The organism is Rahnella sp. BIGb0603, from assembly GCF_024808755.1.
In the GTDB taxonomy this organism is placed as follows: Bacteria; Pseudomonadota; Gammaproteobacteria; order Enterobacterales; family Enterobacteriaceae; genus Rahnella; species Rahnella contaminans.
In genome coordinates this window covers 57672-115342 of sequence record NZ_JANUEX010000006.1, presented here as the reverse complement: position 1 = coordinate 115342, position 57671 = coordinate 57672, and the positions used below count along the sequence as shown (strand labels likewise).

General features: G+C 51.2%; 43 protein-coding genes (1 of these 43 only partly in view). 15 read left to right on the top strand and 28 right to left on the bottom strand.

The annotated features are described in order from the left end of the window. From pqiB to rlmKL, 4 genes are all read right to left on the bottom strand, one after another. Positions 1 to 661, bottom strand: the 5' end (the start) of a protein-coding gene (gene pqiB / locus M2403_RS17185; RefSeq protein WP_371819761.1) for an intermembrane transport protein PqiB. It extends 992 nt beyond the left edge of the window; the window shows 661 of its 1653 coding nt (coding positions 1–661); the start codon lies at positions 659 to 661; its stop codon lies beyond the left edge, outside the window. After that, the gene (pqiA, locus tag M2403_RS17180) at positions 648 to 1922 is read right to left on the bottom strand and encodes a membrane integrity-associated transporter subunit PqiA (RefSeq protein WP_370530235.1); all 1275 of its coding nucleotides are present in this window, start codon (positions 1920 to 1922) and stop codon (positions 648 to 650) included. The genes pqiB and pqiA overlap by 14 nt, the downstream gene beginning before the upstream one ends. Before the next feature lie 78 nt (positions 1923 to 2000). Further along, a complete protein-coding gene (locus M2403_RS17175; protein WP_152324135.1) occupies positions 2001 to 3905 on the bottom strand; it encodes an ABC transporter ATP-binding protein in 1905 nt (634 codons plus the stop codon). 5 nt (positions 3906 to 3910) lie between these two features. Next, a complete protein-coding gene (gene rlmKL, locus M2403_RS17170) occupies positions 3911 to 6031 on the bottom strand; it encodes a bifunctional 23S rRNA (guanine(2069)-N(7))-methyltransferase RlmK/23S rRNA (guanine(2445)-N(2))-methyltransferase RlmL (RefSeq protein WP_152324136.1) in 2121 nt (706 codons plus the stop codon). A gap of 110 nt (positions 6032 to 6141) precedes the next feature. Between rlmKL and M2403_RS17165 the strand changes: the two genes are divergently transcribed. Then, positions 6142 to 7245, top strand: coding sequence for a YcbX family protein (locus tag M2403_RS17165; RefSeq protein ID WP_217153061.1), 1104 nt, complete (start codon positions 6142 to 6144; stop codon positions 7243 to 7245). Positions 7246 to 7294: 49 nt separating this feature from the next. Here M2403_RS17165 and M2403_RS17160 read toward each other — a convergent pair whose 3' ends face one another. After that, complete coding sequence (locus tag M2403_RS17160) at positions 7295 to 7840, bottom strand: cell division protein ZapC (RefSeq protein WP_152324138.1); 546 nt, start codon at positions 7838 to 7840, stop codon at positions 7295 to 7297. Between the two features lie 196 nt (positions 7841 to 8036). After that, positions 8037 to 9047: a quinone-dependent dihydroorotate dehydrogenase gene (gene pyrD, locus M2403_RS17155; protein ID WP_152324139.1), complete on the bottom strand. Its 1011-nt coding sequence runs from the start codon at positions 9045 to 9047 to the stop codon at positions 8037 to 8039. A gap of 298 nt (positions 9048 to 9345) precedes the next feature. On the opposite strand from pyrD, the gene ssuE reads away from it, so the two are divergent. From ssuE to ssuB, 5 genes are read left to right on the top strand one after another with little or no spacing between them, the layout of a single operon-like run. Further along, the gene (ssuE, locus tag M2403_RS17150) at positions 9346 to 9927 is read left to right on the top strand and encodes an NADPH-dependent FMN reductase (protein WP_152324140.1); all 582 of its coding nucleotides are present in this window, start codon (positions 9346 to 9348) and stop codon (positions 9925 to 9927) included. Positions 9928 to 9945: 18 nt separating this feature from the next. Further along, positions 9946 to 10920 carry a sulfonate ABC transporter substrate-binding protein gene (locus M2403_RS17145; protein ID WP_152324141.1) on the top strand — a complete coding sequence of 325 codons (975 nt, stop codon included), beginning with the start codon at positions 9946 to 9948 and terminating at the stop codon, positions 10918 to 10920. A 57-nt stretch (positions 10921 to 10977) separates the two neighbouring features. After that, positions 10978 to 12141: an FMNH2-dependent alkanesulfonate monooxygenase gene (ssuD, locus tag M2403_RS17140; protein WP_259230247.1), complete on the top strand. Its 1164-nt coding sequence runs from the start codon at positions 10978 to 10980 to the stop codon at positions 12139 to 12141. Positions 12142 to 12143: 2 nt separating this feature from the next. Beyond that, a complete protein-coding gene (gene ssuC / locus M2403_RS17135; protein ID WP_152324143.1) occupies positions 12144 to 12935 on the top strand; it encodes an aliphatic sulfonate ABC transporter permease SsuC in 792 nt (263 codons plus the stop codon). Continuing rightward, positions 12932 to 13714: an aliphatic sulfonates ABC transporter ATP-binding protein gene (ssuB, locus tag M2403_RS17130; RefSeq protein ID WP_152324144.1), complete on the top strand. Its 783-nt coding sequence runs from the start codon at positions 12932 to 12934 to the stop codon at positions 13712 to 13714. Before ssuC ends, ssuB begins: the two co-directional genes overlap by 4 nt. A gap of 79 nt (positions 13715 to 13793) precedes the next feature. On the opposite strand, the gene pepN is transcribed toward ssuB, so the two are convergent. After that, positions 13794 to 16409, bottom strand: coding sequence for an aminopeptidase N (gene pepN, locus M2403_RS17125; protein ID WP_259230243.1), 2616 nt, complete (start codon positions 16407 to 16409; stop codon positions 13794 to 13796). Between the two features lie 411 nt (positions 16410 to 16820). Between pepN and M2403_RS17120 the strand changes: the two genes are divergently transcribed. The 5 genes from M2403_RS17120 (at position 16821) to M2403_RS17100 (ending at position 24306) form a co-directional block, all read left to right on the top strand. Then, positions 16821 to 18233 (top strand): MFS transporter, encoded by a 1413-nt coding sequence (locus M2403_RS17120; protein ID WP_217153064.1) that lies wholly within the window; start codon positions 16821 to 16823, stop codon positions 18231 to 18233. Between the two features lie 336 nt (positions 18234 to 18569). Then, a complete protein-coding gene (pncB, locus tag M2403_RS17115; RefSeq protein ID WP_259230242.1) occupies positions 18570 to 19775 on the top strand; it encodes a nicotinate phosphoribosyltransferase in 1206 nt (401 codons plus the stop codon). A 283-nt stretch (positions 19776 to 20058) separates the two neighbouring features. Then, entirely contained in the window at positions 20059 to 21459 is a 1401-nt protein-coding gene (gene asnS, locus M2403_RS17110) for an asparagine--tRNA ligase (RefSeq protein ID WP_259230241.1), read from the top strand. A gap of 300 nt (positions 21460 to 21759) precedes the next feature. Then, positions 21760 to 22872, top strand: a complete 1113-nt coding sequence (ompC, locus tag M2403_RS17105) for a porin OmpC (RefSeq protein WP_275858770.1) — start codon at positions 21760 to 21762, stop codon at positions 22870 to 22872. 243 nt (positions 22873 to 23115) lie between these two features. Then, positions 23116 to 24306 carry an amino acid aminotransferase gene (locus M2403_RS17100; protein ID WP_152324149.1) on the top strand — a complete coding sequence of 397 codons (1191 nt, stop codon included), beginning with the start codon at positions 23116 to 23118 and terminating at the stop codon, positions 24304 to 24306. Between the two features lie 83 nt (positions 24307 to 24389). Here the strand turns inward: M2403_RS17100 and M2403_RS17095 are convergent, their stop codons facing one another. The 7 genes from M2403_RS17095 to cmoM all read right to left on the bottom strand — a co-directional run bounded on the left by M2403_RS17095 (position 24390) and on the right by cmoM (position 35337). Then, positions 24390 to 25037, bottom strand: a complete 648-nt coding sequence (locus tag M2403_RS17095) for an MBL fold metallo-hydrolase (RefSeq protein WP_165058084.1) — start codon at positions 25035 to 25037, stop codon at positions 24390 to 24392. Positions 25038 to 25088: 51 nt separating this feature from the next. Then, on the bottom strand, positions 25089 to 25640 hold the full coding sequence (locus M2403_RS17090) for a YcbK family protein (RefSeq protein ID WP_152324151.1): 552 nt from the start codon (positions 25638 to 25640) through the stop codon (positions 25089 to 25091). 178 nt (positions 25641 to 25818) lie between these two features. Next, on the bottom strand, positions 25819 to 27669 hold the full coding sequence (gene ldtD, locus M2403_RS17085) for a L,D-transpeptidase (RefSeq protein WP_208950626.1): 1851 nt from the start codon (positions 27667 to 27669) through the stop codon (positions 25819 to 25821). A 406-nt stretch (positions 27670 to 28075) separates the two neighbouring features. Next, on the bottom strand, positions 28076 to 32524 hold the full coding sequence (gene mukB, locus M2403_RS17080) for a chromosome partition protein MukB (RefSeq protein ID WP_259230240.1): 4449 nt from the start codon (positions 32522 to 32524) through the stop codon (positions 28076 to 28078). After that, positions 32521 to 33252 (bottom strand): chromosome partition protein MukE, encoded by a 732-nt coding sequence (gene mukE, locus M2403_RS17075; protein WP_152324154.1) that lies wholly within the window; start codon positions 33250 to 33252, stop codon positions 32521 to 32523. The genes mukB and mukE overlap by 4 nt, the downstream gene beginning before the upstream one ends. Beyond that, positions 33233 to 34555 carry a chromosome partition protein MukF gene (gene mukF / locus M2403_RS17070; protein ID WP_152324155.1) on the bottom strand — a complete coding sequence of 441 codons (1323 nt, stop codon included), beginning with the start codon at positions 34553 to 34555 and terminating at the stop codon, positions 33233 to 33235. The genes mukE and mukF overlap by 20 nt, the downstream gene beginning before the upstream one ends. Next, positions 34552 to 35337, bottom strand: a complete 786-nt coding sequence (cmoM, locus tag M2403_RS17065) for a tRNA uridine 5-oxyacetic acid(34) methyltransferase CmoM (RefSeq protein WP_259230236.1) — start codon at positions 35335 to 35337, stop codon at positions 34552 to 34554. The genes mukF and cmoM overlap by 4 nt, the downstream gene beginning before the upstream one ends. A gap of 156 nt (positions 35338 to 35493) precedes the next feature. Between cmoM and elyC the strand changes: the two genes are divergently transcribed. After that, the gene (elyC, locus tag M2403_RS17060; protein WP_259230234.1) at positions 35494 to 36282 is read left to right on the top strand and encodes an envelope biogenesis factor ElyC; all 789 of its coding nucleotides are present in this window, start codon (positions 35494 to 35496) and stop codon (positions 36280 to 36282) included. On the opposite strand, the gene M2403_RS17055 is transcribed toward elyC, so the two are convergent. From M2403_RS17055 to serC, 14 genes are all read right to left on the bottom strand, one after another. Then, complete coding sequence (locus M2403_RS17055) at positions 36275 to 37168, bottom strand: YcbJ family phosphotransferase (RefSeq protein WP_259230233.1); 894 nt, start codon at positions 37166 to 37168, stop codon at positions 36275 to 36277. The two genes, elyC and M2403_RS17055, sit on opposite strands and share 8 nt — an antisense overlap. Positions 37169 to 37350: 182 nt before the next feature. Continuing rightward, the gene (gene kdsB / locus M2403_RS17050) at positions 37351 to 38109 is read right to left on the bottom strand and encodes a 3-deoxy-manno-octulosonate cytidylyltransferase (RefSeq protein WP_152324159.1); all 759 of its coding nucleotides are present in this window, start codon (positions 38107 to 38109) and stop codon (positions 37351 to 37353) included. After that, positions 38106 to 38288, bottom strand: coding sequence for a Trm112 family protein (locus tag M2403_RS17045; protein ID WP_104921460.1), 183 nt, complete (start codon positions 38286 to 38288; stop codon positions 38106 to 38108). Before M2403_RS17045 ends, kdsB begins: the two co-directional genes overlap by 4 nt. 379 nt (positions 38289 to 38667) lie before the next feature. Further along, positions 38668 to 39891, bottom strand: coding sequence for a winged helix-turn-helix domain-containing protein (locus M2403_RS17040; RefSeq protein WP_165058092.1), 1224 nt, complete (start codon positions 39889 to 39891; stop codon positions 38668 to 38670). Between the two features lie 95 nt (positions 39892 to 39986). After that, positions 39987 to 40199, bottom strand: a complete 213-nt coding sequence (locus M2403_RS17035) for a cold-shock protein (RefSeq protein WP_104921458.1) — start codon at positions 40197 to 40199, stop codon at positions 39987 to 39989. Positions 40200 to 40449: 250 nt separating this feature from the next. After that, positions 40450 to 40659 (bottom strand): cold shock domain-containing protein, encoded by a 210-nt coding sequence (locus tag M2403_RS17030; RefSeq protein ID WP_104921457.1) that lies wholly within the window; start codon positions 40657 to 40659, stop codon positions 40450 to 40452. Positions 40660 to 41013: 354 nt separating this feature from the next. Continuing rightward, positions 41014 to 42003, bottom strand: a complete 990-nt coding sequence (gene lpxK / locus M2403_RS17025; protein ID WP_217153069.1) for a tetraacyldisaccharide 4'-kinase — start codon at positions 42001 to 42003, stop codon at positions 41014 to 41016. Further along, entirely contained in the window at positions 42000 to 43748 is a 1749-nt protein-coding gene (msbA, locus tag M2403_RS17020; RefSeq protein WP_152324162.1) for a lipid A ABC transporter ATP-binding protein/permease MsbA, read from the bottom strand. Before msbA ends, lpxK begins: the two co-directional genes overlap by 4 nt. Before the next feature lie 38 nt (positions 43749 to 43786). Next, positions 43787 to 46060, bottom strand: coding sequence for a DNA internalization-related competence protein ComEC/Rec2 (locus M2403_RS17015; RefSeq protein ID WP_259230230.1), 2274 nt, complete (start codon positions 46058 to 46060; stop codon positions 43787 to 43789). Between the two features lie 250 nt (positions 46061 to 46310). Beyond that, on the bottom strand, positions 46311 to 46595 hold the full coding sequence (gene ihfB, locus M2403_RS17010) for an integration host factor subunit beta (RefSeq protein WP_013574835.1): 285 nt from the start codon (positions 46593 to 46595) through the stop codon (positions 46311 to 46313). Positions 46596 to 46655: 60 nt separating this feature from the next. Continuing rightward, positions 46656 to 48332, bottom strand: a complete 1677-nt coding sequence (rpsA, locus tag M2403_RS17005) for a 30S ribosomal protein S1 (RefSeq protein ID WP_101076455.1) — start codon at positions 48330 to 48332, stop codon at positions 46656 to 46658. Between the two features lie 156 nt (positions 48333 to 48488). Continuing rightward, complete coding sequence (cmk, locus tag M2403_RS17000) at positions 48489 to 49187, bottom strand: (d)CMP kinase (protein WP_152324163.1); 699 nt, start codon at positions 49185 to 49187, stop codon at positions 48489 to 48491. Positions 49188 to 49381: 194 nt separating this feature from the next. Beyond that, on the bottom strand, positions 49382 to 50665 hold the full coding sequence (aroA, locus tag M2403_RS16995) for a 3-phosphoshikimate 1-carboxyvinyltransferase (RefSeq protein WP_152324710.1): 1284 nt from the start codon (positions 50663 to 50665) through the stop codon (positions 49382 to 49384). Positions 50666 to 50769: 104 nt separating this feature from the next. Next, positions 50770 to 51855, bottom strand: coding sequence for a 3-phosphoserine/phosphohydroxythreonine transaminase (serC, locus tag M2403_RS16990; RefSeq protein ID WP_152324164.1), 1086 nt, complete (start codon positions 51853 to 51855; stop codon positions 50770 to 50772). Between the two features lie 325 nt (positions 51856 to 52180). On the opposite strand from serC, the gene ycaO reads away from it, so the two are divergent. The 3 genes from ycaO (at position 52181) to pflB (ending at position 57636) form a co-directional block, all read left to right on the top strand. Next, the gene (gene ycaO, locus M2403_RS16985) at positions 52181 to 53944 is read left to right on the top strand and encodes a 30S ribosomal protein S12 methylthiotransferase accessory factor YcaO (RefSeq protein ID WP_259230216.1); all 1764 of its coding nucleotides are present in this window, start codon (positions 52181 to 52183) and stop codon (positions 53942 to 53944) included. Positions 53945 to 54421: 477 nt separating this feature from the next. Then, positions 54422 to 55279: a formate transporter FocA gene (gene focA, locus M2403_RS16980; RefSeq protein WP_095922616.1), complete on the top strand. Its 858-nt coding sequence runs from the start codon at positions 54422 to 54424 to the stop codon at positions 55277 to 55279. A 74-nt stretch (positions 55280 to 55353) separates the two neighbouring features. After that, a complete protein-coding gene (gene pflB / locus M2403_RS16975) occupies positions 55354 to 57636 on the top strand; it encodes a formate C-acetyltransferase (RefSeq protein ID WP_152324167.1) in 2283 nt (760 codons plus the stop codon). The last annotated feature ends 35 nt before the right edge of the window (positions 57637 to 57671 follow it).

The window sequence follows — 57671 nt, the reverse complement described above, 5'->3', positions numbered from 1 at the left end:
CATTGTCGGTCACCAGCGTGTCGTATGGCGCACGGACAAAGAGCTGATATTTGATGTTACGGGCTTTAGGATCAAAGTGGCTGGTTTCAACCGTACCGACCTGATAACCACGAAACAGCACCGGATCGCCCGGATTCAGTTGCCCTGAGCGTTCGCTTTCCAGAATAACACGGACGCCTTTCGCATCCGGTGACGCCAGCGGTGGTGAATCATCCAGCTTATATTCTTCTTTCTCGCCACCTTTACTACCGGGCTGTAGCTGAATATATGCGCCGGACAACAACGTACCGAGGCCGGAAACACCCTCGCGCCCGATTTGCGGTTTGACCACCCAAAATACGGAATCGCCACGCAGCATTTTTTCCATACCGGTATTCAGACGGGCTTTGATGATGACCTGCTGGAGGTCGTCGCTGAGCGTGACCGTCTCCACTTTGCCCACGTCCACGTTGCGACTTTTGATGGTGGTTTTGCCGCCTTCAATGCCTTCCGCGGTAGTAGTAATGAGCGTGACTACCGGGCCCTGATGGCTGTAGTGATAAAACAGGATCCAGGCCCCGATCAGTGCCGTGACAATCGGCACAATCCACACCGGAGACCAGCGTTTAATTTTTTCGACTTTGGCAGTTCCGTCGTGTTCTGCCATGTTATTTCCTGCCATCTTGTGGCTCCTTTGCAGACTTCATTCCAGCGCGATCCCAAATGAGCCTTGGGTCAAACGTCATGGCGGCGAACATCGTAAGAATGACAACGCCTGCAAACAGCAGCGCGCCGATATCCGGATATATACTCATCAGTTGCCCCATTCTTACCAGGGCTGACAGCACCGCAATAACAAACACGTCAATCATTGACCAGCGGCCAACAAACTCAACAACTTCATAAATGACATGCAACCTTTCCCTGTCGATTTGCTTATTACTGTTGGCATCCCAGCACAGCCAGGCAATGGCGATCATTTTTAATGTCGGCACCATAATACTGGCGATGAAAATCACCATTGCCACAGGGTAAGAGCCGTCACTCCACAGCAGCACAACACCGGCCATGATCGTTGAAGGCATCGGATTCCCGAGAACCTGCGTGATCATAATCGGCAGCATATTGGCCGGGAGATATAACAAAATAGACGTCACCAGCAGGGCCATCGTCCATTGCAAACTATTTTTACGTCGCGCGTGGCCTTTGCTTTTACAGCGCCCGCACACTTCCTGCTCCGCAGGCAGAATCGCCATGCAGCAATGGCAGGAGCGCAGCCCCTGGCGCAAACCGCTCTCGCCTACCCGTAACGGCTGAACAAGTTCAGGTGCGGGTTCGATGTGTTCCCACATCCAGAAGCGATCGGTGCACTGAAAAGCGCGCAGTTGCAGCAGGCAAAACAAAACGTAGGGGATAAAGCTGGTGCCAATCCCCACATCACCGTACGCCATCAGTTTGACGAAACTCACCAACACACCGGCGAGAAAAATCTCCACCATGCACCAGCTTTTCAGCCGAAACAGCGTGCGCGCGATGCTCACTTTCCAGTGAACCGGAATTTTGTTGCCGTAGCAAAGGAGGATAATCGAGAGCATGCAAACCGCCGGAAGCAGTTGCACCACGATCATAAACAGAGACGCCATACTGGCGTAATCTTCAGAAACCAAAACCTGCGGGATCTGCACCAGTGTCACTTCACTGCTCAGCCCGGCAACGTTCATATTGACGAAAGGAAAAAGGTTGGCCAGCAACAGCATGAATAATGCGCTGATTGCATAACCGACAGGACGCCTGCGTGGCTCATTCCAGCGGGTTGTCAGCGTCGTATGGCAACGGGGACAAACGGCCTTTTGCCCTATTTTCAGACCAGGTATGGCCACCAGAATGTCGCATTGGGGACACAGGATGTGCGGGTCATTGTCATGGGCGTCAGAACACACTATCGACTCCTCAACAGCGCAAAGGCAAAGGATAGTGGCAACCGGATTTCCATTACGCCGGTTGCCAATCGTAATGCAGTGTTAGCCGTTTTTCTGCGCTTCCAGCGCTTCCCAACGTTCAAACGCCTGCTCTAATTCCAGCTCTGCGGCAGCAAAAGCAGTGAGCACTTTCTGTGTTTCTTCATGAGGAAGTGTGAAGAAATCAGCATCACTCATCTTCTGTTGCAGGGCTTCAATTTTTTCTTCCAGTGCGCTGATTTGCAGAGGCAATTGTTCCAGTTCACGCTGTTGATTATAGCTGAGCTTATTTGCCGTGCGTTTGGCCGGTTCTGCTTTTGGTTGCGCCGCCGGTTTATTTTCCGTGACAACAGCCTGACGAATTGGCTTCTGGTTACGACGCTGATGCTGTGCGTCAAAATAACCGCCCACATAGCTGTTAATCACGCCGTTGCCTTCATAAATCCAGCATTCGGTGGCCGAGTTATCAACAAATTCACGGTCATGGCTCACCAGCATCACGGTACCCTGATAGCTGTCGATCATCTCTTCCAGCAGTTCCAGCGTTTCCACATCCAGGTCGTTGGTCGGTTCATCGAGGATCAACAGGTTGCTTGGACGCAGGAACAGTTTTGCCAGCAGCAGACGGTTACGTTCGCCGCCGGACAGCGCTTTTACCGGCGTCATTGCACGTTTCGGATGGAACAGGAAGTCTTGCAGATAGCCCAGCACGTGGCGTGCACGGCCATTCACCATCACTTCCTGCTTACCTTCGGCGAGGTTGTCCATCACTGTACGTTCCGGATCAAGCTCGGCGCGGTGCTGGTCGAAGTACGCCACTTCCAGCTTGGTGCCGCAGTGAACGCGACCGCTGTCGGCCTTAATCTGACTTAACATCAGTTTAAGCAAGGTGGTTTTACCACAGCCGTTCGGGCCAACCAGCGCAATTTTATCGCCACGCATCACCTGCGCGGAGAAGTGGCTCACCAGTTGCTTACCGGCAATCGCGTAGCTGACATCTTCCATTTCGAAGACAATCTTGCCCGAAGTCGAAGCTTCAACGACCTGCATCTTAGCGGTGCCCATGACTTCGCGACGTTCAGAACGCTCCTGGCGTAAGGCTTTCAATGCGCGAACGCGGCCTTCGTTACGGGTACGACGTGCCTTGATGCCCTGGCGGATCCACACTTCTTCCTGTGCCAGTTTTTTGTCGAACTCTGCGTTCTGCAATTCTTCAACGCGCAGGGCTTCTTCTTTCGCCAGCAGATATTCTTCGTAGTTACCCGGATAAGACACCAGTTTGCCGCGATCGAGATCGACAATACGGGTCGCCATGTTACGGATGAAAGAACGGTCATGGGAAATGAAGATAATGCTGCCCTGGAACTCTTTCAGGAAATCTTCCAGCCAGGCGATACTTTCGATATCAAGATGGTTGGTTGGTTCGTCGAGCAGTAAAATGTGCGGCGCGCTGACCAGCGCACGGCCCAGCGCAGCTTTACGCAACCACCCGCCGGACAGAGATTTAAGCTCTGTATCCGCGTCCAGACCCAGTTTCAGCAGCACTTCATTGATGCGGCTGTCGAGTTGCCACAGGCCCTGGTGATCGAGGATCTCCATCACCTGCGCCAGTTTGTTCATGTTCTTTTCGCTCGGGTCTGTTTCAACCAGATGCGAAATGGCGTGATACGCCTTCAGATGTTCAGCCTGCTCGAACACGCCTTCAGAAACGAAATCAAAGACCGTGCCTTCAACGTTACGCGGCGGATCCTGCTGCAAACGCGCAACAATCAGGTCCTGCTCATACACGATACGGCCGTCATCCAGCGGCACTTCTCGGTTAAGGATTTTCATCAGCGTCGATTTACCGGCGCCGTTACGGCCAACCAGACAGACGCGTTCGTTCGGCTCGATGTGTAATTCGGTGTTATCCAACAGCGGCGAGTCACTGAATGACAGCCAGGCACCTGACATACTAATTAACGACATAAACTTTATTTTTCCTCGCCGGCGTGGGACAGCAGCCAGCAGTTATGAATTTGACGGTTACGGGCGAAATCCTGTGACAGGGTTTGGCTGGTGATTTCTTTGGCGGTCAGCCCCAGTTTGCTCAGTCCGTCGAGATCCATCTGGAAGCCGCGCTTGTTGTTCGAGAACATAATGGTGCCGTTGCGACGTAAAATGCGTTTCAGATCTTTCATTAATGCCAGATGATCGCGCTGAACGTCAAAACTGTCGGCCATACGTTTCGAGTTGGAGAACGTCGGTGGATCGATAAAGATCACATCGAATTGTTCATCACACATGCCCAGATAAGACAGGCAATCTGCCTGAATCAGGCGGTGCTGACGGCCGGTCAGGCCATTGGCACGCAGGTTTTTCTCTGCCCATTCCAGATAGGTACGGGACATATCTACCGTGGTTGTGCTCCGCGCACCGCCCAAACCGGCGTGAACGCTGGCCGTGCCGGTGTATGCGAACAGGTTCAGGAAGTCTTTTCCTTTACTCATTTCGCCGAGCATTTTGCGGGCAATACGGTGATCCAGGAACAAACCGGTGTCGAGATAATCCGTCAGGTTAACCCACAGTTTAGCGTCGAATTCCTCAACCAACAGGAACTCGCCCTTCTGTGCCAGTTTCTCGTACTGGCTGGTGCCTTTCTGACGTTCACGGGTTTTCAGGATCAGCTGGCTGGAAGAAATATCCAACACGGACATCGTGGCGTTAATCACGTCGAACAAACGCTGACGGGCTTTCTGCGCATCAACCGTTTTCGGCGGCGCATATTCCTGAACCACAACTTTGCTGCCGTAGCGGTCAACCGCCACGTTGTAGTCCGGCAAATCGGCGTCATACAGACGATAGCATTCGATGCCCTGCTGTTTGGCCCATTTCTCCAGTTTCTTAACATTTTTCCGGAGGCGGTTGGCGTAATCTTCTGCCATTTGCGCACCTGCCGCGCCGGTCGGGTTTTCCGCCAGCTGGTAGTTTTTCTGCACACATTCCAGCGGGCCGTTTTTCGCTTTGAACTGGCGCTCAGCGCGCAGCTGGAGACAACTTAACAACTCAGGTGACGCACTGAATAAGGAGAGCTGCCAGCCGCCAAACTGTGTCTTCATAATGCGGCCAAGCATGTTGTGCAACGCAATCAGAGCCGGTTCGCTTTCCAGACGCTCGCCGTATGGCGGATTGCTGATCACCGTCCCGGTCGGGCCTTCCGGCAGCGGATTCACCAGTTTGCCGACTTCGGCAGCGTCAAAGCTGATCAATTCTGCCACACCCGCGCGACGGGCGTTGGCACGTGCCATCTCGATAACACGACGGTCGATATCAGAGCCGAAGAAGCGTGATGATGTTTCCTGAACGCCACGGCGGGTACGAACCTGCGCTTCGGCAGTCAGTTCACGCCACAGTTCAGCGTCAAATTTGCTCCAGCCGGTAAAGCCCCAGTGCTGGCGATGCAGGCCCGGCGCGCGATCGGCGGCAATCATGGCTGCTTCAATCAGCAACGTACCGGAACCACACATCGGGTCGACCATTGGCGTACCCGCCTGCCAGCCTGAACGCATCACGATAGCCGCGGCCAGGTTTTCTTTCAGCGGAGCCTGACCGGTCAGGTCACGGTAGCCGCGCTGATGCAGGCCTTCGCCGCTGAGATCCAGCGCGACGCTGGCAGTATCACGTTGCAGAAACACGTTAACGCGGATGTCCGGTTGCTGTTTTGCCACATTCGGACGTTCGTCCATTTTGCGGGTAAAACTGTCAACGATGGCGTCTTTCACTTTCAACGCCCCGTACTGGCTGTTACGGATTTCGTCGTTCAGGCCGCTGAAATGCACGGCAAACGTTTTTTCCACGCCAAACACGGACGGCCAGTCAATCGCCATCACGCCGAGGTAAAGATCCAGATCGCTGTGAACTTTGAATTCGTTCAGCGGTAACAGGATGCGCGAAGCCAGACGGCTCCACAGTAAGCTCCGATACATCAGGCGATCGTCACCTTCAAAATGCACCCCTCCCTGCACAACTTTGCAGGCTTGCGCACCCAGCGTTTCCAGTTCGCTTTTTAACAGTTCTTCCAGTCCACGCGCCGTGCTGGCAAACAAAGAGTTCATATCGACATATCACCAAAAATAAAATTGTTGCGCATTATAGCTAATCCCCACCGCTTGTCATAAAGTCTCTGGTTCTCTTTAAGACTTTATATACAGAGAGGCGACGTTCAGTGCCCATTCTTTCACGTTTATTCGTACACCCGGTCAAATCCATGCGTGGTCTGCAAGTCTCCCACGCACTGGTTACAGCAACAGGACTGACGTTCGACCGCCAGTTCATGATTACCGATACGCAAGGCACTTTTATTACCGCCCGCCAGTATCCCAACCTTGTCCTGTTCACTCCGGTGATCCTGCCCGATGGCCTGATGATCTCTGCGCCAGAAGGTGACAGCATCAGCGTAAAATTCCGTGAATTCGCCGGTGAAAACTCTCCGACAGAAGTCTGGGGCAATCAGTTTACCTCACTCATCGCGCCGGAACCGGTAAATCGCTGGTTAAGTGCTTATTTAAAGCGTGACGTCCAGCTTCGCTGGGTTGGCGAAGAGCCGACGCGCCGTGTGAAAAAACATCCGGAAGTCCCGCTGTCGTTTGCCGACGGCTTCCCGTATCTGCTGATCAATGAAGCGTCGATGCAGGATTTACAGCGCCGCTGTCCGGGGGGGGTACGCGTTGAGCAATTCCGGCCCAACATTGTGGTCAGTGGCACCGAAGCTTATGCCGAAGATACCTGGCAGACGATCCGCATCGGCGAAGTCATTTTCGATCTGGTCAAACCGTGCAGCCGCTGTATTTTCACCACGGTCAGCATTGAGCGCGGACGTAAACATCCGCGGGGCGAACCGCTGAAGACCTTGCAGGGCTACCGTACTGCCAGCGATGGCGACGTGGATTTCGGCCAGAATATGATTGCGCGAAATACCGGTGTGATCCGCGCGGGCGACAGCGTTGAGGTGCTGGCCACCAAACCACCGCGGCCTTACGGCGCAGGTGAAGTGGTTGAAAACGTCGACGCACCGAAAAGCACTGCGCAGGACGTGACCATCAATTATCAGGGCACGCAGTTTACCGGGAATAATCAACAGATTTTGCTCGAACAACTGGAATTGCAGGGATTACGGATCCCATATTCGTGTCGTGCTGGAATATGTGGTGCCTGCAAAATGACATTACGAGAGGGAAAAGTTTCGCCGCTGAAAGAAAGCGCAGTGGGCAAAGACGGAATGATATTGTCGTGCAGCTGTATTCCGGCCTCAGATATTATCATCGGCTAGAAAACGCAGTTAATGCTGAGTCAGGCAGTTTAAACCGGAATTAAAGAACTTAAACTGCCTGATCGTAGACATCGCTGTCTACCCGGAATGCCGCTGGCATCAGCCGGTCATGCATCACTTTGATCGCATCACCTAACACCATCCCGCGCCCTGCCACTGTCAGACGTTCCTGCGCCAGCAGGCACAGACTGGCGTTATCGCCGGACTCAACCACCAGTAATGTCGCCTGCTCACCACTTTCCATTACCTGCACCTGCGCAAGCTGACCGTTTGCTGGCTGGAAAGGACGATGTTGCTGACTGAAATGCCAGCTCTTAGGCATCAGCGGTTTTAAAAAGCGAAAGGCGACTAATGCATTTAATACTAATTCGGCGCGCTGCTCGGCGGCCAGGCGAATATGTTTGCACTGTTCTTCGAAATCAAAATACAGCGCCGCATCATCGACACAAAATGACATATCGCCGAACGCATCCGGCGTTAACATTTTAGCGGGGAATCGGGAACGGAAAATCATGCCATTAGCGAGATCCAACATAAGCCGGTCATGTTCAGTATCAAAATACCAACGCCAATTATCATCTGGTTTGATTTTCATTTCGTCATCCTGTTTGCGCGATGCCCTCTGCCTGTTTGTTCGTGATGTTCTATTGTTACCTGATCCGATAAGAATAGAATTTTTTATTACGAACGGGTATCAGACAAATCCTGAGCCTGAATAATGGTCAGTGGACAAAATATAGACGAGCCGGGTTAATAAATAAACCCCTGACTCGCCTTAAGGATGAAAAATATCAGAGGTGGGTAACAATATCTTTGATCAAACCTGGTCCGCGGAAGATAAATCCGGAATAGATTTGAATTAATGATGCACCGGCTGCCATTTTTTCACGCGCTGCCGTCAGAGAATCAATGCCACCGACGCCAATAACAGGCAGACGACCTTGTAATTCATTTGACAGCATACGGATAATTTCTGTGCTGCGCAGTTGCAGCGGGCGACCGCTTAGTCCGCCTACCTGATCACAATTATTAAGGCCCTGGATCAGTTTACGATCGAGCGTCGTGTTAGTCGCAATCACACCATCCATATTATGACGCACCAGACTGTCGGCTATTTGGATCAATTCTTCCTCAGAAAGATCCGGCGCGATCTTCACAGCAACCGGCACATATTTCTGATGACGTTGCTGAAGTTCAAGCTGCTTATTTTTAATCGCCGCCAGTAAATCATCCAGCGCTTCGCCGTATTGCAGTGAACGTAATCCCGGCGTGTTTGGTGAAGAAATATTCACCGCAATATAACCCGCGTACGGATATACCTTTTCCATACAGGTCAGATAATCATCTTTACCCTGCTCGACCGGCGTATCTTTATTCTTGCCGATATTAATCCCCAGGATGCCGTCAAAATGGGATTTTTTGACGTTATTCACCAGATTATCCACGCCGTGGTTATTGAAACCCATGCGGTTAATCAGGCCTTCTGCCTCAACGATGCGGAATAAACGTGGCTTATCATTACCCGCCTGCGCGCGCGGCGTCACGGTTCCCACTTCCACAAAACCAAATCCCATTGCGCCGAGTGCATCAATACATTCGCCGTCTTTATCCAGGCCAGCAGCCAGCCCCAGCGGGTTCTTAAAAGTTAATCCCATGCAGGTCACCGGTTTGGCCGGAACGGACTGACGAATTAAAAACTCAAGTGGGGTGCCGGAGATGCGGCTTAACTGGCGGAAGGTTAACTCGTGGGCGCGTTCTGGATCGAGCTGAAACAGTGCTTTCCTGACAAAAGGATAATACATGGAGACTCCTGGATTCCCGGTGGCTAGACGGGGCGGTATTATCGACTAAGCGTCAGGCAATTGGAAACGATAACCAGCGGATTGGCACAATAATTGTTTCCGTACGCAAACGATTACTTTTTATTTACCTTAATTTTACTTTTATTCCCCCCGCGCCCGCTTCATCCCTGCTTTATCCGTTTTCAAACTATTCATAGCCAAAATTGAGATTTCCGGTGCGCAGCGTCCCCCTGTTACGTTTACTCCACTTTGTTAAAGAAAATAATGGTTCTATTACTTTTTGTTATAAGGAAGAGAGATGCGCGTTATAACAATCGCAGGCAGCCCGCGACAACCTTCACGTTCTTCCTCCCTGCTGGCGCTCAGCCATCAGTGGCTGGCAAGCCGCGGCGTCGAGGTTTTCACCTATACGATTCAGGATTTTTCTGCTGACGACCTGCTTTTCGCAAATTTCGCCAGCCCGCAGCTCAAACAGCTGACTGCTGAACTGGCAAGCGCCGATGGATTGATCGTGGCAACGCCGGTCTATAAAGCCTCGTTTTCCGGTGCACTGAAAACATTGCTGGATTTGCTGCCGGAACGCGCGCTCGACCATAAAGTTGTACTGCCGCTGGCCACCGCCGGTTCGATCGGCCACATGCTCGCCGTGGATTACGCGCTCAAACCGGTACTGGCGTCGCTCAAGGCCCAGGAAGTTTTGCAGGGCGTTTTCGCCGATGACAGCCTGATCACCGATTACCAGAGTTACCCGGCGAAGCTTGATCCCGCACTTGAAGAGCGTCTGACCGAATCGCTGGAGAACTTCTATCTGGCACTCAGCCGCCGCCGCCCGCTGGCGCCGTCAGTCGCGTCCCTTTCTGCTCAGGCATTACGCGTTTAACTTTAAAAGGAATTAACCATGCCAGCATCCTTCTCTTTATTACGCCGCCTGCCAGTTATTGCCGGGCTGCTGACCAGCCTGACGCTAAGCGGTGCGGCGCTTGCGCAGGAAAAAGATCCCGCACAGTTACGCATCGCCTACCAGAAAGGATCCGTCGGCCTGGTGCTGGCGAAATCTCATCAGTTACTGGAAAAGCGTTTCCCGGACACCAAAATCAGCTGGGTGGAATTTCCTGCAGGGCCGCAGATCCTGGAAGCACTGAACGTTGGCAGCATTGATTTGGGCGGAACCGGTGATTTGCCACCGCTGTTCGCGCAGGCCGCGGGCGCGGATTTGCTGTATATCGGTTCTGAACCGCCGAAGCCGAAAGCTGAAGTTATTCTGGTCGACAGCAACAGCCCGATTAAAACTGTCGCGGACCTGAAAGGACATAAAGTGGCTTTCCAAAAAGGCTCCAGTTCGCACAATTTACTGCTTCGTGCGCTGCAACAGGCCGGGCTGAAATTCACCGATATCCAGCCGGTTTATCTGACGCCTGCTGACGCCCGCGCGGCTTTCCAGCAGCATGACGTCGATGCCTGGGCTATCTGGGATCCGTACTACTCCGCCGCTGAAGTTCAGGGCGATGTCCGCGTCCTGACCGACGGTTCCACGCTGCACCAGACCGGTTCTTTCTATCTGGCACCGAAAAAATATACCGAAGCGAATCCGCAATTTATCAGCGCCGTTCTGGACGTGTTAACGCAGGCGAATGCGCTGACGAAAACCGACCGTGCGCAAAGCATCACGCTGCTTTCCCAGTCGATGGGGCTTCCGGATAAAGTCGTGGCGTCTTATCTCGATCATCTGCCGGATATGCCAATCACACCGGTCAGTGCTGAAACGGAAAAACGCCAACAGCAAACTGCCGATTTGTTCTATGAAAACCATATTTTGCCAAAACCTGTTGAGATTAAAGATCGCATCTGGAAGCCCGCTGTACAGGCTAATTGATCACTCATTGAGCCGCCCGCTGAGCGGCACCCGTGACGAATTGAGAGGAAAAACAACATGAGTCTGAACGTATTTTGGTTCTTACCTACCCACGGCGATGGCCGTTATTTAGGCACTGAAGAAGGCGCGCGAGTAGTCGATCACGGCTATCTTCAGCAGATCGCACAGGCCGCCGACCGCCTGGGTTTTGGCGGTGTATTGCTGCCAACGGGCCGTTCATGTGAAGACTCATGGCTGGTGGCCGCCTCACTGATTTCGGTGACTCAGCGTCTGAAATTTCTGGTCGCGCTGCGTCCGGGGATTATTTCTCCGACGCTGGCTGCCCGTCAGGCCGCCACGCTGGACCGGCTTTCCGGCGGTCGTGCGCTGTTTAATCTGGTGACAGGCGGTGATCCCACCGAACTGGCTGCCGAAGGTTTGCACCTCAATCACAAGGAACGCTACGAAGCGTCCGCCGAATTTACCCGTATCTGGCGTCGTGTGCTGGAAGGGGAAACCGTGGATTACGAAGGCAAACACATTCAGGTGAAAGGGGCGAGCCTGATGCACCCGCCGGTTCAGTACCCCCGTCCGCCGCTGTATTTTGGCGGTTCTTCTGACGAAGCGCAGGATCTGGCCGCTGAGCAGGTTGAACTTTATCTCACCTGGGGTGAACCGCCGGCACTGGTGAAAGAAAAAATCGAGCAGGTCCGTGCGAAAGCCGCAGCGAAAGGCCGTACGGTGCGTTTCGGTATTCGTCTGCACGTGATTGTCCGCGAAACAAACGAAGAGGCCTGGCGCGCCGCCGACAAGCTGATTGCCAACGTGGATGACGAAACTATTCAGCGCGCGCAGGCCGCATTTGCGAAAACTGATTCCGTCGGTCAGCACCGCATGGCCGCCCTGCACGGCGGCGATCGCAACAAACTGGAAATCTACCCGAACCTGTGGGCAGGCATTGGTCTGGTGCGCACCGGAGCCGGCACGGCGCTGGTCGGAGACGGCCCGACCGTTGCGGCCCGCATGCAGGAATATGCCGATCTGGGCATCGATACCTTTATTTTCTCCGGTTATCCGCATCTGGAAGAAGCGTACCGCGTCAGTGAGCTGCTGTTCCCGCATCTGGATCTGGCAAAACACGAAGACGATCAAACCGTGAAAAAAGCCATTTTGCCGCGCGGTGAACTTGTGGCGCACGATTTTGCGAATAAACGTGCCGCCAGCCAGCATTATGGAGAATAAAGATGACGAGATCACAACGCTGGCTGAACCGCGCCGCGCCCTGGGTCGTTCCGGTTGTCCTGATCGGCGGCTGGCAGCTGGCGGTTGAAGCTGGCTGGTTGTCTAACCGCATACTTCCGGCGCCGAGCGCGGTGGTGGAAGCCTTCTGGACACTGGCCAAAAGCGGCGATCTCTGGCAGAACCTGAAGATCAGCACCTTCCGCGCGCTGACCGGTTTTGCCATCGGCGGCAGTCTGGGTTTACTGCTCGGCTTTATCACCGGGCTTTCACGCTGGGGCGAACGTCTGCTCGACAGCTCGCTCCAGATGCTGCGTAACATTCCGCATCTGGCCCTGATCCCGCTGGTGATTTTGTGGTTCGGCATCGATGAATCCGCCAAGATTTTCCTGGTGGCGCTGGGCACGCTGTTCCCGATTTATCTCAATACTTATCACGGCATCCGCAACATTGACCGCGGTTTGCTGGAAATGTCGCGCAGCTACGGTTTATCCGGTTTCCCGCTGTTTATTCAGGTGGTTTTACCGGGCGCGCTGCCGTCGATTATGGTCGGCGTTCGTTTTGCGCTGGGCTTTATGTGGCTGACGCTGATCGTCGCGGAAACCATTTCGGCTAATTCAGGCATCGGGTATCTGGCGATGAACGCCCGCGAGTTTTTACAAACTGACGTCGTGGTTGTGGCCATTGTGTTGTACGCCATCCTCGGCAAACTGGCCGATGTGCTGGCCCGCCAGCTGGAAAGTGTCTGGCTACGCTGGCACCCGGCCTATCAGAAAAAACAAGGAGACGCCGCATGAGCGCACCTGCACGTATCGGGCAAGGCACGCCGGTCACCTTATCCGGCATCACGAAAAAATACGGCAACCGCGCCGTACTGAATGACATCAATTTGCGTATTCCACCCGGCCAGTTTGTGGCCGTTGTTGGCCGCAGCGGTTGCGGGAAAAGTACCCTGCTGCGCCTGCTCGCAGGGCTGGAAAAAACCACGCAAGGCGAGCTGCTCAGCGCCAGTGCGCCGTTGAGTGAAGTTCGGGAAGATACACGGTTGATGTTTCAGGATGACCGCCTGCTGCCGTGGAAAAAGGTGATTGATAACGTCGGGCTGGGTTTGAAAGGTCAATGGCGTGAAGCCGCGCGGGCAGCGCTGGAAGAAGTCGGGCTGGCCGACCGCGCCGACGAATGGCCTTCGGCGTTATCCGGCGGACAAAAGCAACGCGTGGCGCTGGCACGGGCGCTGATCCACCGCCCCCGTTTGCTTTTGCTGGACGAACCGCTGGGTGCGCTCGATGCGCTGACGCGTATTGAAATGCAAAGCCTGATAGAACGTTTATGGCAGCAGCATGATTTCACCGTTTTACTGGTGACACATGATGTCAGCGAAGCAGTCACGGTCGCGGATCGCGTGATCCTTATCGACCAGGGGCAAATTGGCATGGATTTAACCATTGATTTGCCACGCCCGCGCCGCAAAGGATCTGCCCGTCTGGCTGAGCTGGAAGCGGAAGTGCTGGAACGCGTGCTGACGCCACAGCCTGCGCAGAACGTTCCGCAGGAAGCGAAACGCGCGCAGAGTTGACGGAAAGTCCCGTCATCTCAACATGTAAAAAGGGCGATGTTTCCATCGCCCTTTTGCCTTACTGCGTTTCTGCGGTTAGTTACGCATCTAACGCTTTGGTGATTTTCTCGAACAAATCACCGGACAGATTTTCCAGCCCTTTCAGCTGTTCCAGTGCCTTACGCATCTGCGACTGACGGCCAGCATCATAACGTTTCAGACGGATCAGCGGCTCAATCATACGTGCGGCAACCTGCGGGTTACGCGTGTTCAGATCGGTCAGCATTTCGGTCAGGAACTGATAACCGCTGCCATCTGCGGCGTGGAATGCAGAAGGGTTAGCCGACGCGAACGCACCAATCAGTGAACGGACGCGGTTCGGGTTGCCCATGCTGAATGAACGGTGGTTGAGCAGTGAACGTACTTTCTGCAACACATCGGCCGCCGGGCTGGTCGCCTGCTGGATAAACCATTTATCCATAACCAGGCCATCGTGATGCCAGCGCTCGTCGTAAGCGGCTAACAGCGTTTCGCGACAAGGCAATTGCGCGGACACGGCGGCGGCCATTGCGGCCAGTGAGTCGGTCATGTTATCGGCCTGCTCAAACTGGGTTTTAACCTGCTGATCAGCCAGAGTAACATCCGCAAAAGCCAGATAATGCAGGCAGGTATTACGCAGTGAACGTTTACCGATATCTTCATGCACAACACGATACGCAGGCAGACGATTGGCGTTATAAACCGCCAGGAATTCATCGGCCATTTCCGTTGCCAGGCAGCGGGTAATGGCATCGTGAACGGCGCTGATGGCTTCCGGATCGATGATCTCAAACAGTTCTGCAATTTCGTTTTCAGACGGAAGGGTCAGGATCTGCGCCGCCAGTGCCGGATCGATATTTTCATCCAGCAGTACCGCACGGAACGCATCCGCCACATGCAGCGGCAGAGACAGAGGCTGTTTCTGCTGATGACGTGCCACGTTCAGTTTGATGTATATCGCCAGCAGGCTTTGCGCCGCATCCCAGCGGGCGAAATCGTTACGCGCGTACTTCATCAGGAAAGTCAGCTGATGATCGCCCCACTTGTAATCGAGTTTCACCGGCGCGGAGAATTCACGTAATAAAGAAGGCACCGGCGGGTATTCCACATCGTCAAAGATGAAGGTCTGCGCGGCTTGGGTCACATTCAGCACGTTGCTGACCGTCTGACCGTTTTGTTTCAGCGCAATCACGTTGCCCTGCGGATCGTAGAGTTCGATATCCAGCGGAATATGCAGTGGCAGCTTTTCAGTCTGATCAGGCGTTGGCGGGGTTTTCTGGCTGACGGTCAGGGTGTATTGCTGTTTTTCCACGTCGTAGTCGTCGCGCACGGTCAGCACCGGCGTGCCGGACTGACTGTACCAGCGGCGGAATAGCGACAGGTCAACATTCGAGGCATCTTCCATCGCCTGCACGAAATCGTCGCAAGTCGCAGCGCTGCCGTCGTGGCGCTCGAAATAAAGCTGCATACCGGCCTGGAATTTCTCTTCGCCCAGCAGGGTGTGCAGCATGCGGATAACTTCAGAACCCTTCTCATACACAGTCAGCGTATAGAAGTTATTCATTTCGATAACTTTTTCTGGACGAATAGGATGCGCCATCGGGCTGGCATCTTCAGAGAACTGCGCGCCACGCATCACACGGACGTTATCGATGCGGTTGACGGAACGGGAGCCCAGATCAGAGCTAAATTCCTGATCGCGGAAAACAGTCAGGCCTTCTTTCAGGCTCAGCTGGAACCAGTCGCGGCAGGTCACGCGGTTACCGGTCCAGTTGTGGAAGTATTCGTGGCCGATCACCGCTTCGATACCGAGGTAATCTTTGTCGGTCGCGGTTTCGGCTTTTGCCAGCACGTATTTGGAGTTAAAGACGTTCAGGCCTTTGTTTTCCATTGCGCCCATGTTGAAGAAATCAACGGCAACAATCATGAAGATGTCGAGATCGTATTCGAGATTGAAGCGGGTCTCGTCCCATTTCATCGACTGTTTCAGGGATTCCATTGCCCAACCCGCGCGATCCAGATTGCCGCGGTCAACGAACAGCTCCAGCGCCACATCGCGGCCTGAACGGGTTTTGAAAGAATCACGCAGAACGTCGAAATCACCAGCAACCAGCGCAAACAGGTAGCAAGGTTTCGGGAACGGATCTTCCCATTTTATCCAGTGTTTGCCACCTTCCAGCTCCCCCTGATCAATCCGGTTACCATTGGACAGCAGATAAGGATAGCGGGCTTTGTCAGCTACAATTCGGGTGGTGAAGCGCGCCAGAACGTCCGGGCGATCCAGATAATAGGTAATGTGGCGGAAACCTTCGGCTTCACACTGAGTACACAGCGCTTCCCCGGAAAGATACAGCCCTTCCAGCGCGGTGTTTTTCGCCGGGTGAATTTCGTTAACAATCGCCAGTTCGAACGCTTCAGGCAGGCCAGTGATTTCCAGCGCGCCTTCTTTTAACTGATATTGAGGCCAGTCCTGACCGTTAATTTTCAGGCTGATAAGCGTCAGATCTTCCCCGTTGAGCACCAGCGGAGCGCCTTCTGCACCCTGTCGTTTAATCTGGCTGACGGCGGTCACAAGGGTCTTCTGTGCATCAAGCTCGAAATTCAGGTCGATATCCGTGATGGTGTAGTCCGGCGCACGATAGTCGTGGCGAAACTTGGCTTGTGGCAGTTGAGTCATAAAAAACCTTTTGGCGTTTTCATTGTTTAGGGTGATGACGATTCATGGCATTGAAGCGGGCGCTTTTTGTCAGCAAATCGCTGCGCAGAGCCCTGCCGGCCTTCATACTTTTCTCTCTAAACTCTAACACAGGCACCAGAAAATCCCAGATTGTTGCCAGTTTGTGAGTGCGTATGCGCACCTTTCAACCAAAACACAGAAATTTGTCTTAAAAGGCCTTTCTCGGGCTTAAAAATGGAAGTCCGATCGCCGTCACATTCTGCACTGATAAAACTGTACTTTTCAAAACGCACTTTTGCGCAGTTTTTTATGCTCTATTTTCTTATTCGTTACATAAATTCAATATTTAAATCCGATCGGGAGTCATTAGCATGATCATGAATACGATGAATCACTGAGGCTAATAATAAAATGAGTGACACCTGCGCCCCCGACCAGGGGATAACAAATCAAAAAACATTAAATAACAAGACATTATCAGCCAGAATTGACTCGCTTCCCGCTTCCGCCGGGCTATGGCGTTTTATTATTTTGCTCTCGCTGGGTGGATTCTTCGAACTCTACGACCTTTTCCAGACGGGATACATTAGTTCGGGTTTGATCGCAGAAAACATATTTCATGTTGGCAGCGCCGGTGTACTCGGTATTTCCGATCAGGCCGCCTTCGCATCTTCCACATTTTTGGGCCTTTTTCTCGGCGCGAGCATGCTGGCACCTAACGCTGACCGGTTTGGCCGCCGCATGACATTTATGTTTGCGCTGGCGTGGTATGGCTGTTTTTCATTACTGATGGCGTTCCAGAACAGCGCGGAGGGGATCATTCTATGCCGCTTTCTGGTCGGGATTGGCCTGGGACTGGAGCTGGTAACGATTGATACCTATCTGACCGAATGGGTTCCCAGTCATCTGCGAAGCCGCGCCTTTGCGTTTGCTTTCTTTATACAGTTCCTCTCGGTTCCGGCCGTCGCCCTGATGTCCTGGTGGCTGGTTCCGCAGACTTTCTTCGGCCTCACGGGCTGGCGTTACGTAGTAATCGCCGGGGCGCTGTGTTCACTGATTATCTGGTTTGTGCGTAAAAACCTGCCTGAATCCGCCCGGTGGCTGGCACAGCAGGGAAGAAACGAAGAGGCGCACAATGTCGTATCGGCGATGGAAAAACGCTGCGGCGTGGCCGAAAGCCCGGCATATGTCGCGCCTGAACAGGCCAGCGGATTACCGCGAAAAGGCACGTTCAGGGAAATTTGGTCATTTCAATACCGCAAACGCACGCTGATGCTGACGGTAATGAACTTCTTCCAGGCCATCGGTTTCTTTGGTTTTGGCAACTGGCTGCCCGCCCTGCTTTCCGGCAAAGGCACTACAGTGACCCACAGTTTGCTTTACGCCTTCTTTATTACACTGGCGTATCCGCTGGGTTCTCTGATTTGCAGCCGTTATGCCGACAAGATCGAAAACAAATGGCAAATCGTCCTTTCTTCCCTGATGACGGTAATTTTCGGCACCCTCTTCGCGTTTCAGACTCATCCGGTCATGCTGGTCATTTGTGGTTTCCTGATCACCTATTCCAACGCATGGCTGACATTCAGTTATCACGCGTATCAGACCGAGGTATTTCCGACACACATCCGCGCCCGTGCGGTGGGTTTCTGTTATTCCTTCAGCCGTTTGTCGACCGTCTTTAGCAGTATTTTGATCGGCCTGATCCTGCAATATGCCGGAACGCAGGGCGTGATTGCGTTCATCGTCCTCAGTATGATTATCGTGATGCTGGTGATCGGGATTTTTGGCCCTAAGACGCGGGGGATTAATCTGGAAAACATCTGATCGTTTACTATCGTGAACAAACGAAGCGGAATGAACACACAAAAATCGGGGTAAAATCGCCCCGATTTTTCTTTTCTGAATGTCAGGTTGATTAAATTTATGTAATCAATTTGTGCTTTTTTTAATCCGGAAGATCGCCTGTTTGCCCATATTCCCTATGTTTGAGCACAATTAAGCCTCGACCATTTGCAGACAATTATGATGTGATGAGGGTTCTTTAACAGGATAATACGGTATACTTCACAGACTTTGCTGTTTTATCCAGAACGTTTTTTTTACGGAACGGTTGTTTGTGTTCAAACACTCAGTTTCTGACGAGGATGCTGTAAGCGCGCTATGATTCCATACGCCTCCCCGATTTTGACTTCGCTGTTAGATACCGATGCCTACAAGCTTCATATGCAGCAAGCGGTTTACCATCGCTATCGCAATATTAACGTCGTGGCTGAGTTCCGTTGCCGCGGTGATGAACTTCTGGGCGAATACGCCGGCGAAATTCGTCTGCAGATCCAGAAAATGAGCCAACTGGCGCTGACCGACGACGAATTCACCTATCTTTCCGGGTTGCCCTTCTTCACCCGGGATTATCTCAACTGGCTGAAAACGTTCCACTACAATCCTGAACATGTCACCGTTTCCGATCACAACGGGCATTTGCACGTGCGCATTGAAGGGCCGTGGCGTGAAGTGATTATGTGGGAAGTGCCGCTGCTGGCCGTCATCAGTGAAGTTGTGCACCGTCAGCGCTCGCCGGAAATTACCGCGCAAATGGCGGTCGATCAGCTGCGTAAAAATCTCGCCAGTTTCAAAGAACAGGCCGCTGACATCGATCTTTCCGCTTTTCGGCTGATGGATTTCGGCACGCGTCGCCGTTTCTCCGGTGAAGTTCAGGAAGCGATTGTCACCACGCTGAAAAACGAATTCCCTTATCTGGTCGGCACCAGCAACTACGATTTAGCCCATAAATTGCAGCTGACGCCGGTTGGAACACAGGCGCACGAATGGTTCCAGGCACATCAGCAAATCAGCCCGGTTCTGGCGAACAGCCAGCGCGCGGCCTTACAAGCCTGGCTTGACGAATATCCCGATCAACTGGGCATTGCCCTCACGGACTGCATCACCATGGATGCTTTCCTGCGTGATTTCGGAACAAAATTCGCCAACGCTTATCAGGGACTGCGTCATGACTCCGGGGATCCGGTTGAATGGGGTGAAAAAGCGATTGCACATTACCAGGCGCTCGGAATCGACCCGATGACCAAAACGCTGGTGTTTTCCGACAATCTGGACCTGGATAAAGCGCTGCATTTGTACCGGCATTTCCATCAGCGGGTGAATCTGGTCTTTGGTATCGGCACACGCCTGACCTGTAATATCCCGCACGTCAAACCGCTGAACATCGTGATCAAACTGGTTCAGTGCAATGGCAAACCGGTAGCAAAACTTTCTGACAGCCCGGGAAAAACCATCTGCCAGGATAAAGCATTTGTAAAAGCGTTGCGTAAGGCATTCGATCTGCCGCTGGTTAAGAAAGCATCCTAAGACAAAAATACTGTGCCGGAAAATGAACGCCGGCACAGTGATGTATTTTTCCCCGTAATAATGCCTCGCATTCTCTTCCTTTATATAGCTACGATTTAATTCGTTCGGCTTTCATTCGTTCGGTTAATAATTTCAGCCAATCCACCCTTCTGCCTGTGAATTCTTGGCTGACGATGACGATTTCTGCTTGTGTCCTGAGAAAGGCTAAGTAACATAGCAAAATCCCTTTTTACAGGGTGTCCAATATTTCTTAGTCAACATATATAAAGAAAGAGAGAAATCTATGAGCGTTGTGCCTGTAGTCGACGTACTGCAAGGCCGTGCTGCGGTTGACAGTGAAGTCACCGTACGCGGTTGGGTACGTACCCGGAGAGATTCTAAAGCTGGTATCTCATTCGTCGCCGTTTATGACGGCTCCTGCTTTAATCCATTACAGGCCGTCGTCAATAATTCTCTGCCCAATTATCAGGAAGATGTTCTGCGCCTGACGACCGGTTGCTCAGTAGAAGTGACGGGTACCGTTGTGGCTTCACCTGGCGAAGGCCAGAGTTTCGAGCTGCAGGCAACTGCCGTTAAGGTCGTGGGTTGGGTGGATGATCCTGATACTTATCCGATGGCGGCAAAACGCCACAGCATCGAATATTTACGCGAAGTAGCTCACCTGCGTCCGCGCACAAACCTGATTGGTGCGGTTGCACGCGTGCGCAACACCCTGTCTCAGGCGATTCACCGTTTCTATCACGAAAACGGCTACTTCTGGGTATCCACCCCGCTGATCACTGCTTCTGATACTGAAGGCGCAGGCGAGATGTTCCGCGTTTCCACGCTGGATCTGCAAAACCTGCCGCGTACCGACAAAGGCGAAGTGGATTTCAGCGAAGACTTCTTCGGTAAAGAATCTTTCCTGACCGTGTCCGGCCAGCTGAACGGTGAAGCCTATGCCTGCGCGCTGTCCAAGGTTTACACCTTCGGCCCGACATTCCGTGCAGAAAACTCCAACACCAGCCGCCACCTGGCTGAGTTCTGGATGGTTGAACCTGAAATTGCTTTTGCAACGCTGAACGATATCGCGTTACTGGCTGAAAACATGCTGAAGTATGTTTTCCAGGCCGTTCTGAACGAACGTTCAGACGATATGGCCTTTTTCGCAGAACGCGTAGACAAAGATGCTGTTGCACGCCTGGAGCGTTTTGTAACCTCCGATTTCGCGCAGGTGGATTACACCGATGCAGTAGAAATCCTAATGAATTGCGGTCAGAAATTCGAAAACCCGGTTTCCTGGGGTGTGGATCTTTCATCAGAACACGAACGCTATCTTGCTGAGCAGCATTTTAAAGCGCCGGTCGTTGTGAAAAATTATCCTAAAGATATCAAATCTTTCTATATGCGCCTGAACGACGACGGCAAGACAGTTGCCGCGATGGATGTTCTGGCACCGGGCATTGGTGAGATTATCGGGGGTTCACAGCGTGAGGAACGTCTGGATGTTCTGGACGCCCGTATGGCTGAGATGGGTCTGAAACAGGAAGATTATTGGTGGTATCGCGATCTTCGTCGTTACGGCACCGTGCCACACTCTGGCTTCGGGTTAGGTTTTGAGCGTTTAGTTGCTTATGTGACCGGCGTCCAAAACGTGCGTGATGTGATCCCGTTCCCTCGCACACCACGTAATGCAACCTTCTAATTAAGTAACGTATTTTAATTTTACAAAATTGCCACAATTCAGAGGTCAGCTTAGCTGGCCTTTGTCATTTTTAAAGATAGATCCCTGTCACAAAGTTCCGTAAAATACACATTTTGAAATACATTTTTTCTAACTGAAACATATTTAGTAATTTAGTAGCATTTTCGCTATGGATTAAGCGAACCTCGGATGGAATAGTGCGTTCAGACACAGGAGACACCAAACTTTCATGAATAGTTCCGTAAAGAATTATTCACGGCAGTGGCAGGTGTCCGAATAAAACCAATGAGGGTAATAATAATGATGAAGCGCAACATTCTTGCAGTGGTAATCCCAGCTCTGTTAGTTGCTGGTGCAGCTAATGCAGCAGAGATCTATAACAAAGACGGCAACAAACTGGACCTGTACGGTAAAGTTGATGCACGTCACACCTTCTCTGACAACGCTGGCGATGACGGCGACCAGACTTATGTTCGTTTCGGCTTTAAAGGCGAAACTCAAATTACTGACCAACTGACCGGTTACGGCCAGTGGGAATACAACGTTCAGGCTAACCACGCAGAAAGCGCTGGCGACGAAGGCAACAAAACTCGTCTGGGCTTCGCAGGTCTGAAATTCGGTGATGCTGGTTCATTCGACTACGGTCGTAACTACGGCGTGATCTACGACGTAATGTCCTACACCGACCAATTGCCAATCTATGGCGATGACACCATGTACCAGAACAACGACAACTTCATGGTTGGTCGTGCAAATGGTCTGGCTACTTACCGTAACAGCAACTTCTTCGGTCTGGTTGATGGCCTGAGCTTCGCTGTACAGTACCAGGGTAAAAACGACGAAGGTCGTGACAGCCGTGGTGCAGTTGATTCCAATGGCGACGGCTGGGGTACTTCTGCAGCTTACGCAATCGGCAACTCTGGTGTTAGCATCACTGGTGCTTACTTCTCTTCTAACCGTACTACTCTGCAGAAAGAAGATGGTACTGGTGACAAAGCTGACGCATACGCATTCGGCGCTAAATACGATGCTAACAACCTGTACCTGGCAACCTTCTACGGTGAATCACGCAACACCACCGATTACGGTAACCCAGACGCGATTGCTAACAAAACTCAGAACTTCGAAGTTGTAGCTCAATACCAGTTCGATTTCGGTCTGCGCCCATCTATCGCATACCTGCAGTCTAAAGGTAAGAACCTGAATGGTTTCACCAACAACGGTTCTACCTACGCTGGCGGCGATGCTGACCTGGTTAAATACGTAGAAGTTGGTACTTACTACTACTTCAACAAAAACATGTCTACCTACGTTGACTACAAAATCAACCTGCTGGATGACAACAGCTACACCAAAGCAGCCGGTCGCAGCACAGACGACATCGTTGGTGTTGGTCTGCAATACCAGTTCTAATATCGCTTAACGATGCGCTTTCGGGCGCATCAAAGTGGATATCAAGGCAGGGCTTCGGCTCTGCCTTTTGCTTTTTTAGCATTTGCCTGAAATGAGCTTTGCCACCCTATCTCATAAATTATTTTAATCTCATACGCGTTCTCACAACTCTGCTTTCTTTTTGCCGCAAACGGTTGGCAAATAAGGTCTCCGGCGTTACCCTGATGCCCTCTTTCGCAATATCAGGCTATGGAAGTTTCCAACATGTTTGAAAAAATCACTGCAGCACCTGCCGACCCGATTCTGGGTCTTTCCGATCTTTTCCGCGCGGACGACCGCTCAAATAAAATCAATCTGGGGATTGGTGTTTATAAAGATGAAACCGGTAAAACACCGGTTCTGGCCAGTGTGAAGAAAGCTGAACAATTCCTGTTGGAAAATGAAACGACAAAAACCTATCTGAGCATTGACGGGTTACCTGATTTTGCACGCTGTACGCAGGAATTGCTGTTTGGCAAAAACAACGCTGTGATTGCCGACAAACGTGCCCGCACCGCACAAACTCCGGGCGGAACCGGCGCATTACGTATTGCAGCCGATTTTATCGCCACCCAGACCAGCGCAAGACGCGTTTGGGTCAGCAATCCAAGCTGGCCAAACCATAAAGGCGTTTTCTCTGCTTCCGGTCTGGAAGTAGCAGAATACAATTATTACGACGCCGCGAATCACAGCCTCGATTTTGACGGCATGCTGAAAAGCCTGAGCAACGCACAAGCTGGCGACGTGGTGTTATTCCATGGTTGCTGCCACAACCCGACAGGCATTGATCCGACGGCTGAACAGTGGGCCCAACTGGCAGAATTGTCTGTCGCCAATGGCTGGTTGCCGCTGTTTGATTTCGCTTATCAGGGCTTTGCCAAAGGTCTGGAAGAAGACGCTGCCGGCTTGCGCCTGTTTGTGGCTAATCATAAAGAATTGCTGGTTGCGAGCTCTTACTCGAAAAACTTCGGGCTATACAATGAGCGCGTGGGTGCCTGTACGCTGGTGGCGGCTGATGCTGAAACCGCAGACCGCGCATTCAGCCAGGTGAAATCCGTGATCCGTGCAAACTACTCTAACCCACCCGCTCACGGCGCCGCTGTTGTTGCCACTATTCTGGGTAACGAGGCACTCCGCACGCTGTGGGAGCAGGAACTGAGCGATATGCGTCAGCGTATTCACCGCATGCGTCAGCTGTTTGTCAGCACGTTGCAGGAAAAAGGCGCGCAGCAGGATTTCAGCTTCATTATCAATCAGAACGGGATGTTCTCATTCAGCGGCCTGACCAAAGATCAGGTGCTGCGTCTGCGTGATGAATTCGGCGTTTACGCAGTGAACTCTGGCCGTATCAACGTAGCCGGTATTACGCTCGAAAACATGGCACCGTTGTGTGAAGCCATTGTCGCCGTGCTGTAAGGATTCGGCGTTCTGAATTCCATTAAAAAGCCCGTCTGGAAACTGACGGGCTTTTTGTATTGGTATTCTGTTAGCCAAAACGTTTACCAGACCGGCATTTCATCCTGCAGGAAGGGGTTGGTTTTACGTTCATAGCCAAAATCGGACATTGGTCCATGACCCGGAATAAAGACGATATCATCACCCAACGGCAATAATTTTGTTTTGATTGAGTGAATCAGCGCCTGATGATCTCCACGCGGGAAGTCACTGCGCCCTACTCCGCCTTTAAAAATCACATCACCTGAAACTGCCAGGCGCGTTTTATCATTGATAAAAACAATGTGTCCCGGCGTATGTCCCGGGCAATGGAGCACAGAGAGTATTTCCTCGCCCACGCTCACGGTATCCCCTTCTTCCAGCCAGGTATCTGGCGTCAGCGGGTCACAATGATCAAGGCCGAACATCTGGCTTTGCGTTGGCAACGCATCGAGCAGGAACTGATCTTCCTTTTGTGGCCCGATGATCGGCACCTGATAATGGGCAGCCAGTTCAGCTGCGGCACCGACGTGGTCAAGATGGCCGTGTGTCAGCAAAATTTGCGTAACCAGCACACCTTTATCGGATACTTCGCGGATAATTTTTGCTGCTTCTCCGCCCGGATCGACAAGCGCGGCCTGATTCGTTTTTGTACACCAAATCAGTGAGCAATTCTGGCTGAACGCCGTGACAGTAATAAGATGGAATTTCATAGGGCTCCACAAAATGGCCTGTCCGTTTGGGCAGGCCATTAATTACGCACACTACCAGGTTCGTGCTGGTCCGGTATCAATGTGCACAAAGTTACTTCGTGGATAATATCCTACACCACCCATCCGCATTTTTAATGCTGCTTTGCGGATATTGCTCAGTTCGATGCCCTGAATATGGAAATCCATGGCCTGCCCGAGCGTGTGGTAACTGTGTTTTGCTACGCCGCTCCCCGGTTCACGCATACTGTTATTGGTCGCCAGAGAACGGTAGCCGGAAATTAACTGAACCGGTTTATTCGTTCCGCCGAGCATAACCTGCAAACGATAGAGGTGATCGAAAAGCGCGGGATCGATGCTTTTTATTTTTTCCGCACGATAGTCCCTGAACAGATGATTCAACCGGGCCAACTCATCCTTGTTATAACGCTTTCCATCGAAGAACTCAGTTTTGAGGGTTTCGCCGGTATTCAGATTGTTAACCACTAAAATACGCGGACGAGGTGTGGAAAGAGTGGCGAATGCACGACCCGGAAGCAATGCAATCCCCATAGCGGCACTGCCTAATGCCAGCCATTTACGGCGATGTTTGTCGATTTCATTCATGAACAGTTTACTATCCGGTAAGAGAGTCAAAAATAAGCCCCATTCGGAACCGTTTTGAACCTTAACCGCCAAATTTCTGCGAGTCAAGGGACCCTGCAAAGCAAAACGAGCGTGCCAGTGGCTCACGCTCGTTGTCAGGCCAAGTATTCAGACCTTTATCAGATTAGTTTTACTGCATTTATTGGAGCAATATTTCCGCCTGAGGCAAAATTTGTGCACCTGATCTCACAGTTGCATCGTAATTGTAAATATCTGTACGGAATTGCGGCTTACCGTCGTCAGCCACCCAGGCCGTCAGATAGAACAGTTTTACCGGTATGTGATGACGGATCGCTACATACGTCGTATTACCGCCCTGAAGCGCTGAAGAAATTCGGGTATCGTTCCAGCCCGCATCTTGCAACAACATATTGGCCAGTTCCGACGCTTTGTTTACACGCACGCACCCTGAACTCAGTGCACGAATGTCTTTGCTGAACAGGTTGTGGTTAGGCGTATCATGCAGATAAATAGCATCTGAACTCGGCATATTGAATTTATACCGGCCAAGGGAATTGCTCGCGCCTGGTGCCTGACGGATGCGATACGGGAAATGACTTGGCGAAACCATCGCCCAGTCAATCATCGACGGATCAATCACTTCCGCATCATTGCTCCAGCCGGACAACACCTGATAACCGTGCTGCTGGAAGTACGATGGGTTGTTCATGGCCTTAGGCACAATGTCTTCACGCACTAAGGTCGTCGGCACGTTCCATGGCGGGTTGACCACGACATTATTCAGCGCGCTGCTCATTAAAGGCGTTTTGCGGCTCGGACGCCCGACAATGACCCGCGAGGATAAAACTTCGCTGCCGTTGAGATAATATGTGAGCTGGTAGTTGGGAATATTCACCATAATGCCCGTATTCACATTGCCCGGAAGAATACGTAAACGTTGAATGTTTAGAGCCAGCAATGTGGCGCGCAATTGCGGAGATGCATTCAGCCATTGGCGCGTGCGTCCGCCAATAATACCGTCAGCTTCTAACCCCTGCCATTTCTGGAAGCGCTTAACGGCTTCGACCAGATCCGGTGTGTACTGATTATTCGACACAGCAACCGGCGCGGCCGGAGCCGGTGTATCACCGGCCTGAACCGTCGGCAACACATCCTGAACCGAAGTCGCAGAAGGACTGACCGCCGGTGTCGCTGGCTGAGATTTATCGGCGGTCTCATCGACAGACAAATCGTCATTCGACGCACTTCCCGGTACATTAGGCGCAATAGTTTCATCGGTCGGTTTCGGCGATTTAGCCTCTTCCGGTGACGCCACCATCATGCCCGTCCGGGTCAGTATTTCACGCAGAGCAGGCACGTCATCGCTGATTTGGTCGGGACGTAAACTCGCAGCGCCAGTCATCACCGGCCACGGACGATTGTCTGTTAGCATCAGCTTCAGGGCATCGTGCATTTTAGCGTAATAAGGATGCTGTGGCGTCAGCGTTGACAGATACCGCGCCGTGTCACTTTGACGTACAGCCAGTTGCCACTGGTTAATCACCGTCAGCGGCGGCGTAGTCATTTTATATGGCACGTTGCTGTAAAGCCATTTGTCGCCATTGGCTTCGACGCTGCTGGTAAATTGCAAATACCCCAGCATTGCATCGGACAACACAACATCGCGCGCCATTCCCTTAACCTCAGGATCCGTCAGCCATTTAACCCACTGAGTAAACTGCGGCTGAATGCCTGAAATCGCCAGCTCAGCTAATTGCTGCTGGAAAATCTGGATGGATCCTCTGTCATTCCACATCGGCTGCATATGATTGGCAGCGTAAAGTGAGGACAAAGACGATAAATACAACGGACGAATGCCACGCGGCGCCAGTTCTGCCTGCAACTGACTCATGCTCTGAACGCTGGATAGCGTAGTTTTTCCTACCGGCATAGTGGGTACTGCGGCCCAGGTAGAAAACCATGGCGACAGACCGCTTGCCAGCAGACAGCTGGCGACTAAAAACCTGAGAGACCTTTGATTCATTAACATTTTCCCTTGCCTCCCGATAAATTGCCCAATTTGATCCCCAAAATTAAGCCAGCAGCTCTTAGATTAAGTATATAAAGAGAATTCTTTTTTTGCGTAGGAACTCAATGCAATAGAGTCCGTATCTCACGTAAAGACTCTAAGCCAGCCGTCAGCCGAAATAAAGACTTCATTGTGCACTTTCCATTCTGCGGCAAAGCATTAGCTCACTATTCAGCCAGGTATTTGAAAATGTCTTAATAGTTATTTATGGATAAGACATATTCTTAAGAAAGTATCAGAGAAATGAATAAGTAATATTCTGAGGATAAATCAATATTTAAGGAAAACAGTATGAAGAAAATAAGGAGCCGCAAACAATAAAAAACGCCCCGGCAAAATACCAGGGCGTCAGGACTTCAGAAACGGATCAGGAAACGTCGGCCTCTGTCGTTGCTAGTGCAGGAAGCTCCGGAGCAAATCCACGTAAACCAACTACATGCACGTGTTCGTTATTGCCGAACACTTTACGCACCAGTTTGTAAGTCGTACCTTTTTCCGGGCTGATATTTTCCGGCGCCGCGATAATAAGCTGCATTTCTAACCTGTCGCAAAGCTCAAACAGAGTCGCGATAGATTTAGCATCCAGACGGGCCGCTTCGTCGAGGAACAGAAGGCGACAAGGCGAAATATCTTTACCACGCATGCGACTCGATTCATCTTCCCAGCTCTGAACCACCATCACCAGAATCGACATACCCGTACCGATCGCTTCACCGGTAGACAACGCGCCACTCTCTGCACGCAGCCAGCCATCAGAACCACGGTTAACTTCCACCTCCATTTCGAGGTAGTTACGGTAATCCAGCAGTTCTTCACCGATCGTTTGCGGCGTGCGTTGCCCCATATCGATCTGTGGATTCAGGCGCTGATACAGTTTTGCCAGCGCTTCGGAGAAAGTCAGACGGTTGCTGCTGAACAAGTCCTGATGCTGTTCCTGTTGTTCAGAAAGCACATCCAGCAAACCGGCGTGGGCTTCACGTACATTGACGTTCAGACGCACACTTTTAACCTGACCAAAGGCCACGGCCTGCAGACCCTGGTTGAGCTGGCGGATACGGTTTTGTTCACGCTGAATCGTTTTGCGAATAATATTCGCCACACTCTTCGAGCTGATGGCCAGCTGTTGTTCACGCGCCGTCAGTTCTTCCGTCAGGCGTCCCAGCTCGATTTCCATCTGTTCGATGGCTTCCACCGGATCGTCGGTGCGGATAATATCCTGACGGATACGCTCGCGCAGATGCTGATAGACCGCAATGTAGAACTGAATTTTGCGCTCCGGACGTTTTGGATCCTCGGAAAGACGCAGCACATCGCGCAGATGTTCGTTGTCAGACACTGCCAGCCGCAGCGCCCCGAGGGATTTATCCGACATAGAACGTAGTTCGTCGCCGTCCATATAGGCCAGCTCGCGGCGGTGAAGACGGCGCTCAACGCCATTATCTTTCACCAGACGCATCACGGCGCACCAGCCGGCTTTCGACGTCACCACCTGCTCACGGCTCTGATGGTAATCGCGCTCCAGCTTGCGCAATTTCTTCTGCAAATTGTCCATCTCGGCTTCACAGAAAGTAATCTGTTTTTCGAGCTGGTTACAGCGCGCACGGTTCGTACTGAGGGCGGAGTGCAATTCATCGCGGCGCGTTTTGGCGCGCGCTTCGGCGTTCGGATCGGCCTGAACGCCAATATCCTGCAATTCCTGGCTCAGTTCTTTGAGCATGTCGCGTTTGGCATCAAACGAACTTTTCAGGGATGCCAGAACCTGGCTGTATTGCGTCAGCTGGGTCTGATGCTGACGCATCTGCTCACGGGCGCGGGTACGTTCCGCTTCCGCATGCTCCAGGCGTTGGCGCAGTTTGTCATTCAGGTCACTGTTTTCATTGAGCATACCGGCAGAATCGGTATAGCCGAAGTGAGCGCGACGCTGAACGACTTCGGTCAGGGCAAACGCCTGCTGTTTCGCCAGACGCTGTGAATGCTGAGCCTGCGCATAATCTTCTTTCAGCTGCTCGTGCTGTTCCGGGTCACTTTGTAACACCGAGACCAGCGGTTCGAGTTTGACAAGAGAATTGCCATGCTGCTGGATGAAACGGGCAGAATCCTGCGCTTCATCCATTTCTTCACGGATTTCTTCGACACGGTCGATCAGCGTTTCGTCGCATAATAAACCAACACGCGGCTGCAATTTGTTCAGCATCGCGACAGCTTCTTTAGCCTGTTCGTATTGCTGACGTTGCTGCTGATTCTGGCTTTCGTGCGCATTCAGAGCGCGCTCGAGCTCACCACGACGTCCGCTTAGCGTGCGGATTTCTGCTTCAGGATCGGCATCAAAAGCAACGGCCAAATGGCTGCCGATGAAGCGGCTGAACGCCTGATGTGCGCGCTGGATTTTCTGGACGTCAAACGACAGTGTCGCGTAACGCTCGGATAAATTTTCGCGTTCTTTATGCAGGGTTTCCAGACGATTTTCACGCGCGGCACGGCCAAACAGCGGCACCTGCGGGAAGTGGGAATAACGCCACTGACGGTCGCCGGTTTTGACCAGCACCGCACCCTGCATTTCTTCCACTTCAAAGACGTTATCGTCAAATGACTGCGGATCCCCTTCGATCAGATAGAGGTCTTCCGGACAATCATCCAGCCCGTCGAGCTGATCGCGGATCAACGACAGATCAGGCACGACGATCGCGTGACGTGACGGGCCATACAACGCGGAGAAATACGGGGCGTCGTCGATGGTCACGTCGTCATAAATCTCGGAGAGCAGTACGCCACCGAAACGTTCGGCCAGCGCAATCATGCGGGAATCTTCCGCACCGCTTGGCTGGCTCAGACGGGTAATCTGGCCTTCGATGCGGCGCTTACGTGCAGCGACTTCATCGCGTTCAACCGTCGTTTCCCGTTCGGTTTCCAGCAACTGCTGCATGTATTCAGTCACCTGCTGGCTGTTTTCCAGCGGTTCCTTACTTTGCTCACTCAGCTGGCTCAGTGCTTCCTGAGCGGCCAGCCAGACCGGCGCACGGGCAGTCAGTTCACGGATGCGCGACTGAACCTGTTCGAGTTCCTGACGCATTTCCATGCGGCGTTCACCGGCCTGTGAAACTACGCCCTGCAACTCTTCAATCTGGACTTCCAGCTCGCGCTGCATTTCGTCCAGATCTTCCGGCTGCACATCCTGCCCGGTGCGTTTGCAGAATTCCTGCAACTGACGCTCAGCGTCCTGCTGCTCACGAAGACGGCCTTCAAGCTCGGACAAACGCATGCGCAACGGTTCGACGCGCTCTGCCTGATGCTGCTGAGAAGACCAGTCGCGTAATAATTCACGCGCGGTTTGCCAGGCCTGACTGCGGCTGACTTCACCGGCGATTTTCACCACAAGCTGATACGCAGTTTCAAACTGATTGTGCGCCGCTGATGCCACGCTCATTTTTTGTTCCAGCTGGAGCAGGATTTCTGTGGCTTCCTGTTCTTTGCTCTGGAATGTTTCCAGCCATTCTTCGCTGTTCTGTGTGCTCAGATCCGGGATCTGGCACAGGTCGCGCGCACGTTCAATGGCCTGCAACGCTTGCTGGTATTGAATCGCACGGGTTTGCTGAACGTCCAGCGCCTGCTGGTAATCGGCAAGCTGGCTTTTCAGCTCATCGACTTCAAGCTCGGCGGCCTCAGCTCGCGCTTCATGTTCAGCATGCAGTTCGCTGGCTTCCGCCACGACTTCATTCTGTTCTTCCAGACGATACGTCAGCTCTTCAAGATCACCTTCATAACGCTCGATTTTTTCCTGCTGACGCATCGCGGTCTGCACCAGACTGAGATGATCGCTGGCTGCCTGATAATCGGTTTCCAGATCACTTTGTGAACCGCTCTGCTCGGCCAGTTCACGCGCCATTTCGACATGACGGTATTGCTCGCCGGACAGCTGTTTCCGGCTGGTAAGCAAATCGTTACGCAATACCAGCGCGCCATCGAGGTGAATACGACGTTCATTGGCGTGGCGCATATAGTCGGCCGCCACGTAAGATGTCGCTTCAGAAATCAGATGTTTGAACAGGTCACGGTCGGATTGCGTTACGCGAATAGCTTCCAGCGTCATGCGGTTTTCACGCAGCGCGGCTTCCATATCCTGGAATGCCTTACGCACACCGCTGTTTTCCGGCAACAGGTAGTCACGCAGGGAACGTGTGATGGCGCTGGAAATCCCGCCGTACAGCGAGGCTTCTATCAGACGATAGAACTTGCTGCGGTCAGACGCCGAACGTAAACGACGCGGAATGACACCCAAATCGAACATCAGCGCATGGTAATCAGTGATCGAGTTGAACTGCTTAAATTGGACACCTTCCATGGCTTCGACGCGATCTTTCAGCTCCTGCAAAGACAGCACGCGAGCCTGACGCTCACCCACCGTTTCCGTCAGCATTTCCGTCGGATTAACCGCAACCGGCAAGCCCTGGATGGTGAACGGTTTGATGTCAACTTTGCGGTCACGGCCTGCAACCTGTTGCAAACGTACGCCAACCACAATGCGCTGGTGGCGTGAGTTCACCACATCCAGCACCGAGTAACACACGCCCGCACGCAATTTACCGTGCAGGCCTTTATCGCGGGAACCGGAGGTTGCACCAGCTTCGGTGGTATTACGGAAGTGCAGCAGTGTCAGGTCAGGGATCAGCGCCGTAACAAACGCAGCCATGGTGGTGGATTTACCCGCACCGTTACCGCCGGAAAGTGTGGTGACCAGTGAATCGAGGTCAAAAGTCCGGGCAAAGAACCCGTTCCAGTTAACCAGCGTCAGTGAGCGAAATTTACCGCGTTCAATCATTCCTGTTCATCCTCTGCGCTATCAGGTCCCTGATGCCCTGCCTGCAACTCGCCGTCTTCACTTTCATCGTTCAGTGACAACGCACTGTCGACGGGCATCGCTTCGCCGTCGCGGATCATCCGTAACTGTGCTTCACGGGCATCATCGCCGCTGCGAACATCCGCACCAAAACGGAATACCGCTTCGGTGATACGGAATTTGCTGCTGTCGACACCCATGAAATACACCATGCCCAGACGGCGCAGACGGTTCAAAGACGTACGGACTTTATCCTGTAATTTCTGGCGATCTAAATCCGAACCGGTCGAGCGCTGATTGACATATTTCAGCAGCTTGTTTTCATCGGCCAGACTTAGCAGCTCGTCATACAGTTCCTGCTGGGTAAAAATCCCTTCGTGCGCAAGGCGTTCCGGGCTGAGATACAGATAGCAGAGAATTTTCCCCACCATCATATCCAGCTCGGAAAGCACCGAACGGGGGATCAGCGTCGTCGAGCGCGGGCGCAAATAGAAGAAACCTTCCGGTGCCCGGATCAGCTCTACGCTGTAGCGGCTATAAAACAACTCCATTTCTTCCTGATAATCCATCAGGAAAGCGTGGTTATCGAGTTCATCAATGCCAATATGGCGGCCAGAACGGAGCTGGCTATCGAGAGCAGGAAACACTGAATTTGCCAGCGCCTGCGCCAGCTTAGCTGGCATTATGTGTTCAATATTTGTCGATGACATGGGCCTGCACCTTGGCTCCGTAATCATTGATTGCCTGCCATTCGGCATGCAACCCTGAAAAATCTGCTTCAGCCACACCAAGGCGAACTGCCTGGTCGACCACAATTCGCGCGACATCAAAGTGTCGGGCCCGCGGATACTGTTTGAGATATTCGCGCATTACCATGCCCAGATTGAGCGGCGTTTTCTGTTGTTGATAGACCTGTAATGCCTGTTCAATCAATGCCGCAAGCTGTTCGCGGATTTCGTTAAATTCTTCAAATTCCAGATCCGGCGGTAACTCACCGGTGACTTCCTCACTGCGCAATGCCAGTTCTTCATCACGCATATCCAGCAAGCGATCCGCATTGGCGAATGTCAGCGTCCAGGGCTGGTCAAAATAGTTTTGAACCGACTGTCGCAGACGCTGCGCAAATACGCGGTTTTTATCCATGTCGATAGCCGTACGGATAAATTTATGCACGTGGCGGTCGTAGCCAATCCACAGGTCAATCGCCTGCTGGCCCCAGCTGGTGATGCGGTCGAGTTTATTCTGTAAATCGAAAACCAGTTTGTCGACGAAGCTCAGGTCCATTTCCACCATCGTGGCATCCTGAATACGCAACAGGTGCGCCTGCAACAGGTCGCCCGCAGCTTCCAGCGTATCCTGCAATTCACGCAGCGTGCCCGAGGTTTCTGACAAAAGGATTTCACAGCTGGAAATGGCCGCACGCCAGTCTTTGTTGAGCAGCCCGGCGATATCATCTTTAACGCCCTGTTGCTGCTCATCCATGATCCGCTGGGTCATGTCGATACTGTCAAAAATTTCAGCGACGGAATATTTCAGCGGCGCATAAACGTTGCGGTGCCAGTGGAAATCATCGCCACCCTCTTCGGCGGCATCGGCCGCACGCTTAAGTTCCTGTGCAACAATCGACAATTGCATAGACAACCGCAGGGTAGAAAATTCACGCTGACGGATATAATAATCTGAAATACCGATTGCCAGCGGCGTCAGGCGATAAATGGCATTGCCATCCGCCAGTTCGCTGACAAACCGGTTGAGCAGGCGCTGACGCACCATATCATTGATGGCGTTATTGGCACGAACGGTGACCGTTTCGTTTGTCTGCTCGAAACCTTTACTGACGTGGCGAAACGCGTCGACCAGCTCACCTTCACTCATTTCCCCATCAAGGCGCTCGCTGTTTAACGTGGCAATTGCCAGAAGAAAAGCCAGCCGCTCCGTTGGCAGCGAAATTGAGAAATCATTTTTCCGTGCCCAGGCGACCAGTTCGGGTACAGTCTGGGAAAATTCACTCATAATTCGTCCTTCAGAATGGGTTTATGCGCCATCACATGGATGTAACGTCCCAAACTAACAAAAGGTTCCTGACGGCAATAACGCTGTTCCAGCGCCAGAAGCTCGTCAAAATCCTGCTTATGTTGTTGTCTGTTTCGCAAATAATCGTGGAATACTCTAACACCGGTTTTGCCGCTTATCTGCATCCCAAGCTCTTCCAGCCACTGATAGACCTGCGCAGGTTCCAGCGGATGATCGGGCAACAGGGAGCTCTTTTTGATTTTTGGCACGCCGGCTTCAACATGACCGAAATTTCCCAGGATCATGTGCCGCATGACCAGACCGTGGATATTGTAAAACATCAGCGAGATTGCGCCACCCGGCACCAGGCAATCGGTCAGTGCAGCCAGCGCCTGTTGGGGTTCCGCAAGCCATTCAATGACCGCGTGAAACAATATCAGATCAACCGGCGCTTCCAAATGTTCTGCGATGTGCTGAGCGGGACAATGTACAAATTGCATGTTGTCGCTCACACCTTTTTCAATCGCCGCAGCCTGCGCGCGACGGATCATCTCACCGGAGAGATCGCACAACAAGACCTGATGTCCTAAAGCGGCCAGTTCGCAGGCCATTTGCCCTTCGCCACCGCCTGCATCAAGAATACGCAACGGCCGCTTCGGCAAAGTCTTCATCAACTCCTGCAGATCCTGACCCAGCACGGCCTGACGGATACGTCCTTTCGTTGTGCCGTAGATATTGCGCGAAAACTTTTCGGCCATATCGTCAAAATTACGATCCTGCATGAATTGAACCTTGTTCCTGAAAACGTTTTGCCGGGTTATCTCTGTGCGGCATCGCCGCGTGAGGTGCTATTTTGGCACAGGCTGGCATAGAATAAATCATCCTGACGCTGATTCACGCCCGGATGTCGTTTTTTCACCCAAAAGGACCGGTTTCTGATGCTATTTATCCTAAAAAAAACTGTCGGCGGCCTGTTAATGCCACTGCCTTTTATCCTGCTGATGATGGCGATCGCGCTGGTGTTGTTATGGATGACCCGCTGGCAAAAAACCGGAAAAGTGTTTTTTTCACTGAGTTGGCTGCTGTTGCTCCTGCTGAGCCTCCAGCCGGTGGCTGACAATTTACTTCGCCCGGTGGAATCTGGCTATCCGACGTATCAGCCTCAGGCGCATCCGCCGGTAAAATACGTTGTCGTTCTCGGTGGCGGCTATACCTATAACCCGGACTGGGCACCCAGCTCCAACCTGATCAGCAACAGCCTGCCCCGCGTCGCAGAGGGGATCCGAATTTATCGTGCAAATCCGGGATCGAAAATCGTGTTTACCGGCGCGCAGGCCATGACAAATCCGGTGAGCAGTGCGGCCGTTGCAGGGAAAGTGGCGGAGAGTTTAGGTGTGCCGGAGAGTGATATCATTTTGCTCGATAAGCCACGGGATACGCATCAGGAAGCGCAGCAGGTAAAAATTCTGGCCGATGATCAGCCTTTCGTGCTGGTAACCTCCGCCAATCATCTGCCCCGCGCACTGGTTTTCTTCAGGCAGGCAGGACTGAGCCCAATCCCGGCTCCGGCTAATCAGCTGGCAATTGATTCCCCGCTTAACCCGTGGGAAAGAGCCCTTCCGCAGGCACTTTTCTTATCTCACAGTGAACGGGCGTGGTACGAAACGCTGGGGAGTATCTGGCAATGGATGACGCTGCCGTCATCCGAAACGAAGCCCGTCAGTTAAGCCACGGCAACAGTTGCTGTCGCGCATAGTCAAACTGGCGGCGATCGAGCTTACCGGTATGGATAAGGTGCGCGACAGATTCCCACAGTAAATAGAACCAACGGCGCTCAAGGAAGGTGTCTGAGACGGGCGCTTTTTGCAAATAGCTGAACAGCAGTTGCTCGCTCATGCCCTTTTCCCAAAGACGGAACAAATCAAATTCACGCGGCGCCCATAAAACGGTACCCGGATTAATCATCGCCAGAAGCTGATCGCTGCGCGGGTCTTTCAGCATACTGCGCAGGGAAAGATTGCCGTGAACCAGAACCGGCGTGTCATCGGATTCCCTGAACAAGGTCGCAATGCTGGATCGGGAACGGAAAAGCACCGTGCGATCTTCCGGCGTGAGTTCCGGCGCCTGTAAATTTGATAAGGTTGACCACAGCACTTCAACACGTTGCGGATACCAGTTTTCCCAGCGGTTTTCCTGGGTGCTGTCGACTGAACCGACGCAACCGTGGCTGTCAATACGGTGCCAGGCCAGCATCGCCTCAACGATTTGCTCCTGCAATATTTTCCAGCGTTCCGGCGTGCGGGTGGGTGCTTCTGCTGAGACGCCGCGCAGACGTTCAATCAGCAAAATTTCCCGATAGGGTTTTTGATGCGTCGTGACCATGCCGTAAACCGTCGGCACGCGCACTACGCCTTCTCTGGCCAGCATCGAGAGTTTGTAGGCTTCCTGCCCCGCGATGCCTTCGCAGACAAAACTTTTCGCCATCAGCGGCATTGCATAGCCCTGCTCATCATAAAGAGAAAAAAGATGGGCATAAGGTTGTTCACTGACGCATTCAAGGCGGGATAAACGCTCGCCCAAAACAATACTTAACTCGGCTTTTAGCTGTTCCATAACGTATTCGCAGTGACGAAAAGATTAACGTTTATGATGAAAGCTTCGACAGATGAATACCCCGTTTCAGATCAAACAAAAACCGGATAATTGCTTCAGGAGAGAGAGGATAACTCGGAAACTGGAAGGAACGTCAGATAAGAATGGACGGAATGTGACGCATTCCGTCCGCTAACCGTGGCTCAGGAATGCGAGTGGCCCAGGATCTTACGTACGCGTTCCAGATCTTCCGGAGTATCAACCCCTACTGAAGGAATGGCTTTCGCGACATCAACGTGGATTTTTTCACCATACCACAGCACCCTGAGTTGTTCGAGCAACTCAATGTGCTCCAGTTTGCTCGGTTCCCACTGAACGTACTGACGGATAAAACCGGCGCGATAGGCATAAATACCGATATGGCGCAGGAAGACGTCGCCAATCGTATCTTTAGAAACAGCGAAACGCTCACGTTCCCACGGGATGGCCGCGCGGGAGAAATACATGGCGTAACCGTTAGCATCGCGAACCACTTTTACTGCATTCGGGTTGAAGGCTTCTTCGGCAGATTCAATCGGTACTGCCAGCGTTGCCATACCCGCAACGCTGTTAGCCAGATTTTCAGCGACCTGACGGACAATCACCGGCGGGATCAGCGGCTCATCGCCCTGCACATTAACGATGATTTCATCATCTGCAAACTGACAAATTTGGATAACTTCTGCCAGACGTTCGGTACCAGACTGATGATCAGGGCTGGTCAGGCAGACTTCACCACCTGCAGCTTTCACTGCGGCCACAACTTCCGGATGGTCGGTCGCTACAATCACGCGTTTCGCACCGGATTCCAGCGCACGTTCCATGACGTGCACAACCATCGGTTTACCGTTAATATCGGCCAAAGGCTTACCGGGCAGGCGGCTGGACCCAAAACGGGCCGGGATAATTGCAATAAAACTCATGGATGTGTCTCATCAACAGAAAGCGGGCGGGCTTCGTTTTCTAATAATACTGGGATGCCGTCCCGAACCGGATAAGCCAGACTGTCGGCTTTACACACTAATTCCTGTGCTTCTTTATTGAAGTACAGTTTCCCGTTACACACAGGGCACGCAACGATTTCAAGTAAACGATGGTCCATTAATTCCTCCCGGAGGCGAATACACCGCTTTTCAGCAGGGTGTCACGCAAAAATGCATTGGAAAACACAATACAACGGCTCCAGAGAATAGCATAACGCCCCCTCTGCGTTAATCCTCACGTCACCTTCTGCTACGCCTCCAGAAAGTTAAATTAATGTGATTAAAAAATATCACTCATGAAGGATTGCGTTGCAGATTACGTGGGAGTACAATTTTTTTTGTGATGCACATCACACTATAAACTTCAGATATGAGCACAAAATGAAAACCATTAACAAAATCATCGCAATGTTCGCTAACTTCAGCAACTAATACTGAGTAACACCTGCAATCATCGTGAATAAACGGCTGCCTGATGCAGCCGTTTTACTTTCTGGATCAGACCCGCCAACCCGTATTCCATAACACTGTTAACGCTTCCGGCCCTTTCGAAAACAATACGTCTTCTGCTCCCTGCCATGCAGCAAAGCGCGTAATCGCGCCGTGAATATCCTGCGCACGCCGGGATGTCATCGTGACTTCAGGCTCGAGGTGAAGACTTTTCACCTCCAGAACCTTTTCCTTGCGGTGCATTTTGGCATCTATGCGCCCGACTAACTCGCCGCGCTGAAGGATCGGTAACGTGAAATACCCGTACTGACGCTTTGCCTCCGGCGTATAGCATTCAATCCGGTAATCAAAATTAAAAAGAGTCGAGGCGCGCTTGCGATCCCACACAACCGGATCGAACGGTGAAAGCAGTGTCGTCACCGTTGAGCTGATTCGTGACTCACGCGCTTTTTGCAACAGAGGAAATTGTTGCTGGTGGACATAATATTTTCCCTCCAGCCCGCTGACTTCAACAGGCGTGACTTCTCCATTTTCCAGGAGTGTTTCAATCACTTTCCGGGTATCAACACGTTTAAGGCGATAATAATCTGCCAGCCATTCCGCTTTGAATATCCCCAGATACTGCGCCGAACGACACATCATTTGATATTCCGCCGCTTCCTGGCTAAGTGCCTGCGCCGCATCATCCCAGCCGGGCATGACGCGCTCTGCAAGATCGTACACGCGGTGAAAATTACGTCGCTCGGACACCATCAGCTTTCCGGAAGTAAACAGCGTTTCCAGATGTTTTTTATGCGGTTTCCAGTCCCACCAGCCGCTGTTTGATTTTTTCTCCGCACTGAAATCCGCAGAACGCACCGGACCTTTTTCTGCAATATGGCTCAGAAGAGCTTGAATATCAGCCTGATGTTCATCAAACCAGTCTTGAGAAAATTTCCATCCCATGCCCTGCGGGTTCAGCATCTTGTGCCGCAATAACCCGTAATCCTCGCGAGGGATAAAACAGGCTTCGTGCGCCCAGTATTCAAAAATTTTCCCCTCAGATAACGCATCTTCCAGCCATTGTGGGGAATAATTTCCGAGGCGGCTAAACAATACGAGGTAAGGGCTTCTGGCAACCACGCTGATCGTATCGATTTGCAGCAATCCCATATTCTGAATGGAATCGACAACATCACCGGCAGACGGTTTTCGGGTCAGAGGTTTAAGAAGATTTTGTGCAGATAAATGCAGGGTGCGGGCCGAACTGAGAGATATAACCGGGTGAGACATATCGGTATCCGTGGCAGCGATAAACTGTGGATACCGATAACATATTTTTGCCGGAGCGTAAAATTCAGCTCAACGGCGCATTACAAAAACCAGACTTAGAACGCAATAACATCAGCCGCTGAAGGGCCATGTGCTACGCTGCGGTAAGTGGTGAACTCTACACGCTGACCGGCACTCAGTGATTTATTACCGGTATTGGCAATGGAGGTACGCTGAACATAAATCTCAGAAGAACCATCCAGAGGGCAAATAAAACCGTAGCCTTTAGCCTGGTTGTACCATTTAACTAAACCCATTTTTAACATCATAATTTCTATCCTTTCTTTTGGGCATCCATGAACACACTTTTTTATTATTGTTCGGATGCGTTTGCCCATATCTAAGTTATTTTTTTATAAAAAACCTCTAATGAGCGAATTTGTTTAACGATTATTTTTACTGCGAACTTCTTTAAAGCTCATTTCTTTTCGGGCACTAAAAACCCGCCGTTGGGCGGGTTTTACTCTGCTGATATGAAAGACAATTCGAGTTGTTTCATATCATCACATTATTCTCTGATTACAGAGCGATAACGTTAGCAGCAGCCGGACCACGCGGGCTGTCCTGAATGGTGTATTCTACACGCTGGCCTTCAGCCAGAGTTTTGAAACCATCCGTTGCGATTGCGGAGAAATGTACAAAGACATCTTTGCCGCCATCAGCTTGCTCAATAAAACCAAAACCTTTGCTTTCATTGAACCACTTAACCTGACCCATTTTCTTAGACATATTTAAAACCCTTTAACTTTTACTCAATAAGATCCTGCCATTCGGCAATGTTGGCCAATAGTTCAGACAATTACTTATGGGAGGGACTTAGAAGGTTCGTCTTGGAAGCGGAATCATCGGGAAAGAGATAACGTCTGGGAGGAACTGCTTTACTCTACACTCATACATAAATAGCGCTGTAACACAGGCTGCACGCATTTACTCATAACCTGCAAACAATAGCAAGTCACGATACGCAATAATTTTAAGGGTCATTAATATTTACGCAAATAAGTCATTAAAATCAGTCGCATTGAAATTATAAATTTACGTAAATTTCGAATATCTGAAGTGGATTTCGAAGATACAACCCGCTTAAAGATGGGTTTTCAAAATAAGATCAGCTATTTTTTGCAATAATTTCTCTGCCTGTAAACCCTGAATTTTTGCTTCGACGGGCAAATACCACCAGTCCGGCTGAGCAAAAGAGCGGCATTTTACGGCATCTTTTTCCGTCATCAGAAGCTGCTGACCGGGTTGTACCGTAGCGGAAATCTGTTCAGGGGAGTACGCCTGATGATCGGCGAAAGCGATTTCCTTTTGCAAATCTACCCCCAGCTGTTTGAGTGTCGCAAAAAAGCGTGGTGGATGACCAATACCGGCCATCGCCACCACATTCTTCAGCATCGCTGCATCGCGCTGTTCACCCGTCACCAGATTCACGGCTTTGCCCGGCTGTAAAACCATAGACAGCTCACCGGCAAGCGCGGTGCCACCGTTGGTAATCACCGCATCAACAGAACGCAGACGCGCCTGACGTTCGCGCATCGGTCCGGCAGGCAACCAGTGGCCGTTGCCAAAGCGCCGGACGCCGTCAACCACCACAACTTCAACATCACGCTGAAGCGCGTAATGTTGAAGGCCATCATCCGTGATAATGACGTCCAGCTCATGCGCGGCCAGCAGTGCTTTAACGGCATCAGAACGAACCGGGGACACCGCAACAGGCGCTCCGGTTCTCTGGAAGATCAATACGGGCTCATCACCCGCCTGAGCAGCCTTTGTATCTGCTGCTAATACCAGCGGATAGCTTTCAGCCTTACCGCCGTAACCGCGTGAAACTACGCCCACGCGGAATCCATGCTGCTGTAGCGTTTCAACCAGCCAGATAACCACCGGCGTTTTACCATTGCCCCCGGCAGTGAGGTTCCCCACTACCACGACGGGCACAGGCGCCCGCCAGCTTTTTTTAAGCCCTGATTTATAGCTGTAACGGATTAAATTCGAGATTAACCCGTACAGCCAGGACAAAGGCAACAGCAACAGATAGAGCGGTGATTTACCTGACCAGATACGCTCAATCATTGGCCAAACTGCATCCGGTAGAGCTGCGAATAAACACCGCGTTCTTCCAGCAATGCGGTGTGTGAGCCACGTTCCACAATACAACCATCTTCAATCACCAGAATCTCATCGGCTTTTTCGATGGTCGATAGGCGGTGCGCAATCACCAAAGAGGTACGGTTTTTTTGCAGTTCATCCAGTGCGGCCTGAATTGCACGTTCTGACTCGGTATCCAGCGCAGAAGTCGCTTCATCAAGGATCAGAATCGGCGAGTCGCGCAGCAACGCACGCGCAATCGCGATGCGCTGGCGTTGGCCACCAGAAAGCAGGACGCCATTCTCGCCAATAACCGTGTCCAGACCTTTATCCATCTTACCGATGAAATCCATCGCATAAGCCATTGTTGCGGCTTTTTCGATTTCTTCACGGGAATAAAGATCAGTACGGGCATACGCAATGTTGTTGGCAATCGTATCGTTGAATAAATGAACGTTCTGCGATACAAGTGCAACCTGATCGCGCAGTGATGACAAGGTATATTCACGCAGGTCATGACCGTCCATCAGGATTTTACCTTCCTGGATGTCATAGAAACGTGTCAGCAGGTTGGCAATAGTCGATTTACCGGACCCGGAACGCCCCACCAGCGCAACAGTTTTCCCTTCCGGAAGAGCGAAAGAAATATCGCGCAGCGCAGGAGCATCGCGACCAGGATAGGTGAAGGTGACATTCTTGAATTCAACTTCCCCTTTAACGCGTTTAACTTCCAGCTTGCCTTCGTCTTTTTCCTGCTCCATGTCCAGAATAGAGAACAGCGTCTGGCAAGCTGCCATACCGCGCTGGAATTGGGAGTTGACGTTCGTCAGGGACTTCAGCGGGCGCATCAGCGCAATCATCGAGGAGAAGACCACGGTGATCGTGCCGGCACTGAGTGTTTCCATCACAGACGGGAAGCTTGCCGCATACAGCACGAAAGCCAGTGCCAGAGAGGCGATCAGCTGAATAATCGGGTCAGAAATCGATGAAGCAGAAACCATACGCATACCTTGCTGACGCATACGGTTACTGACTTTATCAAAACGCTCAGTTTCAACTTTCTGGCCACCAAAGATCAGAACTTCTTTGTGCCCTTTCAGCATCTGCTCTGCGCTGGTCGTCACTTGTCCCATCGTGTTTTGCATCGATTTACTGATGTTACGGAAACGTTTAGACACCACGCGGATAACAACCGAAACGATCGGTGCTATGACCAGCAAGATCACTGAAAGCTGCCAGCTGTAGTAAAACATCATGATAAACAGGCCAATGATTGAAGCCCCTTCACGCACGACGGTGACAAGAGCGCTGGAAGACGATGAAGCCACCTGCTCAGAGTCATAGGTAATACGGGAAAGCAAGGTACCGGTGGATTGCTGGTCAAAGAATGCGACCGGCATTCTCATCATGTGACCAAACAGGCGGCGGCGCATATGCATAACCACTTTGCCCGATACCCAGGAGATGCAGTAGCTCGAAATGTACCCGCTCACGCCACGAACAATCATCAGACCAATTACGACAAGTGGCATCCAGAGTAAAATTGAGCGGTCTGCTTTTCCGAATCCGTCATCTAAAAGCGGTTTCAGCAAAGACAGCATGAAGGTATCACTGGCGGCGTTGGCGACCAGCGCAATAGCCGCAGCAACCAGCCCGGCTTTAAAAGGTGTGATCATCGGCCATAGGCGACGGAATGTCTGCCACGTGGAGAGATCTTTATCGTTCATCATGCAATATCAACCAGCATCGAAAGAAATAGCGGCCTATTCTACTCATTATCTACTGATACTCCAAACCGGCGGTGGTACCAACGTGGGTTTAATTGCTCCCGTAAGCCTTTAATTGCCCAATAATCACCATAAATGAACAGGCTTAGTTGACCGGAATCCGAAGTGGAGTGCCAGTCATAGCGGGCTTTGTTGTATCTGCTAACAACTTTATGCGCGGGAAGATGCCATTTGTTGAAACGTGCTGCCGATGTCAGCGCCGATTCCGGCGAAACAGCCCGCAAAAAAGGCGGTGAAGACGACGTATTACTCCCGTGATGAGGAACCTGAAGCACTGTAGAGTGCAATTTCTGCCTCGATTTCCTGATCAAGGCCCTTTCTGAACCGGCTTCAATATCCCCTGTCAGCAAAAGGCTGAATGAACCATCATCAATGCGGATGACGCAACTGTCATCATTTCGGGCATCAGCAACTTTTGCCTCCGGCCATAAAACGTTAAAATTCAGCCCCTGCCATTGCCAGTGTTCTCCGGCCACACACGCCAGATGCCCCTCTGACATGGAACTCTCCCGCAAACTTGCCTGAGGATATCGCGATTGCAAAAATGGCAGGCCACCACGATGATCCATATCGTTGTGACTGATAATTATCTGTTCTAACTCGATATTATGCCAATTCAAAAACGGTAAAATATTCTGTTCAGCCGCTGACCCACCTTCCCACTTATTCCCCGTATCATAGAGAATACCTTTCCCATTCCGGCTGATGAGTACCGACAAACCATGCCCGACGTCCAGCATATCAACACGCCAGCGTTCAGCAGGGATCCGTCCGTACCAGACTACGGATACCGCGCAAAACGACACCAGTATTGAAACCCATTGTTTCACGTGCCCGATACGGCAAAAAATTATAGCAACCCATCCCAACAAACTGACAAACAGAAAGTTTTCTCCCAGCGCAAACCAATTACCGATGAATGGTCTTACGCCCCACATTGCCAGATTCAGTGTGTAATCAGCACCCTGCCAGAGTAAGGTTTGGATCCCCGTCAGCAACCCGGCCGGGAAGATGTTCAGAAAAAGGACGACCAGAACACAGGGAACTGTGAGTAGTGATACAACTGGTACAGCCCACATATTTGCCAGAAATGAGGCAACATTGATCCCATGGAAAATGCAAGTTTGCAGGGGCAATAAAAGCAGGGTCACTCCGGCCTGCAAATGTCCCCAACGAATGACACACCAGTACCAGTGCTGCTGAAACTTCGCCGGTAAAGGCACCCATTGAAACCAGAAAACGAGAGAAGCAACGGCAAAACACGACAACCAAAAACTATCTGACAATAAATTCATCGGATCAGTTATTAGTAAAAGCGCTACGCCCCATAACCAGACCTGCCAGGGATGACAACGAACCCGAAAGTAACGCAGCAGGATCCATAATGAGAATGCCATCGCTGTCCGCATAGCAGGCGCATTACAACCGGCAAGCCACGTGTAAACCAGCAGGAAAATCTCACTGACTACCAGCGGAAAGCGATAATCGATTAATCTGACAGGCATAAACCACTGACACATCCGCGCCAAACACCCACCAAACAATGCGGCAATCCCAATGTGCAGACCGGAAATGGCGACCAGATGCGCAATCCCGGTACGCTGTAAGACCAACATTTCTGGTTTTTGAATCAACCCTTTCTCACCAAATGCCAATGCAATAAGCACTGGCGCATTCATAAGTTCTGGCATCTTCTGCATGACGCGTTGGATAAATTGCTGACGCCAGTCCGCCTCAGTGTCCAGAGGCTCCCCGCTGTAGATAGTGCCGGTCAGCGGCGCATGCTGCGACAACGCCCAGCGCTGTGCATCAAAGCCACCTTCATTGAGCAGGCTATGTGCCGGACGCAGGCTGACAAGTATTTTCCATCGTTGCCCTGCCAACAGAGGCGTAGTATCCCCTTCCCATTTAGCCCGGAATAACACGGGAGGAAAAACGCGTTTACCCTCCTCTCTTTCTATCCTGAAGAAGCGGGAAGACCCTTCCGTTCCCAAACTCACCGTTTTCACCTCGGCAATCACTTCACGTTTAACGCCCTGAAGGGATGAAATCTGTTGCAGCTGGATTTGCCCCTGATAAGCAGCCCAACAGAAGCTCAGTAATGTGATGGCAATCAGTCTGAATAGTTTTCGTTCAGGAACGAACAGCAGACAAGTCATCATAAATAAGGCAACAAGCTGAACTGTCGTGGGAATTGTGGCGAGAAAAATCAGCGGCACCATGCCGGTGATAATGGCAATTGCGACCTCATCCATTGAGATTTTGATGTTTTTACCCTCAGCGTTAAACGGCCTGTAATTCAGGTCAACGTCAGGACTGGAGTATGGTTTTTGAGCGAAAAAGGGACAAGTATCAGAAGGAATCGATGCGAGGCATTACGCAAATAATAAGCAGAATAGAGAAAACGGAAACAGTCTTCAGGTCGAAAATGACAAAAAAAACGGCACCTTAAAGGCACCGTTTTGCATTCGCTATAGGCAGTCATTTATGTTTCAGGAATAAACCTTAGCCATAAATGTTCGCGCGATCACGCAACTCTTTACCTGGCTTAAAGTGAGGAACGTACTTACCGTCCAGCTCAACTTTATCGCCCGTTTTAGGGTTACGTCCCACACGCGGAGCACGGTAGTGAAGAGAAAAACTGCCAAACCCACGGATTTCGATGCGTTCACCATCAGCCAAGGTTGCAGCCATATGCTCAAGCATCTCTTTCACTGCATCCTCAACAGCTTTCGCCGGGATATGAGAGTGCTGGCCAGCAAGTCTTTCAATAAGTTCAGACTTGGTCATAGTACCTCCAAGCTTTGCAGCTAAACTACCGTTTCGGGGCGACAGAGTCGCCCCCCGTCATTACTCGCCTTTTGCCGCTTTGAATGCTTCAGCCATAGCGTTAGAGAAGTTGCTTTCTTCTGCTGGTTTGTTGTTAACAACAGCGATTGCATCTTTCTCGTCTGCTTCGTCCTTAGCACGGACGGACAGGCTTACTACACGGTTCTTACGGTCAACACCGGTGAATTTAGCTTCAACTTCATCACCAACGCTCAGAACCAGAGTTGCATCTTCAATACGGTCGCGAGAAGCTTCTGAAGCGCGCAGGTAACCTTCTACGCCACCAGCTAATTCAACTGTAGCACCTTTAGCGTCAACTGCTGTGACTTTACCAGTAACAATAGTACCTTTCTTGTTAACAGACAGGTAGTTATTGAATGGATCTTCAGCCAGTTGTTTCACGCCCAGGGAGATACGCTCACGTTCTGCGTCAACTTGCAGGACCACAGCTGCGATTTCGTCGCCTTTCTTGTATTCACGTACTGCTTCTTCGCCTGCAACGTTCCAGGAGATGTCAGACAGGTGAACCAGGCCGTCGATGCCGCCGTCCAGACCAATGAAGATACCGAAGTCAGTGATTGACTTGATTTTACCTTCAACACGGTCGTTCTTGTTGTGGGTTTCTGCGAATTGCTGCCATGGGTTGTTTTTGCATTGTTTCAGGCCCAGGGAGATACGACGACGTTCTTCGTCGATATCCAGAACCATAACTTCAACAACATCGCCCACGTTAACAACTTTAGATGGGTGGATGTTTTTGTTAGTCCAGTCCATTTCAGAAACGTGAACCAGACCTTCAACGCCTTCTTCGATTTCTACGAAGCAGCCGTAATCAGTCAGGTTAGTAACGCGACCCGTCAGTTTAGTACCTTCTGGGTAACGTTTAGCGATAGCGACCCAAGGATCTTCGCCCAGTTGTTTCAGACCCAGTGACACACGGGTACGCTCGCGGTCGAATTTAAGGACTTTAACAGTGATTTCATCGCCGACATTAACGATTTCGCTTGGGTGCTTAACGCGTTTCCAAGCCATGTCAGTGATGTGCAGCAGGCCGTCAACGCCGCCCAGATCAACGAATGCACCGTAGTCAGTGAGGTTCTTAACGATACCTTTAACTTCCATGCCTTCCTGCAGGTTTTCCAGCAGTTGATCGCGCTCTGCGCTGTTCTCAGACTCAATTACTGCACGACGGGAAACAACAACGTTGTTGCGTTTCTGGTCCAGTTTGATGACTTTGAACTCAAGATCTTTGCCTTCGAGATGCAGCGTGTCGCGAACAGGACGAACGTCTACCAGTGAACCTGGCAGGAACGCACGGATACCGTTCAGCTCAACAGTGAAACCGCCTTTAACTTTACCGTTGATAACACCGGTAACAGTTGCAGATTCTTCGTAAGCTTTTTCCAGCGTGATCCAAGCTTCATGACGTTTAGCTTTTTCACGGGACAGCAGAGTTTCACCGAAGCCGTCTTCAACAGCGTCCAGCGCAACATCAACTTCGTCGCCAACCTGGATTTCCAGTTCGCCCTGTGCGTTTTTGAATTGTTCTGCCGGGATTGCAGACTCGGATTTCAGACCGGCGTCAACCAGTACGATATCTTTGTCGATAGACACAACAACACCACGAACGATGGAACCAGGACGGGTTTCGATTGTTTTTAAGGATTCTTCAAAGAGTTGAGCAAAAGATTCAGTCATGTTGATAATCTTTAGGTTCTTAAGTTTAACGTCCATCTGGCTTCCTGCTGGATGGGGTTGTTTCAAATGCCCCGCTACAGATCCTTGCGGCGAGGTTAAAAAAAACTATAGCCAAAACTGGCACTGAATGTTCTTCAGCACCAGATTATGGCTCGATTACCGGGTTTGTTTTTGCGGCAATCCTAGAATTTCTGTGGCATAAGCCAGCGCTTTTTCGATGACTTCGTCGATGGACATACTGGTTGAATCCAGCAATAACGCATCAGGAGCAGCCACTAAAGGCGCAATAGATCTGTTACGATCACGATCATCGCGTTCTTTGATCTCGGCTAAAAGCCGTTCAAAGTTAACACTAAAGCCTTTTTCCTGCAACTGTAGCATTCTTCTGTTTGCACGTTCCTCTGAACTCGCGTCCAGGAAGATCTTCACAGGCGCGTCAGGGAAAACCACGGTGCCCATATCACGACCGTCAGCAATCAGGCCCGGCGTTTCACGGAACGCACGCTGACGACGCAACAATGCTTCACGAACACGGGGGAAAGCCGCAGCCTGTGAGGCCGTATTCCCGACCGTCTCGGTGCGGATTTCGTTGGTGACATCCTCACCTTCTAAAATCACTTGTAACTGCCCATCCTGAGCGACAAAACGAACGTCGAGATGTGCGGCCAGCGGAACTAACGCCTCTTCTGAGACAATATCAACCTGGTGATGTAAAGCCGCCAGCGCTAAAACGCGGTAAATGGCACCGGAATCCAGTAAGTGCCAGTTAAAGGCTTCGGCCAAAGCTTTACACAAAGTACCTTTACCTGCACCACTTGGCCCATCAACGGTGATTACCGGGGCTAAAGCCGTCATTTTTGTCTCCTTTCGGTGGGGAATACCCGCTTCATTAGCCTAAGACGACTAATTCAGGAGCGGCATTATACGCTGCCTTTGTGGCAACTGTTACCCCGCATTTTTTAGTTGCCTAAAAAGCGGACGTTTCTGACACCTTAAAGCAAAAAGCGGACATCAAAGATGTCCGCCGTCTTCACACATACCGGAAGAGTTTAAGCCAGAGTGCTGATCGCAGCCAGTTGATCAAAATAGTCCGGGAAGGTTTTCGCCGTGCATTTCGGGTCAAGGATAGTGACCGGGGTGTCCGATAACGCCACCAGGGAGAAACACATCGCCATGCGGTGATCATTATAGGTTCCGATCTCAGCAAATTTCAGGGCCTTCGGCGGTTCAACGCGAATATAATCTTCACCCTCTTCCACCGTTGCGCCCACTTTGCGCAATTCTGTCGCCATCGCCGCCAGACGATCGGTTTCTTTGACACGCCAGTTATAAATATTACGCAGCGTCGTCGGACCTTCGGCAAATAATGCAGTGGTAGCGATTGTCATCGCCGCATCAGGGATATGGTTCATGTCCATGTCGATGCCTTTCAGCTCGCCACGTGTGCATTCAATATAGTCATCAGCCCAGTGAATAGTTGCACCCATTTTTTCCAGCACATCAGCAAAACGAATATCGCCCTGCATGCTGTTTTTACCGATGCCGGTCACACGCACAGTGCCGCCTTTGATGGCTGCTGCCGCGAGGAAATAGGAAGCAGATGACGCATCACCTTCCACCAGATAAGCGCCCGGTGAAACGTATTGCTGTTTCCCTTTGATATGGAACTGTTGATATTGGTTATTCTCAACTTCAATACCAAAAGTTTTCATCAGGTTCAGGGTGATGTCGATATAAGGTTTGGAAACCAGATCGCCTTTAATCTGAATCGTCGTGTCGTTGTCTGCCAGCGGAGCTGTCATTAACAGCGCCGTCAGAAACTGGCTGGAAACGCTGCCATCCACGCTGACGTCACCGCCACTAAAACCACCGCGAAGACGCAGCGGCGGATAATTTTCCTGCTCCAGATAATCAATCTGTGCGCCGCCCTGGCGAAGTGCATCCACCAGGTGGCCGATCGGACGCTCTTTCATACGCGGTTCGCCAGTCAGCACGACATCCTGCTCACCCAGGCATAATGCAGCCGCCAGCGGACGCATCGCAGTGCCCGCATTCCCCAGAAACAGTTCCAGACCTTTAGCATCAGAAAAAGCGTTGCCCAGACCATCAATCTCACATTCGGTACGATCTGCTGATAAACGGTGCGTAACGCCCAGTTGTGTCAGTGCATTCAACATATGACGCACGTCATCGCTGTCGAGCAGGTTAGTCAGGCGGGTAGTGCCCTGTGCAAAAGCAGCCAGTAAAAGCGCACGGTTAGAAACACTTTTTGAGCCGGGTAAATTGATGCTGCCGTTAACCAGCGCAACAGGTTGTAATGTCAGGGATTCCACTCTTTCTCCAATTCTTCATTTCATAAAATGACCCCGGACAGCGAGCCGGGGTCATTTTTAAGGCTTCTAACAAAAGCATTGTACTGGCCCGAAAGCCAGCGCGCTTAACCATGGCGTTTTTCAAATTCCGCCATAAAGTCAGTCAGCGCTTTGACACCTTCAATCGGCATTGCATTATAAATGGATGCGCGCATCCCACCGGCTACACGGTGGCCTTTCAGCGCATGCAGACCGGCGTCCTGCGCCTGATCCAGGAACAGTTTATCCAGTGACGCGTCGGCCATCTGGAACGGAACGTTCATCCACGAACGGTTCGCTGCGGCAACCGGGTTACGATAGAAACCTGTGCGATCGATGGAACCGTACAGTAGTTCAGCTTTGGCCTGATTGCGTTTTTCCATTTCACGCAGACCGCCCTGTTCTTTCAGCCATTTGAAGACCATACCTGACAGGTACCAGGCGAACGTTGGCGGGGTATTGAACATGGAATCGTTCTCGGCCAGTACGGTGTAATCAAGGATAGATGGCAGCTCAGTGCGTGCTTTACCTAATAAATCTTCGCGTACAATAACCAGCGTCAGGCCAGCCGGACCGATATTTTTCTGCGCGCCGGCATAAATTACGCCAAAGCGGCTGACATCAATCGGGCGCGAAAGGATACAGGATGAGTAGTCGGCCACAACGATTTTATTCCCGAAATCAGGCATTTCATCGATAGCAATACCGTCAATGGTTTCGTTCGGGCAGTAATGAACGTAAGCAGAATCTGCACTCAGCTTCCACTCGTTCATTGGAAGGATGCCACGTTTGCCGTCAATCGTGGTGGTGACATCAATGACATTCGGCGAGCAATATTTTTGTGCTTCTTTAACGGCGCTGTGAGCCCAGTAACCGCCATCGATATAATCAGCAGACGCTTTATCGCCCAGCAGGTTCATTGGAACTGCGGCGAATTGCGCACGTGCGCCACCGTGGCAGAACAGTACTTTATAGTTCCGGGGAATATTGAGCAGATCACGGATATCCTTTTCGGATTCTTCAGCAACCTGGATAAATTCCTTACTGCGGTGACTGATTTCCATCACCGAGGTACCCAGTCCGTGCCAGTTACAAAGTTCCTGTTCCGCACGACGCAACACTTCAGCCGGGATCATTGCCGGACCTGCACTAAAATTATAAACCTGAGTCATTTCCCCTCACCACTTCTCTGAGACAGCCACATAGTTACCATTAATTTACCGGTTTTATCATTCGAAACAAGCCATCTGTAACGGTTATTCCTCATGACCTGATAAAGCGCGTTGAGATCTGCGTCACAAGGTTCATTCCTCCTTTTAACGCTGATTTTGCGGAATAATGTGTGTATGAACAGACAAATGGGAGGTGCTATTACAGCGCGTTCAAACTCAACCCTTTGACTTCACACAGCGATTACATTCTTAACACGAATACATGGAGCTAATACGCAAAACCCCGTATCATTGCGCGTTTTTAGCACGCTCAAAAGTGAACTCAATGACGCAAACTTTTATTCCTGGTAAAGACGCGGCGCTGGAAGACTCCATTTCCCGCTTCCAACAAAAACTCACCGATCTCGGCTTTAATATCGAAGAAGCTTCCTGGCTGAATCCGGTTCCCCACGTCTGGTCAGTGCACATTCGCGACCGCGACTGCCCGCTGTGCTTCACCAACGGTAAAGGCGCCAGCAAAAAAGCCGCTCTGGCTTCTGCTTTGGGTGAGTATTTTGAGCGTCTGTCGACCAACTATTTCTTCGCCGATTTCTATCTGGGCAAAGAAATTGCCAACAGCGACTTCGTGCATTATCCAAACGAGAAATGGTTCCCGCTACCGGAAGATAACCTTCTGCCTGAAGGTATTCTGGATGAGCGTCTGCACGCATTTTACGATGCAGATAAAGAACTGGTCGCCAGCGATCTGATTGATCTGCAATCCGGCAACCCGGATCGCGGGATTTGCGCATTGCCGTTCACCCGTCAGTCTGACCTGGAAACCGTATATATTCCGATGAACATCATCGGTAACCTGTATGTGTCAAACGGCATGTCTGCCGGGAATACCGCGAATGAAGCCCGCGTTCAGGGTCTGTCTGAAGTCTTCGAGCGTTATGTCAAAAACCGTATCATCGCGGAATCTATCAGCCTGCCAGAGATCCCTGCTGACGTGCTAGCGCGCTATCCGGGTGTGGTTGAAGCCATCGCCAAACTCGAAGAAGAAGGTTTCCCAACCCTGTCTTACGATGCCTCTTTGGGCGGCGACTATCCGGTCATTTGCGTAGTGCTGTTCAACCCGTCCAACGGGACTTGTTTCGCTTCCTTCGGCGCACACCCGGACTTCGGTGTTGCACTGGAGCGTACGGTCACTGAATTACTACAGGGCCGCAGCCTGAAAGATCTGGACGTCTTCGCCGCCCCAACCTTCGATGACGAAGAAGTGGCTGAACATGCCAATCTGGAAACTCACTTCATCGATTCCAGCGGTCTGATTTCCTGGGATATGTTTAAACAGGATGCCGACTATCCGTTTGCAGACTGGAACTTCAGCGGCAAGACAGAAGAAGAGTTCGCCACGCTGATGGCAATCTTTGATAAAGAGGACGCTGAAGTTTATATCGCGGATTACGAGCATCTTGACGTGTACGCTTGCCGCATTATCGTTCCGGGCATGTCTGACATTTATCCGGCTGAAGATTTGCTGCTGGCGAATAACAGCATGGGCGCGCATCTGCGTGATCAACTGCTGGCATTGCCGGACAGTGACCTGCCAAAAGAAGCTTATTTGGAAATGATCACACAGCTTGATGATGAAGGTCTTGATGACTTTACCCGCGTTCGCGAGCTTCTGGGCATCGCCAGCGGCAAAGACAACGGCTGGTACACCCTGCGCGTAGGCGAGCTGAAATCTATGCTGGCACTGGCAGGCGGCGATTTGGATCAGGCGCTGACGTGGGCTGAATGGGCGCATGAATTCAATGCATCGGTTTACAGCGATGAGCGCAATAACTATTACCGTTGTCTGCAAACACTTCTTCAGCTATCCCTGGAAGAAGATCGTGATCCGGCTCAGTACTACACGGCATTCGTGAAAATGTACGGTCAGAAAGCGGTTGATGATGCTTCAGCAGCCATCAGCGGCGAAGAGCGTTTCCACGGTCTGTTTGCAGTAGATGCCGACCTCAAAGCATTGCCTGCTCATCAGGCTCTGCTGGGCGCTTACGAAAAACTCCAGGTAGCAAAACGCCGTTACTGGTCAAAAGCCTGACCTTCCGACGTTTGAAAAATCTACGAACCGGCGGAATTTTCTGCCGGTTTTTTATTTCCCTTCGTAATGGCTTTGGGGGGGTTATTTACCGCCAAATGTTTGACTCAGCCGAAAAAATGACGTGTAATTCGCCGCGAAATAAAGGCCGGTTGTCATTTTTCTGACTTAAGCCCCACGGACTTTTTAATAAGTTGCTCATCTGTAAAAAACACAAAGTAAAATTGACGAGAGCCATTAACAATGGCTTATTATAATTTACGTATAAATAAAAATAATTTGAACGTCCATCAACTTTATTTGTAAAAATTAAAATGTTTTTATTCTTTTATTTTCATTGAGTTAAGCAAAAAACCACCCCTTCAGTAGTACATCAAAAAGCACCAAAAACCGCCTCGTATGATCCACGTCAATCTTTACGTTATACTGCTTTGCTAGTATCTCGTTGCGCAGTGCATAGCCCTGAATAAGAGAGTTAATGTGAAAGCTGACAACCCCTTCGATCTAATATTACCCGCCGCTACAGCGAAAGTTGCTGAAGATGCCGGCGTTTATAAAGCCACCAAACAGCCGTTAAAAACATTCTTTTTAGCCATTACTGCTGGCGTCTTTATTTCTATCGCCTTTGCTTTTTATATCACTGCCACCACAGGCACCGGCACCGTCCCTTACGGCCTCGCAAAACTCGTTGGGGGCATCTGCTTCTCACTGGGTTTAATGCTGGTCGTTGTCTGCGGCGCTGACCTGTTTACTTCCACTGTGCTTATCGTGATTGCGAAAGCCAGCGGGCGTATCACCTGGGGGCAATTGGCACGTAACTGGGTCAATGTCTATATTGGTAACCTTATCGGATGCCTGTTCTTTGTCGCACTGATTTGGTTCTCAGGTGAGTATATGGTCGATAATGGTTTGTGGGGACTGAACGTTCTGCAAACTGCTGACCATAAAATGCATCACACGTTTATTGAAGCCGTTTGTCTGGGGATTCTGGCTAACCTGATGGTTTGCCTGGCGGTATGGATGAGTTACTCCGGCCGCAGTCTGATGGACAAAATGTTCGCAATGATCCTCCCCGTCGGCATGTTCGTCGCCAGCGGTTTCGAGCACAGCATTGCCAACATGTTCATGATCCCTTTAGGCATCGTGGTGAAGAACTTTGCGACACCAGAATTCTGGCAGGCTGTCGGCGCAACTCCGGCACAATTCGCAGAACTGAACATCACTAACTTTATCATCGACAATCTCATTCCTGTGACCATCGGTAACATCATTGGGGGCGGTTTGCTGGTAGGGTTAACGTATTGGGTCATATATCTTCGCGATGAGAAGCACCACTGATACAACGTGGCACTCTTGTTACGACAGTTTTACACGCGATTTTTAAGAAATCCAAATTAGAAGGTAGGTGCAAAATGTCCAAGCTCAATGAAAAATTGACCAACGCATGGGAAGGTTTTAGTGCTGGTGAATGGCAGAATGGCGTAAACGTCCGCGACTTCATTCAGAAAAACTACACACCGTATGAAGGTGATGAATCCTTCCTGGCTGGCGCGACTCAAGCGACAACCACCCTGTGGGATAAAGTAATGGAAGGTATCAAACTGGAGAACCGCACTAAGGCTCCTGTTGATTTTGATACTGACGTTGCGGCTACCATCACTTCTCATGACGCTGGCTACATCAATAAATCTCTGGAAACTATCGTTGGTCTGCAAACTGACGCGCCATTAAAACGTGCTCTGATCCCATTCGGCGGCATTAAAATGGTTGAAGGTTCATGTAAAGTTTATGGCCGTGAACTGGATCCAGCGCTGAAAAAAGTTTTCACCGACTACCGTAAAACCCATAACCAGGGTGTTTTCGACGTTTACACCAAAGACATTCTGAACTGCCGTAAATCTGGCGTTCTGACCGGTCTGCCAGATGCTTATGGCCGTGGCCGTATCATCGGTGACTACCGTCGCGTTGCGCTGTATGGTATTGATTTCCTGATGGCTGATAAATACGCACAATTCCAGTCTCTCCAAAATGATCTGGAAAACGGCGTGAATCTGGAAATGACCATCCAGCTGCGTGAAGAAATCTCTGAACAACACCGTGCTCTGGGTCAGATTAAAGAAATGGCTGCCAAATACGGTTGCGACATTTCTGGTCCTGCTACCAACGCACAAGAAGCGGTTCAATGGACTTACTTCGGCTACCTCGCTGCGGTGAAATCTCAGAACGGTGCTGCAATGTCCTTCGGCCGCGTATCTACCTTCCTTGACGTATTCATCGAACGTGATATCAAAGCAGGCAAACTGAACGAAGAACAAGCTCAGGAACTGATTGACCACCTGGTTATGAAACTGCGTATGGTTCGTTTCCTGCGTACGCCTGAGTATGATGAACTGTTCTCTGGTGACCCAATCTGGGCGACTGAATCCCTGGCAGGTATGGGGGTTGATGGTCGTACTCTGGTAACCAAAAACAGCTTCCGCTTCCTGAATACTCTGTACACCATGGGGCCTTCACCAGAGCCGAACATGACCATCCTGTGGTCTGAAAAGCTGCCAATGAACTTCAAAAAGTACGCAGCGAAAGTGTCTATCGATACCTCATCTGTACAGTATGAGAACGATGACCTGATGCGTCCTGATTTCAACAACGATGACTACGCTATCGCTTGTTGTGTGAGCCCAATGGTTGTGGGTAAACAAATGCAGTTCTTCGGTGCTCGTGCAAACCTGGCGAAAACCATGCTGTATGCAATCAACGGCGGCGTTGATGAAAAAATGAAAATCCAGGTTGGCCCTAAAGAAGCGCCAATGATGGATGAAGTGCTGGACTATGACAAAGTTATGGACCGCATGGATCACTTCATGGACTGGCTGGCTAAACAGTACGTCACAGCACTGAACATCATTCACTACATGCACGACAAATACAGCTACGAAGCTGCGTTGATGGCGCTGCATGACCGTGATGTTTATCGCACAATGGCATGTGGTATCGCAGGTCTGTCAGTTGCTGCTGACTCCCTGTCTGCTATCAAATATGCAAAAGTTAGCACCATCCGTGACGAAGACGGCCTGGCTGTAGACTTCAAAATTGAAGGCGAATATCCACAGTTCGGTAACAACGATTCTCGCGTAGATGACATCGCTTGTGACCTGGTAGAACGTTTCATGAAGAAAATTCAGAAACTGCGTACCTACCGTGGCGCTGTAGCAACTCAGTCTGTTCTGACCATCACCTCTAACGTGGTTTATGGTAAGAAAACTGGTAACACCCCAGACGGTCGTCGTGCGGGTGCTCCATTTGGCCCAGGCGCTAACCCAATGCACGGTCGTGACCAGAAAGGTGCTGTTGCCTCTCTGACTTCTGTTGCTAAACTGCCGTTTGCTTACGCAAAAGATGGTATTTCTTATACCTTCTCTATCGTTCCAAATGCGCTGGGTAAAGATGATGATGTTCGTAAAGCGAACCTCGCGGGCCTGATGGATGGTTACTTCCACCACGAAGCGTCCATCGAAGGTGGTCAACACCTGAACGTGAACGTCATGAACCGCGAAATGCTGTTAGATGCGATGGAACATCCTGAAAACTATCCTCAGCTGACCATCCGTGTATCTGGTTATGCAGTACGCTTCAACTCACTGACTAAAGAACAGCAACAAGACGTTATTACCCGTACTTTCACCAAGTCCCTGTAATAATCTGCTGATGATTTAGCGTGATATATAAAGGC

Coding starts and splice junctions, on each gene's coding strand:
- rpsA (WP_101076455.1), bottom strand. CDS start 48,332: ATGACTGAATCTTTTGCTCAACTCTTTGAAGAATCCTTAAAAACAATC.
- ompC (WP_275858770.1), top strand. CDS start 21,760: ATGATGAAGCGCAACATTCTTGCAGTGGTAATCCCAGCTCTGTTAGTT.
- serC (WP_152324164.1), bottom strand. CDS start 51,855: ATGACTCAGGTTTATAATTTTAGTGCAGGTCCGGCAATGATCCCGGCT.
- cmoM (WP_259230236.1), bottom strand. CDS start 35,337: ATGCAGGATCGTAATTTTGACGATATGGCCGAAAAGTTTTCGCGCAAT.
- M2403_RS17055 (WP_259230233.1), bottom strand. CDS start 37,168: ATGGAACAGCTAAAAGCCGAGTTAAGTATTGTTTTGGGCGAGCGTTTA.
- elyC (WP_259230234.1), top strand. CDS start 35,494: ATGCTATTTATCCTAAAAAAAACTGTCGGCGGCCTGTTAATGCCACTG.
- ssuD (WP_259230247.1), top strand. CDS start 10,978: ATGAGTCTGAACGTATTTTGGTTCTTACCTACCCACGGCGATGGCCGT.
- ihfB (WP_013574835.1), bottom strand. CDS start 46,595: ATGACCAAGTCTGAACTTATTGAAAGACTTGCTGGCCAGCACTCTCAT.
- pyrD (WP_152324139.1), bottom strand. CDS start 9,047: ATGTATTATCCTTTTGTCAGGAAAGCACTGTTTCAGCTCGATCCAGAA.
- M2403_RS17145 (WP_152324141.1), top strand. CDS start 9,946: ATGCCAGCATCCTTCTCTTTATTACGCCGCCTGCCAGTTATTGCCGGG.
- kdsB (WP_152324159.1), bottom strand. CDS start 38,109: ATGAGTTTTATTGCAATTATCCCGGCCCGTTTTGGGTCCAGCCGCCTG.
- rlmKL (WP_152324136.1), bottom strand. CDS start 6,031: ATGAACTCTTTGTTTGCCAGCACGGCGCGTGGACTGGAAGAACTGTTA.
- lpxK (WP_217153069.1), bottom strand. CDS start 42,003: ATGATTGAGCGTATCTGGTCAGGTAAATCACCGCTCTATCTGTTGCTG.
- M2403_RS17175 (WP_152324135.1), bottom strand. CDS start 3,905: ATGTCGTTAATTAGTATGTCAGGTGCCTGGCTGTCATTCAGTGACTCG.
- ldtD (WP_208950626.1), bottom strand. CDS start 27,669: ATGTTAATGAATCAAAGGTCTCTCAGGTTTTTAGTCGCCAGCTGTCTG.
- pflB (WP_152324167.1), top strand. CDS start 55,354: ATGTCCAAGCTCAATGAAAAATTGACCAACGCATGGGAAGGTTTTAGT.
- mukB (WP_259230240.1), bottom strand. CDS start 32,524: ATGATTGAACGCGGTAAATTTCGCTCACTGACGCTGGTTAACTGGAAC.
- mukF (WP_152324155.1), bottom strand. CDS start 34,555: ATGAGTGAATTTTCCCAGACTGTACCCGAACTGGTCGCCTGGGCACGG.
- ssuE (WP_152324140.1), top strand. CDS start 9,346: ATGCGCGTTATAACAATCGCAGGCAGCCCGCGACAACCTTCACGTTCT.
- ssuB (WP_152324144.1), top strand. CDS start 12,932: ATGAGCGCACCTGCACGTATCGGGCAAGGCACGCCGGTCACCTTATCC.
- M2403_RS17160 (WP_152324138.1), bottom strand. CDS start 7,840: ATGAAAATCAAACCAGATGATAATTGGCGTTGGTATTTTGATACTGAA.
- ycaO (WP_259230216.1), top strand. CDS start 52,181: ATGACGCAAACTTTTATTCCTGGTAAAGACGCGGCGCTGGAAGACTCC.
- M2403_RS17045 (WP_104921460.1), bottom strand. CDS start 38,288: ATGGACCATCGTTTACTTGAAATCGTTGCGTGCCCTGTGTGTAACGGG.
- cmk (WP_152324163.1), bottom strand. CDS start 49,187: ATGACGGCTTTAGCCCCGGTAATCACCGTTGATGGGCCAAGTGGTGCA.
- M2403_RS17100 (WP_152324149.1), top strand. CDS start 23,116: ATGTTTGAAAAAATCACTGCAGCACCTGCCGACCCGATTCTGGGTCTT.
- asnS (WP_259230241.1), top strand. CDS start 20,059: ATGAGCGTTGTGCCTGTAGTCGACGTACTGCAAGGCCGTGCTGCGGTT.
- M2403_RS17095 (WP_165058084.1), bottom strand. CDS start 25,037: ATGAAATTCCATCTTATTACTGTCACGGCGTTCAGCCAGAATTGCTCA.
- M2403_RS17015 (WP_259230230.1), bottom strand. CDS start 46,060: ATGGATGAGGTCGCAATTGCCATTATCACCGGCATGGTGCCGCTGATT.
- M2403_RS17035 (WP_104921458.1), bottom strand. CDS start 40,199: ATGATGTTAAAAATGGGTTTAGTTAAATGGTACAACCAGGCTAAAGGC.
- msbA (WP_152324162.1), bottom strand. CDS start 43,748: ATGATGAACGATAAAGATCTCTCCACGTGGCAGACATTCCGTCGCCTA.
- M2403_RS17030 (WP_104921457.1), bottom strand. CDS start 40,659: ATGTCTAAGAAAATGGGTCAGGTTAAGTGGTTCAATGAAAGCAAAGGT.
- pncB (WP_259230242.1), top strand. CDS start 18,570: ATGATTCCATACGCCTCCCCGATTTTGACTTCGCTGTTAGATACCGAT.
- M2403_RS17040 (WP_165058092.1), bottom strand. CDS start 39,891: ATGTCTCACCCGGTTATATCTCTCAGTTCGGCCCGCACCCTGCATTTA.
- M2403_RS17120 (WP_217153064.1), top strand. CDS start 16,821: ATGAGTGACACCTGCGCCCCCGACCAGGGGATAACAAATCAAAAAACA.
- mukE (WP_152324154.1), bottom strand. CDS start 33,252: ATGTCATCGACAAATATTGAACACATAATGCCAGCTAAGCTGGCGCAG.
- pepN (WP_259230243.1), bottom strand. CDS start 16,409: ATGACTCAACTGCCACAAGCCAAGTTTCGCCACGACTATCGTGCGCCG.
- ssuC (WP_152324143.1), top strand. CDS start 12,144: ATGACGAGATCACAACGCTGGCTGAACCGCGCCGCGCCCTGGGTCGTT.
- M2403_RS17090 (WP_152324151.1), bottom strand. CDS start 25,640: ATGAATGAAATCGACAAACATCGCCGTAAATGGCTGGCATTAGGCAGT.